A 55563-nucleotide genomic window follows, 5' to 3' on the forward strand; every position below is an offset into this window, starting at 1 on the left:
CCGTTGGCCAGGTCCGGGTATTGCGCGGCGATTTCCTTGCCCACCTTGGTTTCGCTGTTGTGGTAGGCCGGCAGGCAGTGCATGAACTTCACTTGCAGGTTTTCGGCGGCGGCCATCAGCGCGGCGTTCACATGGTAAGGCTTCAGCAGCTTGATGCGTTCGGCCCAGACTTCGGCCGGCTCGCCCATGGACACCCATACGTCGGTGTGGATGAAGTCGGTGCCCTTGACCGCGGCCTTGGCATCTTCGGTCAAGGTGATGCGCGCGCCGGTCTTGGCGGCGATTTCACGGCACTGAGCGACCAGTTCGTCGGTCGGCCACAGGTGCTTGGGCGCGCCGATGCGCACGTCCATGCCCAGCTTGGCGCCGATCACCAGCAGGGAGTTGCCCATATTGTTGCGGGCGTCGCCCAGGTAGGTGTAGCTGATCTGGGAGATGGGCTTGTCGCTGTTTTCCCACATGGTCAGCACGTCGGCCAGCATCTGGGTCGGGTGCCATTCATCGGTCAGGCCGTTGTATACCGGCACGCCGGCGAACTTGGCCAGCTCGGTTTCCACCATGTGCTGGTCGAAGCCGCGGTATTCGATCGCGTCGTACATGCGGCCCAACACGCGAGCGGTATCCTTCATCGATTCCTTGATGCCGATTTGCGAACCGGACGGCCCAAGGTAAGTCACGTTGGCGCCCTGGTCGTAGCAGGCCACTTCAAACGCGCAACGGGTGCGGGTAGAGGTTTTTTCAAAGATCAGGGCGATGTTCTTGCCCTTCAGGTGCTGCTGTTCGGTGCCGGTGTACTTGGCGCGCTTCAGGTCGCGGGCCAGGTCGAGCATGTAGCGGATTTCGCGCGGGGTGAAGTCCAGCATGCGGAGGAAGTTACGGTTGCGCAGATTGAAAGCCATGATATTGCTCCTGATTAGAGTCTGGGCAAGCCGGCCGTCGTTTCCGGGGAAACCGGCGGTCAACCTGTCTTTTTGCACATGAATCTTGGGTTTTCCTCCCGGCCGCGCCCGCGGCCGGGACACTACAGCTGAATTACAGTTTCACTTCGTCGCGAGTGATCGGGCAGGTCATGCAGTGACCGCCGCCGCGGCCGCGGCCCAGCTCGGAAGCCGGAATCTCGATCACTTCCACGCCATGCTCGCGCATCAGGCGGTTGGTGTAGGTGTTGCGGTCATAAGCCACCACCACGCGGCGATCCAGCGCCACCACGTTGTTGCCGTCGTCCCACTGCTCGCGTTCGCGCTGGTAGGCGTCGCCGCCGGTCTGGATCACGCGGATTTCCTTGAGACCCAGCGCCTGGCGCACCACTTCCACCAGGTGCACGCCTTCGTGGCGTTCGAAACGGATTTCACCTTCACGATCACCGGCGTACATGCTGGTGCAAGTGATGTCGTCCACCACGTCCGGGAACAGCGACAGCAGGTCGATGTCGAGGAAGCTGAACACGGTGTCCAGGTGCATCGCCGCGCGGGACTTAGGCATCTGGCAAGCGATCACGCGAGTGGCGCCGCCTTCCTTGCCCAGCACGCGCTTGGCCACTTGCACCACGGCCTGCGGGCTGGTGCGTTCGCCCATGCCGATCAGCACCACGCCGTTGCCGATAGGCATCACGTCGCCGCCTTCCAGCGTGGCCGGGCCGTGTTCCTGGTCGCAGTCGCCCCACCATACTTTCACCTTGCCGGCGAACATCGGATGGAATTTGTAGATGGATTGCAGGATCAGGGTTTCCTGACGGCGAGCCGGCCAGTACATCGGGTTCAGCGTCACGCCTTCATAGATCCAGCAAGATGGGTCGCGCTGGAACAGGCTGTTCGGCACCGGCGGCAGCACGAACTCGGACTGGTCCAGATAGCCGCCGAACAGGCCTTTCGGGTCGAATGGCAGTTCGAACTTGGCGATACCGCCCACCATGTGCTCGGCCAGTTGCGAAGACGGCATTTCATCCAGCCAGCTGCGCAGATCGTGCAGCATGCCGATACCTACGTTGTCGGCCTTGACCTTGCGATCCAGGATCCAGGCGCGGGAAGCCTTGTCATCCAATACCTTGGCCAGCGCCTCATGCACTTCCACCACTTCGATGCCGCGGGAGCGCATTTGCTCGACCATGTAAGCATGGTCTTTTTGTGCGCGTTCCACCCAGATCACGTCATCGAACAACAGGCCGTGGCAGTTGTCCGGGGTCAGGCGCTTATGCGCCAGGCCAGGACGGCACACCATCACAGTTCGCAACTTGCCGCACTCGGAATGAACACCAAACTTGGTCATGACAAACTCCTTAATGATATTGGGGGAGCTGGTGGAGGCCCGTGGATCTCGCGCGCCTCCGGTAATCTGCTACAGGGTTCCGGCTTAGAGCGTCAGCGCTCCCGTAGCCAGTTCATAGGCGGCGAACAAGCCCGCCACTACTATCAGTGCCGCCAGTACCGCTTCGGCGCCGGTGAATGCTTTCTCGCCGCGTTCCTTGCGAGCCCACAGGTAGAACAGCAGGCCCGGGGCGTACAGCACCATGGACAGGAACAGATACTTCAGGCCGGCGGCGTAGATCAGCCAGATGCCGTAGACCGAGGCGATGGCGGCGATGCTGAACTCTTTGCCGCTGGACTCGCCCTGGGCGTAGCCTTCACCACGCTTGGCCACCAGCAAGGCGTAACCGGCGCACAACAGGTAGGGAATCAGAATCATCGAGGTGGCCAGCGACAGCAGCGCCAGGTAGCCCGCGGAGCTGAACAGCGTGATGATCAGGAACAGTTGGATCAGGCCGTTGGTCAGCCACAGCGAGGCGGCCGGGGAGCCATTGGCATTGGTGGTGCCGAACACTTTGGGCATCACGCCGTCCTTGCCCGCCAGGTAGGGCGCTTCGGAAGCCAGCAGCGTCCAGGCCAGCAGCGCGCCGCCCACCGAAATCACCAGACCCGCGTTCATCAGGTTGGCGCCCCAGGGACCGATGGCTTTTTCCAGCACATAAGCGGTGGACGGGTTCTTCAGCGCGGCCAATTCAGTCTGGGACATCACGCCCAGCGACAGCACCGATACCGCAACCAGCAGGGCGATGGTCAGCAGGAAGCCGATCACGGTGGCCTTGCCCACTTCTTTCATGTTTTCCGCACGGCTGGAGAACATCGACGCGCCTTCGATGCCGATGAACACCCACACCGTCACCAGCATGGTGCTCTTGACCTGATCAACGACCGAGCCGAGTTTGGCCGAACCCCAGAAGTCCAGATTAAAGGTCTCCACCTTGAAGGCGAAAATGACCAGCAGGATGAACAGCGCCAGCGGCACCAGCTTGGCCACGGTGGTAATGGTGTTGATGAAGGCCGCGCCATGCACGCCGCGCAGCACCAGGAAGTGCAAGGCCCACAACAGGATGGACGCGCAGACGATGGCGGTGGTGGTATTGCCCTCGCCGAACACCGGGAACCAGAAGGCCAGCGCCGAGAACATCACCACAAAGTAGGACACATTGCCGATCCAGGCCGAAATCCAGTAACCCCAGGCCGAGTTGAAGCCCATGTAGTTGCCGAAGCCCGCCTTGGCGTAGCCATACACGCCGCCTTCCACTTCCGGCTTGCGATTGGCCAACATCTGGAAGGCGAATGCCAGGGTCAGCATCCCGAAGAAGGTGATGACCCAACCGATCAGGATGGCGCCGGCTCCGGCGCCCGCGGCCATGTTCTGCGGCAATGAGAAGATACCGCCGCCGATCATGGAGCCCACCACCAGAGCGGTCAGCGCGCCAAGCTTGAGCTTGGGAGCGCCGCCGCCTTGGGTTTCAGTTTCCGTAGACATTTTCGTTCTCCGTGAGAGTACATTAACCTGCAAATCTGTTGTTATATAATTAAATTCTTATCATCTGAGACAATGGTATACCCCGGATTTAGTCATCGCCAGAACAGTCGAACATCCGTTTGACCTGCGTCAAATAGCGCTGTTACATCGCATCCGCCCCATACGGACAATAGAACAAAAGCTTTATAAAAGCCCTGCTCCCAAATGGCAGGGCAATCCATGTTGCTGCGCACAAAATAATTAATTAACTATGAATTTAATTTTTCTTATAAATAAAACACAATATCAGCCGGCAATGGAATCATCAAAACGGAAAAAGCACGCTTGGTGCCGGAGGGGGAATCAGCCAGCAGCCAGCCGATATTTGGAACAAGGCAAGAAAAGCGGCAAGTGCAGGCAAAGCATGGATGCTGAGCGACGGAGCAAAAAAAAGTGGATGCGGCCCACCACCGCATCCACCAACACACACATCAAGAGGATTGATTAAAGACTGTCCAGGTGGACTCCCTATTCCGGCTTTTTCACATTCTTGAAAATCGCCACCAAAGCGCCCAACACCACCAGCGTGGTCACCACAATGGTCACCAGGCTCAAAATACCGACGTCGTCGGAGAGAAGCAGAGTCAGAAGTTCCATCGCTACTCCTTAATCCGGGGCCATGCCCCATGTAGGTTTCTTGACCCTCATCTTAGCCAGTCCTGCCTGGAATCCATTGACCCAAATCAAACGGCATTATTCGGAAATTTGATGCAAGACAAATAACAAAGCCCTTGGCTATCGCCAAGGGCTCTTTTCTGAAAAATCAGTAATTTAGATCATTACAGTTTTAAATTCAGCAATACAGTTCGCGACGCCGGCACATAAAAAAACGTCCGCTGTCATTCCCTTACTTGCTGCCGCTCATGTCCTTGGACAGGAAGAAGGCGTCGGAGAAGAACTCATCTTCCGGCAAGCCGCACTCGCGGGTGAAGCTGCCATGCGCCGCCTCCACCATGACCGGCGCGCCGCAGGCATAGACCTGGTAACCGGACAGATCGGCGAAGTCTTCCAGCACCGCCTGGTGAACAAAGCCGACGCGGCCCGCCCACTCGTCGCCAGGCAGCGCGTCGGACAGCACCGGGATGAAGGTGATGTTGGGGTTCTGTGCCTGCCAGCCACCGGCCAGTTCGGCCATATAAAGGTCGGCCTTGGTGCGCGCGCCCCAGTAGAACACCATCTCGCGTTGGATGCCGCTGTGGATCGCGTGTTCGATAATGCCTTTGACCGGCGCGAAACCGGTGCCGCTGGCAACGAAGATGATGGGCTTGTCGGAATCCTCGCGCAGGAAGAAGGAACCCAGCGGTCCCTTGAAGCGCATGATCTCGCGCTCCTTCATCTGGCTGAACACATAATCGGAGAAGGAACCACCGGGCTGGTGACGGATATGCAGTTCCAGGAACGCGTCGTCGTGCGGCGCATTGGCGATGGAGAAGCTACGCTTCTTGCCATCCTTCATCAGGATGTCGATGTATTGACCCGCCTTGAACTGCAGGCGCTCCGACACCGGCAGCTTGAGCTTGAGCACGGCCACGTCGTGGATCTTCTCTATCTTCTCGACGCGGCACGGCAGGGTCTTGATCTGGATATCGCCGGCGCCGGCCACTTCGCGCGCCTCGATGGTGATGTCGCCCTGCGGCCGGGAACAACAGAACAGCGCCATGCCCTGGGCGCGCTCTGCCTCGGTCAAGGCTTTTTCCTGGTAACCGTCCTGGCTCACTTCGCCTTCCAGCACTTTACCCTTGCAAGCGCCGCAGGCGCCGTCACGGCAGCCGTAGGGCAGGCCCACGCCCTGGCGCAGCGCCGCTTCCAAAACAGTTTCATGCGGCTCGACGCCAAATGTGTGCCCACTGGGGAGCACTTTCACCTGCGCTGTCATCTATTTCCTCTACTCGATATCTGGCTACAATGCGCACTATGCGAACCTTGCTGATCATCGGCGCCGGCGATGTCGCGCGCCGCGCCCTGCCTGAACTGGTCCGCCACTGGCGGGTACTGGCGCTATGCCGCTCCAGCGCCGCGGCGGCGGAACTGCGCCGTCAGGGTGTCACGCCCATCCGCGGCGACCTGGACCATCCCGCCTCTTTGCGCCGGCTGGCCGGCCTGGCCGACGATCTATTGCTGACCGCTCCCCCCCAGGAAACCGGCCTCAAGGACTTGCGCATGCGCAAGTTGTTGTCTGCGTTGGCAAAAGGTTGCAGGATACCACAGCGCTTGGTCTACATCAGCACCAGCGGCGTGTACGGCGACGCCGGTGGCGCCTGGCTGAACGAAAGCGCCCGCCCCCGTCCGCGCAACGACCGCGCCTGGCGTCGGCTGGACGCCGAGACCCAGCTGCGCCGCTTCGCCGCCGCCCACGGCAGCCAGCTCGTGGTGTTGCGCGCGCCGGGCATTTACGCTGACGAGCGCCTGCCGCTGAGCCGCTTCGCCACCCAGGCCCCGCTGATCGTTCCCGAGGAAGACAGTTGGAGCAACCACATCCACGCCGACGACCTCGCCGCCGCCTGCGTGGCGGCGCTGCAACAATGCCGCGGCGGAAGCCGCGTCTACAATGCCTGCGACGATCAACCGCTGCAAGTCAGCGCCTGGTATCGCCAACTATCCGCCACTCTGACGCTGCCACTGCCGCCGCTGCTGCCCCGCGACGCCGTCCGTAGCCAGCTCTCCGCGGGTCTATGGTCTTATCTGGCGGAATCGCGGCGGCTGGACAACCGGCGCCTGCGCAGCGAATTGCTGCCCCGGCTGCGCTGGCCAAGCACCGCCGACTATCTGGCCGCGCTGGCCCAAGCGCCGGAACGCATCACTGCCGTGCTCGCCTCGACGGCCAAGATTCGGTAACATCGCGGTTTTTTTGAGTTTTCAGCAGGCTTCACTCTATGGAAAATCCGGCATTTCAACGCGCCATCCGCAGCTTTGTACTACGTCAAGGCCACCTGTCTCCCGGCCAACAGCGCGCGATGGATGAAGGCATGCCGCGCTGGGGCATCGAATACCGCCCCGAGCGCGTCGACCTGGAACAGGCCTTCGGTCGCGCGGCGCCCAAGATTCTGGAGATCGGCTTCGGCATGGGCGGCGCCACCGCCGAAATCGCCGCGGCCAATCCGGACAAGGACTATCTTGGCGTGGAAGTGCACTCGCCCGGCGTCGGCAATCTGTGCAAGCTGATCGCGGAAAAGGAATTGAGCAATCTGCGCATCATCCGCCACGACGCGGTGGAGGTGCTGGACCATATGCTGGCCGACGGCAGCCTGGACGGCGTGCACATATTCTTCCCCGACCCGTGGCACAAGAAACGCCATAACAAGCGCCGCCTGATCCAGGCGCCGCTGGTGGAAAAGCTGATCACCAAGCTCAAACCCGGTGGCTACCTGCACGCCGCCACCGACTGGGAAGACTACGCGCTGCAGATCATGGAAGTCTTCAGCGCCCAGCCGCTGCTGGCCAACAGCGCCGACGGCTACGCGCCGCGCCCGGACTACCGCCCGCTGACCAAGTTTGAAGCCCGCGGCATCAAGCTGGGCCACGGCGTGTGGGATGTGATTTTCCGCCGGCGCTGATGCCCGCCCGGACCCGCCGCCAGCGGCGGGTCTCAGCCCTCTCTAGGCAGCAAGGCCTTGATATCCTCCAGCAGTTCATGCGGCTCCACCGCCGGCTCGTAACGCTTGAGCACCCTGCCCTTGCCATCGATCAGGAATTTGGTGAAGTTCCATTTCACAGGATGCGGATGGGTGGAATCGGCCTGAGTCAGCCAGCGCCATAGCAGGTGCGCTCGCGGCCCGTTGACGTCCAGCTTGGCGAACAAGGGAAAACTCACCTCGAAGCGTGTCCGGCAAAAACGCTCGATCTCGGCTTCGCCTCCCGGCTCCTGACCGCCGAACTGATTGCAAGGAAAGCCCAGCACCACCAGTCCGCGGTCGCCCAGGCTTTGCTGCAAGTCCTGCAAGCCAGCGTATTGCCGGGTATAACCGCACTCGCTGGCGGTATTCACCACCAGGACGACTTGGCCGGTGTACGCCGACAGCGGCTGCTCGCTGCCGTCTATGCGCGCGGCGGAGAAATCGTAAAGCGTGGTCATGGCCACCTCCGTCTCGTATAATAAGGGCTCCCGAGAATCGACTCAGGCACTATCCGAATGTTGTTCAATCCCAGCCGGCAAGACGCCCGGCGCTTCTTTTTCGACACCTGGCAGAAATCCAAATCCGGCGCGGACTTGTCCGATCTGGAAAAGATGGTGCTTCCCATTCTTATAGACCACCCGGAGTATCACGCCATTCTGGATCGTCCGGAACAGTATATGGAACAGGAGTGGACGCCGGAAATGGGCCAGAGCAACCCCTTCCTGCATCTGGGCCTGCATGTGGCGATAGAGGAACAACGCTCCATCGACCAACCCTTCGGCATCCGTTCCTTGTATGCGCAGCTAGCCTTGCGCCACGGCAGCGAGCACCAGGCACAACACTCAATGATGGACTGTCTGGGCGAAATGATCTGGCATGCGCAGCGCCACGGCGGCGGTCCGGACGTGAACCGTTATATCGGCTGCATCCGCGGCAAGCTGGGCATGGGCGCGGAGGAGCAAGCGCGCGTCAATCCCAATGAAATCCCGGACTGAAGCGAAGCCGGCCCCCAGCCTCACCCACACGCCCGGCCCTGCCGGGCGTGTGGCATTGGCGCGAGCTTCAGGCAAAAAAAGAGCCGTGGGGGGAAACCCTCCACGGCGATCAAGCGGGGCAGCTCATACTGGCAGAGCCAGAAGAGCAACATCATCCTATTCTCATATTAAACATATTGCAAATTGTTTTTAAATAGTTAACAACAAATAAATTATAAAATCATTTATATAAACTATAAGTTTAAAATATCGTCCATAAAAAAAGCCGGCATGACGCCGACTCTTTCACCCCGCGCCACCTCAAACCAGGCGGTTGCGCAACTCCCCGGCCACGAAGGCGCCGATATTCTCCACCAATTGCGCGGCCAGCCGCTCCATCGCCTGCCGGCTGGCCCAGCTGATGTGCGGCGTGACGATCAGATTGGGCAAACGGGTCTTCAGCAAGGGATTGCCGTTCACCGGCGGCTCCTCACTGAGCACGTCAACACCCGCGCCACCCAGTTGCCCGTATTTCAGCGCGGCCACCAGATCCGCCTCGTTGACCAGCCCGCCGCGAGCGGTATTGATCAATAGAGCACCGGGTTTCATCGCAATCAACTCCGGCTGCGCGATCAAATCGCGCGTTTCCTCGCTCAGCGGGCAATGCAGGGAAATCACGTCGGCCTGCGCCAGCACCGCGGCGAAAGCCGCATAACCGGGCCTGACCTCGCCAGCACCCTTGCGCTCGGCGAACAAGACCCGCATGCCCAGCGCGGCGGCCAGCTCACCCAAGCGCCGTCCGATGCCACCCGCGCCGATGATGCCCAGCGTCGCCCCGCGCAAATCGCGGATCGGCGCGCCAAAGTGGCAGAACTGCCTCGATTGCTGCCAGATGCCGGCGGCGACGTCGCGCTGATAAGCCGGCAAGTTCTTGGCCAGCGCCAGCATCAGCGTCAGCGCGTGCTCGGCCACGGTGTCATCGCCATAGTTGCGGATATTGCATACCGCGATGCCCAGTTCGCGACAGGCGTCCAGATCGACATGGTTGTAACCGGTGGCGGCGATGGCCACCAGTTTCAGGCCCGGCAACTGTTCCAGCGTGTCGCGGCGCAGTGGCACCTTATTGCTGATGACGATGTCGGCGCCCGAGCAATTCATCGCCGCGTCTTCGACGCTGGTGGACGGGAATTCATGGTACTCGGCCGGGAACGGCAGAAGCGGAACCGGGACAGGCAAGCTGTCCCGGTCAAGAAATACGACGGAGTGGGTCATCAGCTATTCAGTCATCTCTCGAAGGTGATCAAATCGCGGTAAGCATGCCAGCTGGCCAGCGCCAACACCGGCATGATGATGATCAGACCGAGAAAATAGGTCACGAAGCCCACCGCGCTCAGCGCCACAATGATAGCCGCCCATATCCCCATCGTCAGCACATTCTTCAGCACCGCCTGCACGCTGGCGATCATCGCGGTGACGGTATCGACTTCCTTGTCCAGCATCAACGGGATGGACACCACGCTGACCGAAAACACCACTTGGGCAAACAGAAAGCCGACCGCGAAATAGGCGACCAGGAAGGCGATATTATCCGGGTTGAACGCATTGACGACGATATCGTTCAAGGATGGCAGCGCAGCGGTGTCGTAGAACAGCGCGAACATCAGCAAGGACACGCGGAACCAGCCGAACACCAGCACCGCCAGCAAGGCAGCGTACAAGGTGAAGGCCGGCAGGTTGACGCGCCAGGCGGACATGCTGTGCGCCAGCTTGACCCGGCCGTGGCCGTCGAAGGCCTCCATCTGCTTGGCGATATCGTACAAGCCTATCGCCAGGAAGGGGCCGGCCAGCAGGAAGATGGTGGCGAAGGTGATGATCAATTCCGGCGAATGCTCGGAATACAAGGTCAGCAGATAGCCCATCAGCACGAACACCGCGCCGTAGAACAGGCAGTCGGCCGGCGCTTTCTGGAAATCGCGGAAGCCTTTTTTCAGCCACTGCAGCGGCCGCAGGGTTTCCACTTTGCGCGCAACCGGGCGGTCGCGCGGGATATCGTGAGTCACGTCCATGGCAAGTCCCCCTCAGGTATGGTGCGAGCAGCCCCGCATCCTTTCCGTTATACCCCACGCGATGCAAAACACAAGCTGGCCATCCGGCTGCTATAATCCGCCGATTAGCACGGGGCCGCGCCCGGCCGCCTTGGCCCGGCCCCATCCCGCGCATCCGCGAAAGGAATTCCAATGAGCGAACTGATTATTGAAGAACTGGCAATCGGCGACGGCGCGGAAGCCGTCAGCGGCCAGGAAGTCACCGTGCACTACACCGGCTGGCTGACCGACGGCACCAAGTTCGACTCCAGCAAGGACCGCTTCCAGCCGTTCAGCTTCCCGCTGGGCGCCGGCTATGTGATCAAGGGCTGGGACCAGGGCGTGCTCGGCATGAAGGTGGGCGGCAAGCGCAAGCTGACCATCCCGGCCGAACTGGGCTATGGCGCGCGTGGCGCCGGCGGCGTGATTCCGCCCAATGCCACTCTGGTGTTCGAAGTGGAACTGCTGCAAGTGGGTTGAACCCCAACCACGCAAGGATGTAAAAAAAGCTTCCCCTGGGAAGCTTTTTTTATTGGTGGCGCTGGCTTATTTCTTCACGCACTGATGCTGGCGCCGGCGGCGCATCCAGACAAAGGCCACGCCCAGCAGCAAGGCCGCCACCACCGCCAGGATGCCGGCCTGGCCGCGATGCACCATGGTCATCAGCCACTCGCGATTGGCGGCGCCGTAATAACCCAGATACACCCATACCGGCACCGAGATCAACGCGGCGAAACCGTCCATCACCAGGAAACGCCAGTAGGACACCCGCCGTGTCATGCCGGCGGTGATGAAGATGGGGGAACGCAGGCCCGGCAGGAAGCGGGCGACGAACAGCACCCAATTGCCGTACTTCTCGAACTTCTCCTGCACCGCCTCGAAGCGCTCCTGGGTCAGGATGCGCGCGATGGGCCGGAATTTCAGCACTCGGTTGCCGAACACCCGCCCGGCGGTGAACATGATGCCGTCGCCGGCCAGCACGCCGGCCATGCCGACCACGAACATCCAATGCACATTGGTATAGCCTAGGCCGGAGATGATGCCTCCGGCCACCAGGGTGATGTCTTCCGGAATCGGCACGCCGAAACCGCATACCAGCAACACAGTGAACACGGCGAAATAGCCGTAGCCAGTGAAAAAATCGAGAAGTATTTGCAGAGTGTCCATTTTATTCCGCTTGCCGCCATGTCTCCGTTCAGGACGATCCTGGCGCGGCTGCGTTATCGGGGTACATCACCAGGGGCTTATAATAGCACACCTCCAACGCAGACTTTCTTGACATGACTCGCCCTATCCAGGTGGAAATCCACCGCTCCGCCATCCGCCACAACTACCTGCTGTCCCGTGCCCAGGCGCCGCAATCCAAGGCTTACGCCGTGCTCAAGGCCAACGCCTACGGCCATGGCCTGCTCGACGCGGTCCAGGCCTTGGCCGATGTCGCCGACGGCTTCGCCCTGCTCAATATCGAGGATGCCATCCGCCTGCGCCAAGCCGGCGTCCAGCAGGACATCGTGCTGCTGGAAGGCGCTTTCGACGCCGAGGAAGCCGCGGCGATGGCGCATTACCGGCTGGGCGGCGCGGTACATTCCCAACAACAGATAAGCTGGCTGGCCAAAGGTTCCGCCCAACAGCCGGTTTCCTGCTGGCTCAAGATCAATAGCGGCATGAATCGGCTGGGTTTCACGCCGGCCGAAGCCGCCGCCGCGCTGGCGCAATTGCGCGCGCAGCCCGGCGCGCGCGTCGACGCCCTGATGACTCACTTCGCCAGCGCCGACGACGACTACGGCGTCGCCGAACAATGGAGCCGCTTCCAGCCGCTGATCGCGCCCAGCGGTCTGCCGGTCAGCGCCGCCAACTCCGCCGCGCTGTTCCGCCACCCGCATACCCACGGCTCCATCGTGCGCCCCGGCATCGTGCTCTACGGCAGTTCGCCGTTTGCCGACACCGATGCCGCCGGCCTGGGCCTGCGTCCGGCGATGACGCTGAGCAGCCGCGTCATCGCGGTGCAAAAGGTGCCGGCCGGCGATGCCGTCGGCTACGGCCGCCGCCTGGTGGCCGAAGGCGAGATGCGCATCGGCATCGTCGCCTGCGGCTATGCCGACGGCTATCCGCGCATCGCCGCCAACGGCACGCCGGTCGCGGTGGACGGCCACCCGACGGGCACGGTCGGCCGGGTATCGATGGACATGCTGGCGGTGGATTTGAGCAAGCTGCCGCAGGCCGGCATCGGCAGCCGGGTCGAACTATGGGGCCCGCAAGTGCCGATAGAACGCGTCGCGGCTGGCGCCGACACCCTGGGCTATGAACTGATGTGCGCGGTGGCGCCGCGGGTGCCGCGCCTCGTCCATAACTGAAGCCAGCCGCAAGCGGCCAGCAAACCCAAGGCGGCGCCGCTCCAGTGCGCCGATGCCAATACCGATTCGCCGCCGCTCCAGCTGAGCGGGAACAGGCTCTGCCACGCCAGCCGCCCCAGCAAGACGGCCAGCCACAGGCCGCGCCAGCGCGGCTGGGTCAGCGCCAGCGCCGCCCACCAGCAATAGACCAGGCCGGAGGCGCCGACGAAGGCCTGCGGCGCCGGCCACAGCCATTGCATCGCGGCGATGGCCGGCGGCGCCGCCAAGGCCAGCATCAGCAGCAGCGGCGCTCTATCCCGCCCCAGCCATGCCAGCAAGGCCAGCGCCGCGCTATTGAGGCAGGCGTGGCGCGCGTCGGCGTGCACCCAGCCCCCACTCAGCAACCGCCACCACTCCGCGGCGTTCCACGGCTCGAAGCGCCATGACAGCGCCGCCGCGCCCCAGGGCGCGGCCAGCGGCAGCATGACGACGACGAGCAGCCATGGCCAGCCGTCGATGCTCCCCGGTTTCAGCGCTTGCGGCGCCACGCCGCCATCGCTGCCACCGCGCCAAGGCCCAGCAGCATGAGCAGCCCACCCTCGTCCGCCGCCGCCACCGCGTTGCCGCGGCGCGCCACATCGACGTACAAGGGATCATGGTCGGAGGAACGATAGGCATCCGCCGCATAGTACTTCTGCTGCTGTTCCGCGCTCTTGAACTCGCTGCTGTACTCCAGCGCCGTCGGCTCGTCGGCGTTGATGTGCCACTCCCCGGCCGCCAGCACCATGGAACTCAGCGCCTTGTCGGCCAAGGCGTGGTCCAGATTGCCGGACTCGCCGTTGAACACATAGGAATAGGCGTCGCGGCTCCAGCGCGCCAGCAGATTGTTGAAGCCGGCGCTTTCAAACGCGCGGATCGGATCTTCCTTAGCGTAGGAGTTCATATCTCCCAGCAGCAGCATGCCATCGTTGGGGCCGGGCTGCGGCCGGGTGGCGTACCAGGCCATCAGATCGCGCACTGCTTGCACCCGGGTCAGATTGCAATTGCCCTGGCCGTCGCCCTTGTCCACGTCGGACTGGCCGTCCACCACCTGGTCGGCGCAGCTGCTGCCCTTGGACTTCAGGTGATTGACCGCCACGGTAACCCGGCTCTTGCTCTTGGCGTCGAGCACAAAGGTCTGCAGCAATGCCGGCCGGTTCTTCTGCGGATTGCCTATCACCCTCACCTCGGCCTTGCCCTCCGCCGTCACCGTGGCCGGACGGTAGATCAGGCCGGTGGTGATCGCGTCGCTGCCCACCTGCGGCAGGCCGGGATTGGCGAAACGGTATTGCTTGGGCTGCGGCTGGCCCTGGTTCAAGGCGTTGACCAGGTCCTGGATCGCCGAATAGCGGTCGAAGCCGTCATTCTCGATTTCCATCAGTCCGACCACATCGGCGTCCAACTGACGAATCGCCGCCACGATCTTGGCTCGCTGACGCTCGAAATCCTGCTGGGTCTTGGCGCCGCGCGGCGTCGGGAAGCCCTTGCCCTGGCCATCGCCATTGAAGAAATTGAGCACATTGAAGCTGGCGAAACGCACGCTTTCCGGCAGGCGCTTGGGCGCGCCGGGACGCGGATTGCTGGCCACCGCGCGCGGCGCGGCCAGCGGCTGCAGCCGGTATTTGCCGAAGGCGTAGCTGACCACGCCGGTCACGCCATCCAGACGATCACCGCTGCGCAAGGTCTGGCTGGCGGACAAGCCGCCGGGCGCCGGCAGCCAGGCATTGGCGTTCTGGATCTGCAGGCCGTCGTCCAGCGTCAGCTTATCCAGTTGATTGGCCTCGCTCAGCGCCTTGGCCTCGGCGCTGCCGGGCAGGAAACGCTGGGTCGCGGTCCACAACCGCGGCTGGCTGGACAGCGTCAATTCGCCATAGCGGCCGTAGTCGTAATTGGCGGCGACATAGACCGGGCCTTCCAGCCGCACCGCCATGCCGGCCAACGCTTCCAGCTGGGCGCTGGATTGCAGCGGCAGGCGCAGGCTGGCGTAGGTCAGCGGCTCGCGGTAGGCGCACTGCTCCACCGCGGCGATGCTGGCCGGAGTGATCTGAGTTTCGCTGGCGGCGTCGCCCTTGCGGCTGTACTCGGACACCTTGCCGGTGACGCGCACCACGTCGCCGGGTTTAAGCGTCGGCGCGGCCAGATTGCCGAGAAACACGAAGATGCCTTCCGAGGTGGCCGGGTCCGCATCCTGGTCCCGCGCCTCTTCTTGCAGATAGAAGCCACGCAATTGGCCGGTTCCGGTGAAGGCGCCGCTGACCACGCCCTCCACGGTCACGGTCTTGCCTTGTAGCGGGCTGCCGACGACGCGGCCCTGCACATCATGGATCAGGGTGGCGCCGGCGGCGCCACAGGCGGCCTGGGCCAAGGCCGGAACCGCCAGCGCCACTGCCATGGCGACCGGGCTCAAGGCCTTGAATGCTTTTGCTGTTTTCATGGTCTGGTTTCATCACGAGCGTAAGGAGCGCTGATTCTAACCAGAGCGCAATGACAAAAAGATGTCATTAGATACAGTTGCACGCAAAGTCACTATCTGTATGTTTCGCTTAAAAACAATAAGCGCCATTTCTTTCCAAATTCAGGCAATAAAAAACGCCAAACAGAAATTGTTTGGCGTTTTCATGCTGATACCGGCAGCCGCCGGCTGTCGCGCTCAAGCGACTTGCCGAATCGCCTCCGCAATCGTCTGCGCCCATTGATCGGCGAGGATCTTGTCGTCGGCCTCCACCATCACCCGCACCACCGGCTCGGTGCCGGACGGGCGCAACACCACGCGGCCTCGGCCTTGCAAGGCCTGCTCGGCGGCGGCCAGCGGCGCCGCGGACGCGCTCTTCCAGTCGCAGCCATTATGACGGACATTGATCAGCGTCTGCGGATAAGGCTGCCAGTCGCTGCAGGCATCGGCCAGGCTCATGCCCAGATCGGTCAGGCTGGCCAGTACTTGCAGGCTGGAGATGATGCCGTCGCCGGTGGAATGGCAATCCAGGCACAGGATGTGGCCGGAAGCTTCGCCGCCCACCTGCCAGCCCTGGCCGTGCAGCATTTCCAATACATAGCGGTCGCCGACCTTGGCGCGGCCAAAGGCCACGCCCTGCTTGTTCAGCGCCAGCTCCATCGCCAGATTGGTCATCACCGTGCCCACCACGCCGCCCTTGAGCTTGCCGGCCGCCGCGCGCGCCTTGGCGATCACATAGATCAGCTGGTCGCCATCGTAGACGGTGCCATCGCGGTCCACCATGATCAGGCGGTCGCCGTCGCCGTCCAGCGCGATGCCGTAATCGGCGTGATGCTCCAGCACCGCCACCTGCAAGGTCTTGGGATAGGTGGCGCCCACCTTCTCGTTGATATTGTAGCCGTCCGGCTCGCCGCCTATGGTCACCACCTCGGCGCCCAATTCGTGGAACACCTTGGGCGCCACGTGATAGGTGGCGCCGTGGGCGCAATCCACCACCAGCTTCAAGCCCTTGAGATCGCGGTCGTTGGGGAAGCTGCTCTTGCAGAATTCGATGTAGCGCTCCACCGCGCCCTCGATGCGACGCACCCGGCCCAATTGCTCGGAGGGATTGGTCGCCATCGGCTGCTCCAGCATCGCCTCGATTTCCAGTTCGACCGCATCATCCAGCTTCTTGCCGCCTTCGGCGAAGAACTTGATGCCGTTATCCTGGAAGGGATTGTGCGAGGCGGAAATCATCACCCCGGCCTCAAGGCGCAGCGCGCGGGTCAGGTAGGCGATGCCCGGCGTCGGCAGCGGGCCGGTCAACAGCACATTGACGCCGGCGGCGGAAAAGCCGGCTTGCAGCGCGGCTTCCAGCATATAGCCGGAAATCCGGGTGTCCTTGCCTATCAGCACCGTCGGACGATGCCCCTTGTCGTGGTCCACCAGCACCCGGCCGGCGGCATAGCCCAGTTTCATCACGAATTCCGGCGTGATCGGGAACTGGCCGACCTCGCCGCGCACGCCATCGGTGCCAAAGTATTTACGGCTCATGTTTTTCTCTCGAATCCGGCCGGCTTCTGGCCAACCGCGGTAATCGCTACGCCGGCTATTGTGCGCCAGGCGTACCCCTTAGTTCAATCCTTCCAAAGCGGCCAGCACTTGCAGCGCCTGATGCGTGGCCTTCACATCGTGCACGCGGATGATGCGCGCGCCGCGCCGCGCCGATTCCAGCGCCACCGCCACGCTGGCGCCCAGCCGCTCCGCCGGCACCGCTTCGCCGGTGATCGCGCCCAGCATGGACTTGCGGCTCAAGCCCACCAGCAGCGGCGCGCCGGCCGCGCGCTCGATCTCGGGCAGGCCGCGCAGCAGCGCCAAATTATGTTCCAGCGTCTTGCCGAAACCGAAACCGGGATCGGCCAGCAAGCGTTCGCGTGCGATGCCGGCGTCCAGGCACAGCTGGACGCGCCGCGCCAGGTAGCCGGCCACTTCGGCCACCACGTCAGCGTACTCCGGACGATCCTGCATGGTGTCCGGATTGCCCTGCTTGTGCATCAGGCAGATCGCCGCGTCCGCGCCCGCCACCAATTCCAGCGCGCCCGCGTCTTCCAGCGCCGACACATCGTTGACCAGGTCCACCGCGCCCAAGGCCAGCGCCTCGCGCATCACCGCCGTGCGGCGCGTGTCCAGCGACAGCGGCGCGCCCAGCTCGCGCAGGCGCTCCAGCACCGGCAGCACCCGCTCCATTTCCTGTTCCGGGCTGACATGGGGCGCATTGGGCCGCGTGGATTCGCCGCCGATGTCTAGAATGGCCGCGCCTTCGGCCAGCATCCGCTCGGCATGCCGTAAAGCCTGGTCCAAGGCGTTGAAGCGGCCTCCATCGGAAAAGGAGTCCGGGGTGACGTTCAGAATGCCCATCACCAGCGGACGGGACAGATCGAGCGTGAAGCGCCCGCATTGCAAAGAGGGTTTCATGATCTGACTACGCTCATGGATGGGTATGAATTGTCGCAAAAAAACCGGGCAAGCCCATCAAGGCTTGCCCGGCTTCTTCACTTAAGGTCTCAGACTTCCTGGGCCGGATCGGCGCTGACCTCCGCCGCCGGCGGCGTCGGCTTGTCTTCCAGCGGCTTGGCCGCGAAACCGGCGCCCGGTTTGGGCGGACGCGGCGGCTTGCCGTCCATCAGATCGTTGATCTGATCCGCGTCGATGGTTTCCCATTCCAGCAGCGCGGCGGTCATCGCTTCCACCTTGTCACGGTTCTCTTCCAGCAGGCGGCGCGCCAGCGCGTACTGCTCGTCGATGATGCGGCGGATTTCAGCGTCCACCTGCTGCATGGTGGCTTCGGACAGGTTCTTGTGGGTGGTGATGGAGCGGCCGAGGAAGACTTCGCCCTCGTTCTCGCCGTACACCATCGGGCCCAGCTTGTCGCTCATGCCGTAGCGGGTCACCATGTCGCGCGCCATTTGCGTGGCGCGCTCGAAGTCATTGGAAGCGCCGGTGGTCATCTGGTTCATGAACAGCTCTTCCGCGATGCGGCCACCGAACAGAATGGCGATGCGGTCCAGCAGATAGCCGCGATCATAGGCGAAGCGATCCTGTTCCGGCAGCTGCATGGTCACGCCCAGCGCGCGACCGCGCGGGATGATGGTGACCTTGTGCACCGGATCGGCCTTGGGCAACAGCTTGGCGACGACGGCGTGGCCGGACTCGTGATAAGCGGTGTTACGCTTCTCTTCCTCGGTCATCACCATGCTGCGACGCTCGGCGCCCATCATGATCTTGTCCTTGGCGGACTCCAGGTCCTCCATGTCCACCAGGCGCTTGTTGCGGCGCGCGGCAAACAGCGCTGCCTCATTGATCAGGTTGGCGAGGTCGGCGCCGGAGAAGCCCGGCGTGCCGCGCGCGATCACCTCGGCGTTGACGTCGGCGGCGATAGGCACCTTGCGCATGTGCACGCCCAGGATCTGTTCACGGCCGCGGATATCCGGCAGCGGCACCACCACCTGGCGGTCGAAACGGCCAGGACGCTGCAGCGCCGGGTCCAGCACGTCCGGACGGTTGGTCGCGGCGATCACGATCACGGTGGAATTGGTGTCGAAACCGTCCATTTCCACCAGCAGTTGGTTCAGCGTCTGTTCGCGCTCGTCGTTGCCGCCGCCGAGACCGGCGCCGCGCTGACGACCGACCGCGTCGATCTCGTCGATGAAGATGATGCACGGCGAGTTCTTCTTGGCTTGCTCGAACATGTCGCGCACGCGGGCCGCGCCCACGCCGACGAACATTTCAACGAAGTCGGAGCCGGAGATGCTGAAGAACGGCACCTTGGCCTCGCCGGCGATGGCCTTGGCCAGCAAGGTCTTGCCGGTACCGGGCGAGCCGGCCAGCAGGATGCCGCGCGGAATGCGGCCGCCCAGGCTCTGGTAGCGGGAAGGATCGCGCAGGTAATCGACGATCTCCTTCACCTCTTCCTTGGCCTCGTCGCAGCCGGCGACGTCGGCGAAGGTGACGGTGTTGGCGTCCTGGTCCAGCATCCTGGCCTTGCTCTTGCCGAAGGAGAACGCGCCGCCCTTGCCGCCGCCCTGCATCTGGCGCATGAAGAACACCCAGACGCCGATCAGCAACAACATCGGGAACCAGCTGATGAAAATATTCATCAGCATGGACGGCTCTTCTTCCGGCTTGGCGGAGAAGCGGACGTTGTTCTTGATCAGGTCGTCGACCAGTTGCGGATCGTAGGGCGCGTAGGTGCTGAACGCGGAGCCGTCGGTCAGCTTGCCTTTCAGCCATTGCCCGCGCAGCGGGTGGCCTTCTATGGTCAGGGACTGGACCTTGCCGGACTCGACATCGCTGATGAACTGCGAATATTCAAGCTGATTCTGGGTATCCTGACGCTTGTTGAACTGATTGAATACCGTCATCAGTACCAAACCGATGATGACCCATATCGCGATGTTTTTGCCGATATTGTTCACGAGTAGCGGACTCCTCTGTGCCCTGACTTTTTGGTTGCTTGTCTAGATATTTGCTTTGATTGTACGCCGCGAGCCACTTTATGTCAGCGTCGGCCTTTGCCCAGCAGGTAAATTTCGCTGGAACGGTCGCGCGACGCTTTCGGCTTGCGGGTGACTACCTCGTCGAACAGCTCGCGCATGGACTTGAGATAGGCTTGGAAATCGCTGCCCTGGAACACTTTGACGAGAAAATGGCCGCCAGGTTTCAAATGATCCCGCGCAAATTCCAGCGCCAGCTCGCATAACAGGAAACTCCTGGCCTGGTCCATGGCGCTCATGCCTGACATATTGGGCGCCATATCGGAAATTACAAGGTCCAATTCGCGGCCGCCGAGCAATTGCACGAATTGCGCCAGCACTTCTTCCTCGCGGAAGTCGCCCTGGATGAAGTCGACGCCGGGCACCGGATCCATGTCCAGGATGTCGAGCGCGAACACCTTGCCGCTGTCGCCGACGATGCGCGCCGCCACCTGCGACCAGCTGCCGGGCGTGGAGCCGAGGTCAGCCAGCACCGTGCCGGGACGGATCAGCTTGTCCTTGTCGTTGATTTCCAGCAGCTTGTAAGCGGCGCGCGCGCGGTAGCCGTCTTTCTGCGCCTGATTGACGTAGGGGTCGTTGACGTGTTCCTGCAGCCAGCCATTGCTGCTCTTGCTTCTAGCCATTGCGCTAGCTCCGTTGGTGGGACAACAGGCCAGCCGCGCTATCCTGTTGTTTTTCAGTTATTTTAGGCGCGGACTTTGGGAAAGCGCGCAAATTCGAGTAGAATCCGCTTTTGCTTTGTAAATCCGTATTTCCATGAAAATTGAACTCAAGCCGTTCCAGCGCAAACATTTGCAGGGACTGGCGCACGGCCTCAACCCGGTGGTGATGATAGGCAATAACGGCCTGACCGACGCGGTGATCCGCGAAATCGCCATCAATCTGGACGCACACGAACTGATCAAGGTCCGCGTGCTGGGCGACGACCGCGAAGCGCGCGTCGCCATGTTCGAGCAGATCTGCGAAGACCTGGGCGCCGCCCCGGTTCAGCACATCGGCAAGCTGCTGGTGCTGTGGCGCCCCAGCGATAAGGAGCGCATCGTTCTGCCCAAGAACAAGCAAGCGCTGAAGGGCTGAACGCCGCTCGCGGCGATCGCGCTTCGTAGAAAAGCGGTGGCATGCCACCGCTTTTGTTTTGTCCGCTCCCAAGGGAGCGCTACGGCGAGCCGTAGCTTAATCGTTGCGCCAGACGTAGACCAAGCCCATCAGGCTCTGCACCAGATAGATCAGGCTGGAAATCGCGTGCCAGGTGGCGAAGCCTCCGCCGAACAGGCCTTCGGCCGCATGATTCATCTGCGCCTTGAGATTGGCGATGATGGGGGTGACGGCGAAGTGATTGATCAGCGTGCAGGCCAGCATGCCCATCACCAGCCAGAAGCCGCTTTCCTTGACCCCGGCCGCGCCGTTGCGGCGGATATGGTCGACCAGCAGGATCACCCCGCACACCAACCCCACCCAGGCGATGCTGGCGAACAGCTTGCCGGCCACCATGCCGGCGGTGACCCGGTCCAGCATGGCGAACAGCACCGGCGCCACGATGATGCCTATCACCCACAAGCCGCCAATCCAGAAGGTCTTGGCGATGGAACGCAATCCATCCATGTCTCAGTCCTCTCCCGCGCCGCGCCGAGCGCCAGGCCTGGGCCCGCGCCCCGCCGCCATCAGATGTATTTGACGTCGAGCACTTCGTATTCGCGGATGCCGCCCGGAGCCACCACTTCGGCCACGTCGCCGGCTTCCTTGCCGATCAGCGCGCGCGCGATCGGGGAGTTCACCGATACCTTGCACACCTTGATGTCGGCTTCGTCGTCGCCGACGATCTGGTAGGTGACGTTTTCCTCGCTCTCCAGATCCATCAGTTCGACGGTGGCGCCGAACACCACGCGGCCGTCGGCATCCAGCTCGGCCGGGTTCACGATCAGCGCGTTGGAAATCTTGCCTTCCAGTTCCGCGATACGGCCTTCGACAAAGCCCTGGCGTTCCTTGGCCGCGTCGTATTCGGCGTTCTCGGACAAGTCGCCATGCGAGCGGGCTTCGGCAATCGCCTCGATCACCGACGGACGTTCCACGCTCTTGAGGCGTTGCAGCTCTTCTTTCAGAAGTTCGGCACCGCGCACGGTCAACGGGACTTTGATCATTTCAGAATTCTCTCCAGAGGCGGCACTCCGCCTTCATCAAAAGCACAAGCCGCCGTACTGGACGGCGGCTTGAAGTAGCGGGTTATGGGGGGATTGTAACGGCAAACCGCTCCCGCTTCCAAGCCCCCACGGACTAAGCCGCCGTCAGCCTCAACCCTGAATCTGGCTGTGCAGCTCTTGCACGCTGTAGACGTCGAACTCCTCGGCGTGGGCCATGCCCACGCACACCGCCTTGGCGCCGGCCAGGGTGGTGTATTGTGGAATCCGCGCCTGCAAGGCCGAGCGGCGGATGGAGTGGCTGTCCTGAATCGCCTGGCGCTTCTCGTCCACGGTATTGATCAGCAGGTCGATTTCCGAGTTCTTGATCATGTCGACGATGTGCGGACGGCCTTCATTGACCTTGTTGACCACCTGCACCACGATGCCGGCGGCGGACAAGTGCTTGGCGGTGCCGCGCGTCGCGCAGACGCCGAAGCCCAGGCGCTGCAGTTCGCGCGCCACTTCCACCGCGCCGTTCTTGTCGCTGTCGCGCACCGACAGGAACACCTTGCCGGTCTTGGGCAGGCGGTCGCCGGCGCCCAGCTGCCCCTTGACGTAGGCTTCGGCGAAGGTCTTGCCCACGCCCATCACTTCGCCGGTGGACTTCATTTCCGGGCCCAGGATGGTGTCGACGCCGGGGAATTTGATGAAGGGGAAGACCGCTTCCTTCACCGCGTAGAACGGCGGGATCACTTCCTTGGTGAAGCCTTGCTCGACGAGACCAATGCCGGCCATCGCGCGCGCGGCGATCTTGGCCAGCGGCGCGGAAGTCACTTTGGAAACAAAGGGCACGGTGCGGCTGGCGCGCGGATTCACCTCCAGCACGTAGATGGTGTCGCCCTGGATGGCGAACTGCACGTTCATCAGGCCGACCACGTTCAGCGCGCGGGCCATGGCCACGGTCTGGCGGCGGATTTCGTCCTGCACCGCCGGGAACAGGCTGTAGGGCGGCAGCGAGCAAGCGGAGTCGCCGGAGTGGACGCCAGCCTGCTCCACGTGCTGCATGATGCCGCCGATCACCACGCTGTCGCCGTCGGACACGCAGTCGACGTCGACTTCGATCGCATCATTGAGGAAGCGGTCCAGCAGCACCGGGCTGTCGTTGGACACCTTCACCGCCTCGCGCATATAGCGCTCCAGGTCGGCCGGCTCGTGGACGATTTCCATCGCGCGGCCGCCCAGCACGTAGGACGGGCGCACCACCAGCGGGTAACCGATTTCCTCGGCCAGCTTCATCGCTTCGGCCGGCGCGCGCGCGGTGCGGTTGGGCGGCTGCTTCAGGCCCAGCTCGTTCAGCAGCTTCTGGAAGCGCTCGCGGTCCTCGGCGGCGTCTATCATGTCCGGCGTGGTGCCGATGATGGGCACGCCGTTGGCCTCCAGCGCGCGCGCCAGTTTCAGCGGAGTCTGGCCGCCGTACTGGACGATGACGCCGAACGGTTTTTCGATGCGGCAGATTTCCAGCACGTCTTCCAGCGTCAGCGGCTCGAAATACAGGCGATCGGAGGTGTCGTAGTCGGTGGACACGGTTTCCGGGTTGCAGTTGACCATGATGGTCTCGAAACCGGATTCGCGCAGCGCCAGCGCCGCGTGCACGCAGCAGTAGTCGAACTCGATGCCCTGGCCGATGCGGTTGGGCCCGCCGCCGAGCACCATGATCTTCTTCTTGTCGGTGGGCGCGGCCTCGCACTCGTCCTCGTAGGTCGAGTACATGTAGGCGGTGTTGGTGGCGAACTCGGCGGCGCAGGTGTCCACGCGCTTGTACACCGGGCGCACGTTGAGGGCACGGCGCGCGTCACGCACGGCCTGTTCCGTGGTCTTGAGCAGCTTGGCCAGGCGGCGGTCGGAGAAGCCCTTCTTCTTGAGCGTGCGCAGGGTGCCGGCGTCCAGCGCATCCAGCGCGGCCTCGCCCCTCTCGGCGGCGAGCTTGTCCAGATCCAGCTCGATCTTCACGATCTCCTCGATCTGCACCAGGAACCACTTGTCGATCTTGGTGAGGTCGTACACCTCGTCCACCGACAGGCCCATGGCGAAGGCGTCGCCCACGTACCAGATGCGCTCGGGGCCGGGCTCGCCGAGTTCCTTTTCGAGCAGCTCGCGGTCCTGGGTCTTCTCGTTCATGCCGTCCACGCCCACTTCCAGGCCGCGCAGGGCTTTCTGGAAGGACTCCTGGAAGGTGCGGCCCATGGCCATCACCTCGCCCACCGACTTCATCTGGGTGGTCAGGCGGCTGTCGGCCGTCGGGAATTTCTCGAAGGCGAAACGCGGGATCTTGGTGACCACGTAGTCGATCGAGGGCTCGAAGGACGCGGGCGTGACGCCGCCCGTGATCTCGTTGCGCAGCTCGTCGAGCGTGTAGCCCACGGCCAGCTTGGCCGCGACCTTGGCGATGGGGAAGCCCGTGGCCTTGGAGGCCAGCGCCGAGGAACGCGAGACGCGCGGGTTCATCTCGATGACGATCATGCGGCCGTCCTTCGGGTTCACCGAGAACTGCACGTTGGAGCCGCCCGTGTCCACGCCGATCTCGCGCAGCACCGCCAGGCTGGCGTTGCGCATGATCTGGTATTCCTTGTCGGTCAACGTCTGCGCCGGCGCCACGGTGATGGAGTCGCCGGTGTGCACGCCCATCGGATCGAAGTTCTCGATCGAGCAGATGATGATGCAGTTATCGTTCTTATCGCGCACCACCTCCATCTCGTACTCTTTCCAGCCCAGCACCGATTGTTCGATCAGCAGCTCATGGGTGGGCGAGGCTTCGAAGCCGCGCTCGCAGATGGCCAGGAATTCTTCGCGGTTGTAGGCGATGCCGCCGCCGGAGCCGCCCATGGTGAAGGATGGGCGGATCAGCGTCGGGAAGCCCACCTTGGCCTGCGCTTCCAGCGACGCTTCCATGGTGTGGCAGACGAAGGACAGCGGGCAGGACAGGCCGATCTTGGCCATCGCCTCCTTGAAGCGGCCGCGGTCCTCGGCCTTGTCGATCGCGTCCTCGGTGGCGCCGATCAGCTCCACCTTGTATTTTTCCAGCACCCCGTTCTTGGCCAGGTCCAGCGCGCAGTTGAGCGCGGTCTGCCCGCCCATGGTCGGCAGGATGGCGTCCGGGCGCTCCTTGGCGATGATTTTTTCCACCACCTTCCAGGTGATGGGCTCGATGTAGGTGACATCGGCCATGTCCGGGTCGGTCATGATGGTGGCCGGGTTGGAGTTCACCAGGATGACTTTGTAGCCCTCTTCGCGCAGGGCCTTGCACGCTTGCGCGCCGGAGTAGTCGAATTCGCAGGCCTGGCCGATGACGATGGGGCCGGCTCCGATGATCAGAATGCTTTTGAGGTCGCTACGCTTTGGCATGGTTCTACTCTTTATGATTGCATTTTGTTTGCCGCGAAGCCCGGACGCCTGGGACGCCCGGCGGCTTCTTGGCGAATATTAAATCTTGGTCTTACAGGCTGGCCGCCGCCAGCTTGGCGCCGAAGCCGACGAACAACGCGCCCACCGAGCCGCCCAGCGCCGCGCTCAGCCTGCGGCGGCGGCGGAAGGCCTGGGCCAGCCGGTGGCCGGCGACGATCAGCGCGGTCAGGTACAGCGTGCTGCACACTTCCACGATCAGCCCCAGCGCGACGAAGGTCAGCGCCGGATGCGGGTAGGCGGGATCGACGAACTGGACGAAGAAGGACACGAAAAACAGGATGGCCTTCGGATTCATCAGGCTGATCAGCAAGGCCTTGACGAAGGGGTTCTCCTCTCCCACCAGCACCGACTTGGCCTCGGCGGCTTCGCCGCGGGCGGCGCGGCGCCAGGCCGTCAGCGCGCCGCGCAGCATATTGAAGCCCAGCCAGGCCAGGTAGCCGCCGCCCAGATACTTGACCACGGCGAACAGCGCCGGATTGGCCTTCAGCAGGCCGGCCGCGCCGGTGGCCGCCAGCGTCATCAGGATGAAGTCGCCGATGATGATGCCGCCGGCGCCGGCAAAGCCGGCGCGAGTGCCGCGCTGCGCCGCCACCGACAGCACATACATGGAATTGGGCCCCGGCAGCAGCACGATGACGATGGCGCCCAGCAGATAGGTGGTGAGATCGGTAATCCCCAGCATGTCCCCGCTCCCCGCTTAAACGCGTTCCGCCATCGAGGCGATGAAGCGGTCGAACAGATAGGCGACGTCTTCCGGACCCGGACTGGCTTCCGGATGGCCCTGGAAGGAGAAGGCCGGACGGTCGGTCAGCGCGATGCCCTGCACCGTGCCGTCGAACAGCGAGCGATGAGTGACGCGCACATTGGCCGGCAAGCTGGTTTCATCCACCTGGAAACCGTGGTTCTGGCTGGTGATCATCACCCGGCCGCTGTCCAGATCCTGCACCGGGTGGTTGGCGCCGTGGTGGCCGAACTTCATCTTGGACGTCTTGCCGCCGCTGGCCAGGCCCAGCAGTTGATGACCCAGGCAGATGCCGAACACCGGCAGCTTGGCGTCCAGGATGTCGCGAATGGCGGCGATGGCGTAATCACACGGTTCCGGATCGCCGGGACCGTTGGACAGGAACACGCCGTGCGGATTCAGCGCCAGCACATCGGCGGCCGGAGTCTTGGCCGGCACCACGGTCAGCTGACAGCCGCGCTCGGCCAGCATGCGCAGGATGTTGTGCTTGACGCCGAAGTCATAGGCAACCACGTGGAAACGAGTGGACGCCTGCACCTGATAGCCGGCGCCCAGCTTCCACTCGCGCTCGGTCCAGGCGTAAGGCTTGTCGCAGCTGACCACTTGGGCCAGATCCTGGCCGGCCATGGAGCCGAAACCGCGCGCCAGTTCCAGCGCGCGCGCCTCATCGATGTCCCCGGCCATCACGCAGCCGGCCTGGGCACCCTTCTCGCGCAGGATGCGGGTCAGGCGGCGGGTGTCGATGTCGGCGATGGCGACGACATTGTGTCGCTTCAGATAAGCGGACAAGGAGTCTTCGGCGCGGAAGTTGCTGTGCAGCAGCGGCAGATCGCGAATGATCAGGCCGGATGCAAAAACGGCGCGAGATTCGGTGTCTTCCGAATTCGCGCCGACGTTGCCGATATGGGGATAAGTCAGGGTGACGATCTGTTTGGTATAGGAGGGGTCGGTCAAAATCTCCTGATAGCCGGTGATGGCGGTATTGAAAACCACCTCGCCCACCGTATGTCCGGCGGCCCCGATAGCACTGCCCTTGAACACGGTGCCATCGGCCAAGACAAGGATTGCGGGTACGGTTGACACAAGCTGCTCCTATTGCGTTTGCGGCGGGTAAGGAAAAACCGGCTGCGCCGGTTTTTGTTTGACCCCGTCCGCCGGCCCGGCCGCCTCGCTCGCGCAAGGCCTCCGCCGCGACAGATGGGATCTGTCCCTACCCTAAGTTTTCGAATTGCTTTATGTGAAGAACGGGACTCGATGCCTGGCGCATCAGTCCCGTTTGGTTAAACCTTTCTATAGTACCGCCGTGAAGAAAAAATCACAAGAAAATTCGATAACATGACAAATGAGCGGCGCTCAGACGCCTGGATGGATTTGCCACTGCACGCTGTTCGGCCCGCTCGGCTTGCCCAGCATCAGCATCAGCGGCTTCAAGGCGTCGTATTTTTCCGGCGGGCTGTCGGCGCTGCCGGCCAGCGCGAACGCGGCGCCCGGCTGCCACTGCCCCTGGCCGCTCAGATTCAACGGTCCGTCCAGCGTCGTCACGTTCAAACTCACCCCGGCGCCGGCGCCGTTGACTTCCAATTGATAGGAACCAAACGGCGACAACGGACTCAAGGGCGAGGCCGCGCCCAGCCAACTGACATGCAGATTGCCATTCAATTGACCGCCCTTGCGGCTGAACTGGCCGATCTTGACCTGCAGATCCCCGCCAAGGCGCGCCGCCTGCCAGGTCTTGGACAGATTCGCCAGCGCCGCCACCGGCAAGGTCAGGTTGATGCCGTTCACTTCCACGCCGCCCCAGCCCCACTCCAGCTTGCCGTCCTGGCCGTCGCTCTCCAGCAACCAGATCGCCCGTCCCGACAGCAAGGCCTTGGGCTGGAAATGCCAGCCTATCCGGCTCATCGGCAGCACTTCTCCCTTGTCGCCGACATAGACCAACTGCGTCTTGCCCTGCCACACCGTGCCTTGCGCGCCGCTGAACTGCCAGCGCTCGCCGGTGGCGCGCAGCAAGGGCAGCGACAGCAAGCTAGCCGGCAGCGCGGCGATCAGGCCGGCCAGGAACAAGACGCTCAGTAGCGCGCCCATCAGTATCTTCCGTTTCATGCGCCGCCTCCCGCATGGCCGAACAAGGCCTTGATATGCACCTGCCCCGGCATGGGCTGCGCCTCGGTCTGCACGCTGAGCACACGCACCTGGTGCTGAGCCGCCAACACGCCGGCCAGCTTGACCCAGGCATCGAAGGCCAGCACGCCTTCCAGCGCCACGCCGGATTCGCCCTCCGGACTCAGCCGCCAGCCGGCCTCGTTCAATCCCTGGCTTTGCGCCACCTGTCGGATCACCGGCATCAATTCCTTGGCCGGCAAGGCCGCCTGCGCCGGCTGCCGCTTCAGTTGCTCGGCTTCGCGCGCCAGGGACCCCACATAGCTCAGTTCGGCTTGCAAGCGCCCGACAGCGGCGCGGTTGCGCTCCACCGATTTGGCCGCAGGCTCCCACACCGCGGCGTAGAGCAGGCCGACGCCGAGCACCAGCGCCATTGCCGCCAGCAGCCCTTGTTCGCGGCGGCTGCGCTGCCGCCAGTAGACGGCGAATTGTTCACGGTATTGCTTCATTTCAAGGTTCTCGCGACAGGCTGAGTTCTTTGGTGCCCTGCTGGGTGGTGGCCACGTCCAGGCGGATCTGCTGGGCGGCCAATTGGCTGCGCCAGCGCTGCAGCGTGTCCGCCGGCACTTCCGCCACCTGCAGCTTGAGCCGGCCGCTGTCATAGCTGAGCGAACGGGTTTGCAGTTCGCGGCCGCTGAGCGCGGCCAGCGCGCCCATCAGTTCCAAGGCGTCGTCGCGCGCCGGCAGGCCGTGGCTCAGCCGCAATTTGTCCACCGCGCGCGTCATCGCCAACGCGCTGCTGCCCGGCATCGCCTGACCGCCGATCCAGGGCTTGGCGGCGGCGCGGATGTCCGCCGACAGGCTTTGTTTCTGCCAGGCGTACCAGCCGGCCTGGCCCAGGGTCAGCGCCAGCTGCGCCGCCAGCAGGCCACCCAGCACCAAGCCGGTGCGCCGCAGCGCCGGTCCCCAGTCGCGCCAGCGGCGATTGGCCGCCAAATCGCCGTTGGCGAAGTCAAACGCTTGCTGTGCCTGGCCGCTGCGCCAATCATGGGCGGCCAATTGCCTGGGTTCGCCCTGCCATGCCGGCAGGCGCGCGCCGACCAGGGCGGCGTCGGCGCCGCACACGCTCAGGCTGGCTGGCGGCCACTCCGCCGCCAGCCGAGCGAACAGCAGTTGCTCGGCCAACTCGCCGCAATACGGCAGGCGGATGGCGCGCGCCGCGCTCAGCCGCAACAGCCAGCCGTCGGCGCCGCGCGCCACGCTCCAGCCATCGCGCGCCGGCAGCGGCAGCAGACTTTCCTCCGGCAGGATGCGATCGCACAAGCGCCCGGCGCTCTTGAGCATGGCCACCGCGCGCCGCACCGGGAAGGCCTCGGTCACCGCCACCGCGCGGCGGCCGTCCGGCAAGGCCGCGCCGACGGCGTAGAGATTGGCTGCCGGATCGTTGATCAGCCCTTCTTCCAGCGCGAAGCCCAGCACCGCCGCCGTCGGCTGCTTGACCGCGTCCGGCAGCCGCGCCTGGGTGAACAGGGTGCGACCGGCCGGCAGGATCAGCTCGCAGCGGTCGGCGCGCGGCCATCCGGCCGGCGCGCCGTCGCCCTGGGCGCTGACTTCGCCACGCGCGCCCAGCAAGGCCCAGGGCAGGCCCGGTTCGCTATCGGGCCAGCCAGCCCGCAAATACAATCTAAGCGTTGTCATTCTGGTTTCCGTTTCCCTTGGCCGGCTGCGGCCGCCCGGCGCCGTCTTGCCGCCACAGCGCCTTCACCACGTTCATATTGCTGTAGATCAGCGCCCGCATGTCCAGGCGCGCGCGTTCCAGCCGCGCCGAGCTGTCCAGCATGAAATAATTCGAGGCCGCCGCGATATCGGTGTCGGCGATGATGCCGGGCGCCGGCAGCCGCGCCTTGAAATCATTGGTGTCCTTGTAATAATTGACCTTGCGCTGGTTGAGCAGCACCAGCAGATTGCCGTCGCCGACCCCCGGCAACAGCGTTTTCATCACCGCCGGCGTGGCGGTGTTGATATTGATCTGACTGACTTCCGCCGGCAGCGCCGCAACATGCGGCAGCAGCTTGTCCAACACCTCCGGGGTATAGCCCGGCACCCAGCGCAGCATTTCCACTCGCAGCAGCGGATGGCCCGGCGCCGCCGCGCCCGGCTCCGGCAGCCGGCTTTCGCCTGCGGGCTGGCTGGCCTCGTCCTGGTCCTTGCCGCCGCGCAACTGCTTGACCAGCGGATCGGACAAACGGGTGGGCAGGCCCAGCGTGGTCAGCAGCCGCTTGTAGAACACCAGCTGCCGCGCATTGGGCTGGCCGTTCTGCACCAGCGAATTCAGATTGAAGCGCCCTTGCAGATCGCTCAACTGCCCGGCCACGGTCACGCCCTGGGCCTCGGTCTGCGGCAGCGGCTGCGCCCACAGCTGGGACAAGGCCACCACGCCGTTGCCGGCCGCGCCGTTGTTGAAGCGCAGGATTTCCATCGCCCAGCCCAAACCGGCGTCGGCCACCAGCCTCAGCTGGGCGCGATTGCGGTCGTTGTCGAGCTGATGCCACCACAGGCCTTGCTGCCACAACACCAGCGAGGCGGCGGTGGTGGCCAGCGCCACGATCAGCAAGGCCATGATCACGGCCATGCCTTGTTGCTTCCCGCGCGGCCCCGACTTCATGGCAATGCCCATATCCGTTTCGCCCATTCATTGCCCGGCATGCGGATGCGCATTTCCAGCGCGCGCGGGCTGCGCGAGGGGCTGGCCTCGCGCGGCGGCCAGTTGTCCAGCCAATTGCCGTCGTCCAGCAGCACGCGCCAGCGCACCGCGGCATCCTTGCCCAGCAGCGTGTACGCGGTCGGCGCCGCGCCCTGGGCGTCGCCGGCGGCCCAACTGAGCCCTTGCGCGCCGGCGCGGTAGCTGATGCGCTCCTCGCCGCCGGGATAGCGAGCGGAAAAATTCTGCAAGGTCAGCGTCTGGCCGTCGCCATCGCTTTGCAACAGCAATTGACTGGCGCCGAGGCTGGGCCCCTGCCCTTGCGTCGGCGCCGGCACCTGGCCGCTCAGATCGCCTTCCAGCCGCCGGAACGCGCGCGCCGCGTCCACCCATTGCTGGCTGGTCTGCATCAGGCGTTCGCGCGAAATCAGCAAGGAGCCGAAGGCCTTGTAGCCGAGCACCGACAGGATGGCGAGCAAGCTCATCGCCACCAGGATCTCGATCAAGGTCATCCCGTCCTGCCGGCCGCGCATCACGAGCCGCCTCCAGCGTTCATGCGCAGATAACCGGTCATCTCGGCCAGCACGTAACGGCTGTCGCTCTGGGCCAGCACCCGTACCACCACTTTGCGGAAATTGGGGTTCGGAGTCTGGCTGATCACGCGCTGCCAACGCCAGCGCGCGCCGTCGTCTTCCAGCTCTCCCGCCTGCTCGCCCACTTCCGGCCATTCCCGGCGCGCCTGCATCAGCGCGATCATGTTCTGCGCTTCCCAGGCCGCCTGCATCCGGCGCTTCATGCCTTCGCCATTGTCGGCGGCCAAGCCGGTGGCGCGCAGCAGCGCGCCCAAGGCCACGGCGATGATGGCCAGCGCCACCAGTACCTCAAACAGCGTAAACCCGCGCGCGCGTCTCATTGGCCTTCGTCCACCTGGCTGCGCCCCAGCGGCGACAGCGTCACCGCCAGCCGGCGGGTGTCGGTCTTGATTTCCAGCGCCAGCGCGTTGGCGCGGCCGTCCTGCCACAGCGGCAGCGGCCGGCCCGCCGGCCAAGGCTGGCCGTCCAGCAGCAGGGCGCCGCCATGGATGCCTTCCGGCCACAAGCGGTCGGCCAGCAGTTCGTCGTTGGCACCGCCCCAGTCGCCGTTGTCGCCGCGACGACGAAAGCCGTAGCCCTTGGCATCGGCCACCAGCGCCAGCGGATCGCCCATTTCGGCGGCGTCCGCCGCCTGCTCCAGCACCCGCGCCAAGCGATAGGCCTCGTCCGAGGCCTGGCGATGGGTGTCCGGCCGCATGCTCAGCGTCACCGTGGTGGCCAGCACCCCGATGATCAGCATCACCACCATCACTTCTATCAGGGTGAAGCCGCGCGCCGGCACGGAGGAAGTCATGGGCGAGCCAGCCTTACTTGGCTACGTCCCAGTTGCCGATATCGGCGTCCACGCCCTCGCCGCCCGGCTCGCCGTCGGCGCCGAAGCTCCAGATGTCGATCTCGCCGTGGGTGCCCGGATTCGCGTACTGGTAGGGATTGCCCCACGGATCCTTGGGCAGGCGCTCCAGATAACCGCCCGGTTTCCAGTTTTTCGGTTCCGGCGCCGAGCTCGGTTTCTGCACCAGCGCCTGCAGGCCCTGGTCGCTGCTGGGATAGCGGCCGTTGTCCAGGCGGTACAGCTTCAGGGCCTGGCTCAAGGCGCCCAAGTCCTGCTTGGCGGCGACGGCGCGCGCCTCGTCCGGGCGGCTCATCACCTTGGGCACCACCAGTGCCGCCAGCACGCCGAGGATCACGATCACAACCATGATTTCGATCAGGGTGAAGCCGCGTTGGGCCGCTTGGGAAAGGTGTCGCATATCTGCTCCTACTGCCATATGTTCAGGGTTAAAACAGCGAGGGGCCGTCGCCGGACAGCGCCCACACGCCGGACGGGCCGGCATTGGCCGGCTTCAATTGGCCGAGCTTTCTCAGCTCCGCCGCCGCCCAGCTCATATCGTACTGCCAGGTGTAAAACAATTCGGTGCCTTCCAGCTCGCGCTGATGCGCGTGCCAGATATGCTTGGCCACCGTCAGCCGCTCCGCCTTGCCGCCGTGCGCGGCCAACGCTTCCAACACCCATTGCTGCAAAACCGCCTTGTGAGACATTGCCGTGCTTCTTTCCGCAAAAAATCAATGCACCATCTGGTTCATATCGATGATGGGCATCATGATGGCCAGCACGATCAACAAGACCATGCCGCCCATGAACAGGATCAGCAGCGGCTCCATCAGCGTGGTGAAGGTGGCGAGCTTGCGCTCGACTTCCTGCTCCTGCTGCTGGGCGGCGCGGTCCAGCATATGGGCCAGCGTGCCGCTGGATTCGCCGCTGCCGATCAGATGAATCAGCACCGGCGGGAATTGGCGGGTGGCGTGCAGCGCGCGCGACAACGCCACGCCTTCGCGCACCTTGGCCATCACCTCGCTGACCGCGTCCTGCATCGGCAGCAGCGTCATCAGCCCGCGCGCCGTTTCCAGCGCGGTCAGCAGCGGCACGCCGCTGCCCACCAGGATGGACAGGGTACTAGCCATGCGCGCGGTGTTGAGCGCGCGCAGCAGGCGGCCGAACACCGGCAGTTTCAGCAGCCGGGCATGGAAGCGCCGCTTCAGCGCCGGCGCGCGCAGAGCGCGCACGGTCAGGAACAGCGCGGCGACGATGCCGACCAGCAGCGCGACGCCCCACTGGCGCAGGAAATCGCTGGCGGCCACCAGCGCCCGGGTCAGGAAGGGCAAGGTCTGCTTGGTCTGGGCGAACACACTGACCACCTGCGGCACCACATAGCTCATCAGACCGGCCACCACCAGGATGGCCACCACGGTGACCACCGCCGGATAGGCCATCGCCAGCATCACTTTCTGCTGGGTGTTCTGGCGCTTGTCCAGGTATTCGGCCAAGCGCGCCATCACGGTGTCGAGATGGCCGGACTGTTCGCCGGCCTGCACCAGCGAGCGATACAGCGGAAAAAACACGCCGGGCGCGGCGGCCAGCGCCTGGGCGAAGCTCTTGCCTTCCAGGATGTCGCTGCGCAAGGCAGCCAGCACGGTGCGGCTGCGCGGATGCTCGCACTGCTCGGTCACCGCGGTCAGCGCCTTTTCCAGCGGCAGGCCGGCGTTGAGCAAGGTGGACAGCTGTTCGGTGATCATCACCAGTTCCGCGCGCGGCAGGCCGCGGCGCAGGGCGATGCTGCCGGCGTCGCCGCTCTTGGCGTTGACGCCTTCCACCTCCACCGGCAGCAGGCCGCGCTCGCGCAGCTGGCTGCGCGCGGCGCGCGCGGAATCGGCCTCGAGCAGGCCTTTCTGCTCCTTGCCGGCGGGATTGAGCGCGGTGAAACGGAAGGCGGCCATCAGTTTCTCGTCACCCGCATGATTTCTTCCAGCGAGGTCTCGCCGGCCTTGACCCAGCGCAGGCCGTCGTCGCGCAGCGAGCGCATGCCATGGCGGGCGGCGTGATCGCGCATTTTCTGTTCCGAGGCGCGGTCGTGGATCAGGCGCTGCAGCGCATCGTCGACCAGCAGCAGCTCATAGACGCCGTAGCGCCCCTTGTAGCCGGAATGGCCGCAGACCGCGCAACCCACCGGCCGGTAATGCGGAGTATCCGCCGAACCTTCCAGCGGCACCGGATGCGGCGCCTTGCACTGCGGGCACAACCTGCGCACCAGGCGCTGCGCCATCACCCCCAGCAGGCTGGACGCCAGCAGGAAGGGTTCGACGCCCATGTCCACCAAGCGCGTCACCGCCGAGGCGGCGTCGTTGGTGTGCAGCGTGGCCAGCACCAGGTGACCGGTCAGCGAGGCCTGCACCGCGATCTGCGCGGTTTCCAGGTCGCGGATCTCGCCTATCATCACCACGTCAGGATCCTGACGCAGAATCGCGCGCAGCGCCTTGGCGAAACTCATGTCGATGCGCGGATTGACCTGGGTCTGACCCACGCCGTCCAGGTGGTATTCCACCGGGTCTTCCACCGTCATGATATTGGTGTGCTGGGCGTCCAAGCGGGACAGCGCCGCGTACAAGGTGGTGGTCTTGCCCGAGCCGGTAGGGCCGGTGACCAGCAGAATGCCGTGCGGCTGGCGGATCACCTTGTCCACCGCCTGCAGCGTGTCCGCCGCCATGCCCAGCGTGGCCAGGTCGAGACGAGCGTTTTCCTTGTCCAGCAGGCGCAGCACCACGCGCTCGCCATGGCTGGTGGGCAGGGTGGACACCCGCACATCCACTGGGCGGCCGCCCAGGCGCAGCGAGATGCGGCCATCCTGCGGAATGCGTTTTTCCGCAATGTCGAGATTGGCCATGATCTTGATCCGCGACACCATGGCCGCGTGCAAGGCGCGATGCGGGCTGACCACGTCGCGTAGCGAGCCGTCCAGGCGGAAGCGCACCACCGAGCGGTCTTCGAAGGCCTCGATGTGGATGTCGGAGGCGCCGTCGCGCAGCGCCTGGGTCAGCAAGGCGTTGATCATGCGGATGATGGGCGCGTCGCCCTCGCTTTCCAGCAAATCCTCCACCGTCGGCAAGGACTCCACCATCTGGGTCAGGTCCAGGTCCTGGCCGATATCGTCCACCACCTCGGCCGCCGCGCCGTCGCGGTTGGCGTAGTGCTCGGACAGGCGCTTGTCGAACAGCGCCGCTTCCAGCGTCTCGATGCCGGACAAGCCCTGGCCGTGCAGACGCAACACTTCGGCCCAGGCCTCGGGCCGGCAGTCCTCGCGCAGCAGCAGATGGCGGCCGCTCTCCCCGTCCAGCAGGATCACGCCGTTGGCGCGCGCGAACGGAAAGGCCAGCGTCGGCGACAGCTTGGGCTTGTTCATTTCGGCTGCGCCTTCAGGCTCTGCTCCAGCGTGGAGCGGATACCGCCCTCCGGCAGCGATTTCAGCGCCGAATCCAAGTTCATCTGCAGCTTTTCCTTCTCGACCTTTTGGCCCTCGCCGATGATGTAGTTGTAACGATCGGTGGCGATGGAACGCGCGCCCAGATCATCGCGAATGATGGTGGGCTTGATGAAGATCATCAGATTGGTCTTGTTGCGCTGCTTGTTGCTGTAGCGGAACAAAGCGCCCAGCCACGGGATGTCGCCCAGCAGCGGCACCTTGCTCTCATTGTCGCTCACCGTTTCCTGCAGCAGGCCGCCGATGGCGATGATGCCGCTGTCGTCGACATTGGCGATGGTCTCGATCAGGCGCTTGTTGGTGGTTGGCCCTTGCGGGTTCTTCTCGGTGCCCGGCACGATGGTGGACGCTTCCTGCAGAATCTTCATGCGGATGGAACCGCCTTCGGAAATCTGCGGCGTGATTTCCAGGTTGAAGCCTATGGTCTTGCGGTCATAGGTCTGGAAGGGATTGACCGCGCCGCCGCTGCTGCCGCCGGTATTGCTGTACTGGCCGGTCAGGATGGGCACTTCCTGGCCGATCTGGATCTTGGCCTTCTCATTGTCCATCGCCATCAAGGACGGGCTGGACAGGACATTGCCGCCCACCTCGGTTTCCATCGCCTTGGCCAGCGCACCCATGTTCAGCACAGTGCCGATGCCGGGAATATTGACCGTGCCCTTGACCCAGCCCACGTTCAGGCCGCCGGAGCCGGCCAGGGTGCCCAACGGCGTGGCGGCGGTGCCGCCGGCCAGCGCGCCGCCGGACAAGCCGATGATGCCGGGGCCGCTGTTGCCGGGGAAGTTGGTGCCGCCGAACACGCCGGCGCCATTGCCGTTGAGCGCGCCCAGCGCCTGCCATTGCACGCCCAGCTCCATCGCCCGCTGCGCGGCCACCTCCACCACCAGCGCCTCCACCAGCACTTGGGCTCGGCGTTTGTCCAGCAGGTCGATGACATTGCGCAGATTCTGGTACATCGCGTCCGGCACGTTCAGGATTAGCGCGTTATTGGTGGGATCGGCCTGGATCATGGAGCCACCGCCGCCAGCGCCGCTGCTGCTGGCGCTGGCCGCGCTGTCGCCGCCCACCGGGCTGGCCGCCTGCGCGGCGCTGGACGAAGACGCGGACGAAGCGCTGGAGCCACTGCTCGAGCTGCTCTGGTTCAACAAGCTGGAACTGGAGCCGCCATTGGTCGACACCGCGGTGCGCCCCTGCAGCGGGCCGGCGTCGCCGGTCATCAAGGCGCGCAGCGTCTGCGCCACCTTGCCGGCCTCGGCGTTCTTCAGATAGACCACGCGCACATTGGCGCCGGCCTGACTGGGCTGATCCAGCAGCTTGAGCAGGCTTTTGACCTTGCCTATCTTGCCGGGGGTATCGGCGCGCACCATCAGCACATTGGCGCGCGCGTCGGGAATAATGGTGGTCTTGCCGCCGTCGGCGCCAGCGCTGCTGTCCTGCAGCAGCTTGTTCAGGCTGCCGGCCAACTCCACCGCGGAGCCGAACAACACCGGTATCACCACGGTATCGCCAGCGGCGGCGCTTTCGATCGAATCAATGATGGACTCGATGCGCTGGATATTGTCGGCGTAGTCGGTAACGATCAGCGCATTGGACTGCGGATAGGCGGCAATGGTGTTGTTGGGCGACACGATGGGCCGGATCACCGGCACCAACTGATTGGCGTTGCCGTATTTGAGCGTGAACACCTTGGTGATCAGGCGGTCGCCGTCGCCGCGTGGAATGCCCTTGCTGGCCTTGGCGTGCAGCTTGGCGTCGGCCTCCGGCACGATCTTGACCACGCCGCCGCCCTCCACCGCGGAAAAACCCTGCAAGCGCAGCGAGGACAACAAGATCTGGTAGGACAGCGCGCGCGGCACCGGCTTGCTGGACACGATGTTGACCGTGCCTTTCACCCGCGGGTCGATGATGAAGTTCTTGCCGGTGATCTCGCCTATCGCCTTGACCACGGTTTCGATGTCGGCGTTGACGAAGTTGAGCATCACCGCGTCATTCTGCGGCGCGGCGGCCAGGACGGCATTGCAACTGTAGACCAGGGCCAGGATGGCGACGAGTTTGTGGACACGCATATATTCAGTCTTCTTATTGGCGAACCATGCTGGCGGAATCCAGCCCAGGTTGCTGCGGGGTTTCAGGATTCACAGGAACCACGGCGGGAGGAGAAACGGGAGCCTGGGACGGAGGAGCGACCGGGGACGGTATCGGCATGGACGGTGGAGCCACGCCGCCAGCGCCGCCGGAACCGGGGGCGCGTTCGATCAGCGGCACGAACTGCTCGCTGCCGCCGGAGCGCATCACCACGCCGGAAGCGGTGATCCGGGCCAATTCCCAGCCGTCCGGCGTTGTCTTGCCCTGCAGCAAGGCCACCGAGCGGCCATTGTCATCGATCACGGCGAAGCCCGGCACGCCGGAAGCCTGCGGCGCGTACACGCCTATCAGCCGCACCGGCGGCAAGGCTACCGCCTGCTGCGCCACCGGCTCGCCAAACCAATGCGCAATCGCCACCTTGGCGGCGGCGGATTGCGGCGCTGGCTCGCTTAAGCCTCGCCACTGCTTGGCGGCGGGGCCGAACCACGGCGCCACGGCCGTGCCCAGCCACACGGCGGCGCCTGCCAGCGCCAGCCAGGGCAAGGCGGCGACCAGACGCCCCAGCACCGCCGCCGACGGCAACAACCGTTTCCCCTTTTCACTCCAATGGACCACTTGCTTCATGCATTTGGGCTTCTGTTATATGAGATAAGCAAAGCTCCACAAGGGGAGCCGCACGACACACCAAGCATGCTTGCTCTTGTTAGAACTTGTTCAAAGTCTGCGACGCTTCGGCGCTAGGGCGTTGAAAACATCTTCAGAATGCTCACCTACCGTATGCTTCTTCAGCCGCAACGCCTTGTCTCGCTCTTGCTCGCGAGACTTTGAACGAGCTCTCAAAGAGTCGCCAAAAACCCCAGTGCAGCACCGATTGCCGTCGTCTGATGCGCTATCGGCCTCTGCGCGTCTCGTCTCAAGGTCTCCAGGCCAGCCCGCTCGGCGGACAAACGCGTACGACAGCCTGTTCACCAAAACAGCTTGTTTGAGGCTCTGTGCAGCAAATTATTCGCACGACAAATAGATACAGTCAACGCAAAAAATGACTATATCGCATATCGAATTCAACATCATTAAATTTGTCGCCATCAAGCAATGATTGAGCAATGACAGCCATATGGCATGCCCATGACGCAATTCCGTCCGCGCGCCTTAATCGGGACAGGATAATGGAAATCCTCGCCCTAATCCTGATGGCCTAGCCTGCGGACCCATCAATATTGCCACGAATCGTAGAGACTACTTACTCTTTATGTAATGAAAATAGAGCGCTACAGACAAGCCGATGCCAAGCAAAAGCAGCAGCAGGATCAGCCAGGGGGGTATTAGCCACCCCGATACTGGACTAACAAGAATAGTCGAAAAGGAAAAATACACGATCAATATTGCGACTCTTTTACCGCCCGCATACATGGAGCCCGCCGCGCCAAGCAAGGCAAGCAGGGCTCCGATAAGCGCGGGCGTAAAAATCAGGCTGGCGACAAAAGCCAATACCGACAAAAACAAGCCAAACCATCCCGCCCACAAGCCCAGCCTCATCCTCCATTTGGGCATCATTGCTTCCTTTCACTCTGGCTTTTGGCCCCTCTTGCAGCATCGCTGCTGATTCTTTCGGCAATCGCCATCGCCTCCTCCCGGTTTATATTCAAAGCGCTGATCGCCCACCCACCCCTCATCTGCCCAACAAGCATTGATCATCTGCTTCCTGTTTGAGCCATACAAGCACTCAAGCATTGCAGTCTTCACGATGACTCACGCCTATTATCCGCAACACTCGTGCGAGCACTGACTCAAATGACTGCACATCAGCGATACCTCTATGGCCAACAACACCGTCTCTCCTATCCAAATCCAGATTTACCGGGCCTCCCAGTCCTAAGAACCTGTTCAAAGTCTCGCGAGCAAGGGCGAGACAAGGCGAAAACGAGCGAAAAAGCGGAATGTACTCGTGGTACATGAGCATTTTGAGCTCGTACTCACCGTGCTACGCCTCATGAAGCGCAGCAGACTTTGAACAGGTTCTAAGCGCACCGGCCAATCACACCTTATACAAGCCGTTCGACTTAGGGCCGCCAATAAAAATCAATTTCACGCCTGAGGCAAATTAGCGGAACGCAGCATTAGGAATTTCATTAGCCACTCTCAAGCATTATTGAAAGAAGAAACGGCCCCAGAAACAGGCAAGGTAAATATCGAAACTGTGATTAGCACAGCCTCTAAATGTGAAAAATACTCAACCATATAAGTTCAGGCAGACTCAAACTTTATTGGCCATTTACCTCTCGCCGAAAAGCTTGACTATTTAAAATCAAACAAACCACTCAGGTCAACGCAACGAGAGCCCCCATCAAAAACCGCATCATCCGTACCACATCAACATAAAGACAAATTATATTTTTCTCAAAAAATAAATGCATTTAATAAAAAAGCCGCACTTCACAGTGCGGCTTTTACTGACTAGCTATGCAAAATCAGAACCAGGCCTCATCCATCTCCAGCACGCTGTCCGCGCCCGCCACAATAGCCGCGGCCAAGCCTCCCACCTGCGGCAGCAGGTGCTCGCCATAGAAACGCGCGGTGGCCAACTTGGCCTGCAGGAAGTCCTGATCCACCTCGGCCTCCCCCAGCCTGGCCTTGGCGATCAAGGCCGCGCGAGCCATCTGCCAGCCGCCCAGGGTGATGCCCATCAGCTTGAGGAAAGGCACCGAGCCGGCGGCGGCCCGCTGCGGCTGCTCGGCAAAAGTCGCCAGGATGAAATCGACGCAGCCACGCGCCTGCTTGACCGCTTCGTCCAGATTGTCCGCCAGACTCGCCAGCCCGGCCGCGCGCAATTTGGCCACGCAGCCCGTGGCCTCTTCCAGCAAGGCGCGCGCGGTGGCGCCACCATCGCTGGCGGTCTTGCGCCCGATCAGGTCCAGCGCCTGGATGCCGGTGGTGCCTTCGTAAATCGCGGTGATGCGCGCGTCGCGGTAATACTGGGCGACGCCGGTTTCCTCGATATAGCCCATGCCGCCATGCACTTGCAGCGCCAGGCTGGTGATTTCATTGGCCTGCTCGGTGTTCCAGCCCTTGACCACGGGAATCAGGAAATTGACCAATGCCTGGTTGCGCGCCGCTTCGCTGGCCACCGGGTGGCGCGCGGCGCGATCCAGCGCCGCCGCCGCATACAAGGTCAGCGCCCGCTGCGCTTCCACTTGGGCGCGCATGGTCAGCAGCATGCGGCGCACGTCAGGATGGCGGATGATGGCCACGCCGCTGGGATCGGGCGAGCCCACTGCGCGGCTCTGCACCCGCTCGCGCGCGTATTCCACCGCTTTCTGGTAGGCGCGCTCCGACACCGCCATGCCTTCAATGCCCACGCCCAAGCGCGCGTGGTTCATCATGGTGAACATATAGTTCAAGCCTTTATTGGCTTCACCGACCAGATAGCCGATCGCGCCGTCCTGGTCGCCGAAGCTCATCACCGCGGTGGGACTGCCGTGGATGCCCAGCTTGTGCTCCAGCGACACGCAACGCACATCGTTGCGCGCGCCCAGGCTGCCGTCGGCGTTGACCAGGAATTTGGGCACGATGAACAGCGAAATCCCTTTCACCCCGGCCGGCGCGTCCGGCAGCCGTGCCAGCACCAAGTGGACGATGTTGTCCGCCATATCGTGCTCGCCCCAGGTGATGAAGATTTTCTGGCCGCTGATGCGGTAGCTGCCATCCGCCTGCGGCAGCGCCTTGCTGCGAACCTGGGCCAGGTCGGAGCCGGCCTGCGGCTCGGTCAAATTCATGGTGCCGGTCCATTCACCGCTGGACATGCGCGGCAGATAGATACTCTTGAGCGCGTCCGACGCGTGGTGATGGATGGCCTCGACCGCGCCCAGGGTCAGCAGCGGCGCCAGCGAAAACGCCAGATTGGCCGAGCACCACATCTCCTCGGCCGCGGCCGCCACCAAGGCCGGCATGCCCTGACCGCCATAGGCTTCCGGCGCGCGCAGCCCCACCCAGCCGGCCTCGACATACTGCTGCCAGGCATCCTTGAAACCGGGCGCGGCGCTGACTTCGCCATCGCGCCATGTCGCGCCCTGGTCGCCCTGCTTGTTGATCGGCGCCAGCACGCCTTCGGCGAACTTGGCGCCCTCTTCCAGAATGGCGTCCACCAGTTCCACCGAACATTCGCCATAGCCGGGCAAGCCGCAGATGGCCGGCAGTTCGGCCAGCTCGTTGAGCGCGAATTGAATGTCCTTGATCGGTGCTTGATAAATCATCGCCTTCTCCTCGTGTTTGGATGGCTTGGACCGCCGGTTCGGCCGGCAATCGGTTTCTATTTGCAGACATGGAAAAGCCGGCAAGCGCCGCGACGGGTCCGGACCGCATCGGGCCGATGACTACGCGCGGGCGTTGCCGGCTGAATATTATTGTTCCGACGGCCGTGCGGCGCGCCGAACCCTGTCCACGCCGTCGAGAACCTCGCGGCGTGGATCCGGGATTATTTGGACAACTCGGCCATCAACTCCGGCACCACGGTGAACAGGTCGCCGACGATGCCGTAATCCGCCACCTGGAAGATGGGCGCTTCCTCGTCCTTGTTGATGGCAACGATCACCTTGGAGTCCTTCATGCCGGCCAGGTGCTGGATCGCGCCGGAGATGCCGACCGCGAAGTACAGCTGCGGCGCCACTACTTTTCCGGTCTGACCCACCTGGTAGTCGTTCGGCGCATAGCCGGCGTCCACCGCGGCGCGGGAAGCGCCGACAGCGGCGGAGAGCTTGTCCGCCAGCGGATCGATCACCGCCTTGAACTGCTCTTCGGAGCCCAAGGCGCGGCCGCCGGAAACGATGACCTTGGCCGAGCCCAGTTCCGGACGATCGGACTTGGTCAGCTCCTGGCCGACAAAGCTGGACAGCTGCGCGTCGGCGGCCGCGGCCACCGTTTCCACCGCGGCGGAACCACCCTGGCCCGCCGCGTCGAAGGCAGTGGTGCGCACGGTGATGACCTTGATCGGGTCGACGGATTGCACGGTGGCCAACACATTGCCGGCGTAGATGGGCCGCACGAAGGTGTCGGCGGACTCGACGGCGACGATCTCGGAGATCTGCGCCACGTCCAGCAAGGCGGCCACGCGCGGCAGCAGGTTCTTGCCGAAGGAGGACGCCGGCGCCAGCACATGGCTGTAGCTCTTGGCCAGGCCGGACACCAGCGCGCCCAGGTTTTCAGCCAAGCCGTGCGCGTAGTGCGCGGCGTCGGCCAGCAGCACCTTGGCGACGCCGGCCACGCTCTTGGCGGCCTCGGCGGCGGCGGCGGCGTTGTGGCCGGCCACCAGCACATGCACTTCGCCCAACTTGGCGGCGGCGGTTACGGTGTTCAGGGTGCCTGCTTTCAGGCTCTGGTTGTCGTGTTCAGCGATAACGAGAATGGCCATGGCTTACAGCACCTTTGCTTCGGTTTTCAGTTTGGCGACCAGCTCGGCGGCATTGGCCACCTTGATGCCGGCGCTGCGCTTGGAGGGCTCGGCGACCTTCAGCGTCTTCAGGCGCGGAGCCGGGTCCACGCCCAACTCAGCCGGCGTGGTCTTGTCCAGCGGCTTTTTCTTGGCGGCCATGATATTGGGCAGCTTGATGAAGCGCGGCTCGTTCAGGCGCAGGTCGGAGGTGACCACCGCCGGCAGACGCAGCTTGACGGTTTCCAGGCCGCCGTCGATCTCACGGGTGACATCCACGGTTTCAGCGCTCAAATCCACCTTGGACGCGAACGTGCCCTGGCCCCAGCCCAGCAGCGCCGACACCATCTGGCCGGTCTGGTTGGCGTCGTCGTCGATCGCCTGCTTGCCGACGATCAAGAGCTGCGGCTGTTCCTTGTCCGCCACCGCTTTCAGCAGCTTGGCCACCGCCAGCGGCTGCAGCTCGGCATCGGTTTCCACCAGGATGGCACGATCCGCGCCCATCGCCAGCGCGGTGCGCAGCGTTTCCTCGCATTGCTTGACGCCCAGCGACACCGCGACGATTTCGCTGACCTTGCCGGCTTCCTTGAGGCGCACCGCCTCTTCCACCGCGATTTCATCAAACGGGTTCATCGACATCTTGACGTTGGCGATATCCACGTCAGTGCCGTCGGCCTTGACCCGAACCTTCACGTTGTAATCCACAACGCGTTTCACAGCGACTAGAACTTTCATATTCCTCCAACAAACCTCTGGACATCTCTTAAAGAAACCTGGGGCGGCCTGGTGCCGCCGCCGCGCCATCATTGGGCGGCCGTTTCAGAAATGCCGCCGTCTGGATTGATCGAACGCGGAAGCAGCAATTGCCGAAGCAAGCTTGATTATGCCTCAAGCACAAATTCAAACGAGCGTTTGGTTGGCATGTATTGCATGCGGCGTGGCAAAAACGCAACTTGCCGCCGATAGTACGTGATTTCTCGGCAATTTGCATTTCAGCCCAAAGCTGTCACAATGCAGTGCAGCATTTTCCCGTCATAATCAAGTCAGGAGCGGTCATGACTGTCTGGTTTGAAGATCTTCAGCTCGGCGATTCCGCCGAATTCGGCAAGACCATTACCGAAGCCGATGTGCTGATGTTCGCAGCGGTGTCCGGCGACAACAACCCGGTGCACATCAATCAGGAATACGCGGAGCAAACACCGTTCGAGACTCGCATCGCGCACGGCATGCTGACGGCCAGCCTGATTTCCACGGTTGTTGGCACCCAGCTACCCGGCCACGGCACCATCTACCTGTCGCAATCCACCCGCTTCAAGGCCCCGGTGCGCATCGGCGACACCGTGATTGCCCGCGCCACCGTGATCGAGCTGAATCCGGACAAGCACTTCGTCAAACTGGCGACGCAGTGCACGGTCCGCGGCAAGGTGGTGCTGGAAGGCGAATCCCTAGTCAAGGCGCCCAGCAAGAATTAAGCTTCATGCCTTGACACCGTGCCGAGCCAGCGCCCAGCGCACCGGCTCGGCCACCATCTCGTCGGGAAAATCCAAGCGCGCGCGCAGCCCCGCCACCACTTCCGGCGCGGTGGGCGCGTTGCCCAGGCCCACCGCCAGATTGGACAGCCATTTGACGTAGCCGATGCGGTAAATCGGGCTGCCAGCCATCTTCTGCTTGAACTCGGCCTCGCTCCAAGCGAACAACTCTAGCAAGCTCACGTCGTCCAGACCATGACGCACCGCAAAATCGGCCTCGGCGCTGTCCACCGCGAAACGGTTCCAAGGACAGAACAGCTGGCAATCATCGCAGCCGTAAACGCGATTGCCGATCAAGGGCCGCATCTCCTCCGGAATCGCCCGCTTCAGTTCTATCGTCAGATAGGAAATGCAGCGGCGCGCGTCCACGGTATACGGCGCGACGATGGCCGCGGTGGGACAGACATCGATGCAGCGGGTGCAGCGGCCGCAATGGCCGTCTTCCGCCTCGTCCTCGGGCAAGGGCAGATCGGTGAACAACTCGCCCAGGAAGAACAGCGAGCCCTGATTCTTGGTCAACAGCAGGGTGTGCTTGCCGCGCCAGCCCAGGCCGGCCTGGGCCGCCAGCGCCACTTCGGCCACCGGCGCGCTATCGGTGAACACCCGGTAGCCGAAATCGCCGATCTCCCGCTTGATCCGGTCCGCCAGCGCCTGCAGCCGGTTGCGCAGCACCTTGTGATAGTCGCGCCCCAGCGCGTAGCGCGATAGATAGGCGCGTCCGCCATCGGCCAGCACCTCGGCGGGATCGCGGGCTTGCGGCCAGTAATGCATGCGCAGCGACACGATGGACAAGGTGCCGGGCACCAGATCGGCTGGTTTGACCCGCAGCGCGCCGTGGCGGGCCATATAGTCCATTTCGCCGTGATAGCCGGCGGCAAGCCAGGCATCCAGCTTCTGCTCGGCCTCCGGCGGCAAGCTGGCGCGACCGATTCTGGCATCGGCAAACCCCAATTCTCGCGCCCAGACTTTGATTTGGCGCGCCAATTCGGGATAATCCGGTTTTTGTAAAGAGTTTTCGGTCATGGCCATGAATGATACCAGCGTTCGCTGCGGCTACCTGGAAGATGAAACCGCCACCCTGGCGCTGGGCAAAGCTTTCGCCGAGGCGGCGCAAGCCGGCCTCATCGTCTATTTGCTGGGCGATCTGGGCGCCGGTAAAACCACCTTCACGCGCGGTCTGCTGACCGCGCTCGGCCATGCCGGCAAGGTGAAAAGCCCCACCTATACTTTGGTGGAAAGCTATCCGCTCCCTCACTATAGCGTGCACCATTTCGACCTGTACCGCTTCGCCGATCCGGAAGAATGGGAGGATGCGGGCTTTCGCGAACACTTCGGCCAGGACAGCCTGTGCTTGGTCGAATGGCCGGACAAGGCGGCGGATTTGCTGCCGCGCGCCGACATCGTGCTGGAACTAGCCGTGGCCGGAAACGGTCGCAATTATCGTTTACTTGCCCACTCTGAAACCGGACAGTCATGCCTGATTCGACTTTCGATCCCTTCCGCCGCCGTCTGATCGGCGCGGCCGCAGCCACCTTCATGCTGTCGGTGAGCCGCATCGGCTTTGCCGCCAGCAGCCAGATCGTCGCCCTGCGCATCTGGCCGGCGTCCACTTACACCCGCATCACGCTGGAAGCCAGCGAGGCAATCCAGTACAAGCAATTCACCATCGCCAACCCCAACCGGCTGGTGATAGACCTGCAAGGCGTGCAACTCAATAGCGTGCTCAAGGACATCGGCGGTCAGATTTCCGCCGCCGACCCCTATATCAAGACCGCTCGCGCCGGCCAGTTCGATCCGGAAACCGTGCGCCTGGTGCTGGAACTGAAAGCCGACGTCAAGCCGCAGGCTTTCACGCTGGCACCAGTGGCCGAGTACAAGCACCGACTGGTGGTGGACCTCTACCCAGCCGGGGGCCAGCAGGACGATCCCTTGCTGGCGCTGCTGCAGGACTACAACAAAGGCAAGCTGGAACAACCAGCGCCGCAGATCAAGCCCAAGAAAAAAGACAGCGGCCGCCCCATCATCGTGATGCTGGACCCTGGCCACGGCGGCGAAGACCCCGGCGCCGTCGGTCTGAATGGCACGCGTGAAAAGGACGTGGTGCTGCGCATCGGCAAGCAGTTGAAACGGCTGATCGATGCGGAAAGCAATATGAAAGCCTATATGACCCGCGAGGAAGACGTGTTCATCCCGCTGGGCGTGCGGGTGGCCAAGGCGCGCAAGCTGAACGCGGATCTATTCGTCTCCATTCACGCCGATGCCGCGCCCAACCGCGCCGCGCGCGGCTCTTCGGTGTTCGCCTTGTCTGAAAAAGGCGCCACCAGCGCTTTCGCCAAGGCGCTGGCGCAAAGCCAGAACGACGCCGACCTGATTGGCGGCGTCAAGATAGGCAGCAAGGACAAATACCTGGCCCACACCCTGCTGGACCTGACTCAAACCGCTACCATCAATGACAGCCTGAAGTTGGGCAAGACCGTGCTGGGCCATTTGGGCGGCCTCAACAAGCTACACAAGAGCGCGGTGGAGCAAGCCGGTTTCGCGGTGCTGAAGGCGCCGGACATTCCGTCCATCCTGGTGGAAACCGCCTTCATCTCCAATCCGGAGGAGGAGCAGCGCCTGCTCAGCAGCGATTTCCAGCAGCAAATGGCCAACGCCATTTTCACCGGCATGAAGGGCTATTTCTCGCAGGGCGCGGCGCTGGCCGCCCGAGCCTGAGTCCAAGCCAAAAACAAACAGGTCCCTGACGGGACCTGTTTTTTTATCGGCTCTCCGGTGCTCACTCGCCGCGGCTCGCCTCGCTCGGCGACTCTTCCTGCGCCGGCACTCGATAGCTTTCCGTCGCCCACTCGCCCAAATCGATCAGACGGCAGCGCTTGCTGCAGAACGGGCGGAACTGGCTTTGCGGTTCCCAGCGCACCGGGGCACGGCAGGTGGGACAGGCGACAACGCGAACGGAATCAGACATGGCTTCTCAAAACTTGGCTACAGATCGGCAAAAGCCGGTCAGAACTTGCAATTGGTCAGGTGAAATTCGACATCCTGCTCGGTCTGACGCGGCCGGGACTCCCCGGTCACCGCGCTGACGAAGCGGATATTGAGCGCGTATTTGTTGGCGGACAGCTCGGGCAGCAACTCCAGGCCGCCATCATAGGCGACGCGGATCAGTTGCACCACCTTCCCGCCCGACATCTGCTGGAACACGCCGCGACGCGCCACATAGTGGTGAGTCTTGCCGCTGTCGCGCAGCAAGGTCAGCAGGATGCCCGCGGCCTCGGCGGTCGGCATCAGCGGCGTGGCCCAGCGTTTGATGTCCTGACGCCGCACCTCCGCCGTTTTTTGCTGCCATAGGTGGTAGGACGGTAGATCGAACTGGCAGGTGCCTCCGGGAATGCCCGCGCGCTGCTTGATCGCCATCAGCCATTCATTCTCGCGCAGGTGCTGGCCGAACTTTCCGGTCAAGGCCAACAACCGGCTGGACGCGTGCTCGATATCTTCCAGCACGCCTTCCAAAGTTTCCTCCGCTACCTGCGGATTCTCGCGCAGCGCTTCCAACATCTGCTTCTGCCGCTCCAGCTCCTGCAACAGATCCGCCTTCAAGTCGGCGCGCGAGGCGGTTTCCATCAGCTCGAACAACACCAGCAGCGCCGCATGATGGTCATAGGGATGGTCCTTGCCAATGAAATGCCCCAGGCGTGCGTAGAGATGCTCCAGGCGGAGCAGGATGCGGGTTCGCTCGGTGACGGGAAACTCAAAACTGATCACGGCGCATCGGCCCTTCTGCTTGGCTCGCGAGAGCCCGGTTATGGTCTATCGGCTAGGCTGGCAAGATAATAATCGTGTTTGGCGTCGACTTGAAGCCTCAATGCAGCCAAGCTGTCATTATTACAAATTATATCGTCGGCTTGCGCGCGCCGCTGCGCGCGCGAGCATTGCGCCGCCATGATCGCGCGCACCGCGGCCTCATCCAGGCCATTACGCTGCATCACCCGCTCAATCTGGATGGCTTCATCGCAATCCACCAATAAAGTACGCGCCAGCAAGGGCAGATAATGCCCGGACTCGAACAGCAAGGGCACCACCAGCACGCTATAGGCGCCGTGCGCCGCCGCGAGCCGCGCAATGCTTTCCTGGCGGATCATAGGATGCAGCACACCCTCCAGGCGCTGGCGGCTATCGGCATCGGCAAATACCCGCTCGCGCATCCAGGCGCGATCCAAAGCGCCGTCGGCGCGCATCGCGCCGGCACCGAACTCCGCCACCAAGGCCGGCATCGCCGCGCCTTGCGGCCCAGTCAGCTCATGCGCGATGCGGTCGGTATCGATCACGGGCACGCCCAGTTCGGCGAAACGGTCTGCCGCGGCGCTCTTGCCGGAACCGATGCCTCCGGTCAGTCCCACAACTTTAATAGCCATGCAAATACCAATTCACTATGCCCGGCCCCCAGATCAGCGCGACCCAGCCGGCGATGGCAAGATAGGGGCCAAACGGCAAGGGTTGGCCACGACCGTGCTTGGCCAGCAGGATCAAGCCTACGCCCACCAGCGCCCCCACCAACGACGACAGCAGGATCACCAATGGCAGCAAGGTCCATCCCAGCCATGCGCCCAGCGCCGCCAGCAGCTTGAAATCGCCGTAACCCATGCCTTCCTTGCCGGTGGCGAGCTTGAAGCCGTGAAACAACAGCCACAAACTCAAATAGCCCGCCATCGCGCCTATCACCGCTTCCGCCAGCGGAACGGTGCCGGTCAGCAGATTGAACAGCAAGCCGCCCCATAGCAGGGGCAGGGTCAGATTATCCGGCAACAGCTGCGTGTCCACGTCGATAAAGGCCAAGGCCAGCAACACCGCGCTCAGCGCCATATAGGCAGGCAATTGCGCGGACCAGCCGTAGCGCCAGGCCAGGAAGGCGAACGCCAAGCCGGTCAACAGCTCCACCGCCGGATAACGCCAGCTGATCTTGGCCTGGCAACCGCCACAGCGTCCGCGCAACAGCACGAAGCTCAACAAGGGGATGTTCTGCCACGGCCGCACTTCGGCCCGGCACTGCGGACAATGCGAAGCCGGCCTCAGTAAATTGTAAGCCTCGACCTCCTCCGCCTCTCCCTGTTGCAAGCAATCGACGCAATTCCTGCGCCACTCGGCCTCCAACATCTTGGGCAAGCGATGAATGACTACGTTCAGAAAACTGCCCAGCAACAAACCCAGCACCAGCACCACGCCGGCAAAAGCCAAGGGATACGCGCCGGCAATCCAGCGCCACTCATCTATCATCCAACCACCTGCCCCATCTTGAAAATCGGCATATACATCGCAATGATCAAGCCGCCGATCAACACCCCCAGAATCACCATGATGGCCGGTTCCAGCAAGCTGGACAGCGCGGCCACCGCATTGTCGACTTCTTCTTCGTAGAAATCCGCCACCTTGTCCAGCATCTGGTCCAGCGAGCCGGACTCCTCGCCGATCGAAGTCATTTGCAACACCATATTGGGGAACAGATCCGTGCGCTGCATCGAATAATTCAGGCTGGAGCCAGCGCTGACATCGCTTTGAATGCGCTTGGTGGCGTCAGCGTAAACCTGGTTGCCGGAGGCGCCGCCCACAGAATCCAGCGCCTCCACCAAGGGCACGCCGGCGGCGAACAAGGTGGACAGGGTGCGCGCCCAGCGCGCGATGGTGGCCTTGCGGATAATGTCGCCGATCACCGGCAGCCGCAATAGCACGCGATCCAGCTTTTCCTGCAGCTTGGGCGTGCGCTTGAACGCATACAGAAAACCGAACAGGCCACCGAAAATCACCCCGAAAATCAACCACCAGTAATGGACGAAGCCATCCGATAGCCAGATCACGAATAGCGTCGGCGCCGGCAGATTGGCGCCAAAGCTGGAGAACAGATCCTTGAAGGCCGGAATCACGTAAATCATGATGACGGCGGTGATGATCAAGGCGGTGCCGACAATGGCCGACGGATAAATCAACGCCGACTTGATCTTGCCTTTGATCGCCATCACCTTTTCCTTATAGGTGGCCAGCTTTTCCAGCAAGGAGTCCAGCACCCCGCCGGTTTCACCGGCGGCGATGATGTTGCAGAACAGCTTGTCGAAGTACAGCGGACGCTTGCGGAAAGCCTCCGCCAACGACAAGCCAGTTTCCACATCCGCGCGCACCTCCAGCAGCATCTTGGTCACCGCTGGATTGCTATGCCCCTTGGCGGCGATGTCAAATGCCTGCAGCAGCGGCACGCCGGCGCGCATCATGGTCGCCAGCTGCCGCGTGAACAAGGTGATGTCCTTCTCCGTGATGCGCTTGCCAAAACCGGCGCGCCGACGCTTGATCTTGACAACGTTGATGCCCTGGCGCCGCAGCTGGGTCTTGGCCACCGCCTCGGACTCCGCCCGCAATTCCCCGCGTATCGCCTTGCCCGCCCTGTCCTTGCCTTCCCATTCCCAGACAAAGCCCGGCGTCGCTTTTTTCGCTACCGTGACTGCCATTCCATGGCCTCTTTCTTATTCCAAGCTTTCAGAGCCGCCGATCAAGCGCGGCTGGATCCCTAATCTCATGCTTATTCATTGGTTACCGCCTCGATCTCGGTCAGCGAGGTCAGCCCGGCCTTGACCTTGAGCAGGCCGGCGTGGCGCAGATCCACCATGCCCTCCTGCCGCGCCAAGTCGGCGATGTCGATGGCGGTGCCATTCTGCATGATCAGCCGCGTCATCGCATCGGTGATCGGCATCACTTCGTAGATGCCGGTACGGCCGCGATAACCGGTATTGCGGCACTCTTCGCAGCCCACCGGCGCATACGGCTTCCAGCTGCCATCCAGCTCTTCTTTCTTGAAGCCGGCGCGCAGCAGCGCTGCCTCGGGGATATCCGCCGGCTTCTTGCAATGCGCGCACAGGCGTCGCGCCAGGCGCTGCGCCATGATCAACAACACCGAGCTGGCGATATTGAACGGCGCCACCCCCATGTTCAACATCCGCGTCAGCGTGGCCGGCGCATTATTGGTGTGCAGGGTGGAGAACACCATGTGACCCGTCTGCGCCGCCTTGATCGCGATGTCGGCGGTTTCGAAATCCCGGATCTCCCCCACCATGATCACGTCCGGATCCTGACGTAGAAAGGCTTTCAAGGCCGAGGCGAAAGTCAGACCGGCCCTTTCATTGACGTTGACCTGGTTGATGCCCGGCAAGTTGATTTCCACCGGGTCCTCAGCGGTGGCGATATTGATATCCGGCTTGTTCAGCAGATTGAGGCAGGTGTACAAGGACACCGTTTTACCGCTGCCGGTTGGCCCGGTGACCAGCACCATGCCATAGGGGCGCGCAATCGCGTCCAGCAGCAAGCGCTTCTGTTCCGGTTCGAAGCCCAGTTGCTCGATGTCCAGGTTCGCCGCCGACGAATCCAGGATACGCATCACGATCTTCTCGCCATACAAGGTGGGCAAAGTGCTGACCCGGAAGTCGATCGCGCGCGCCTTGGAGATCACCAACTTCATCCGGCCATCCTGCGGCACCCGCTTTTCCGAGATGTCCAGCTTGGAAATGACCTTGATCCGCGAGGCGATCTTTTCCTTCAACACCAGGGGCGGCTGCGATACCTCTTTCAGCACGCCATCCACCCGATAGCGGATGCGATAGAACTTCTCGTACGGTTCGAAATGAATATCGGATGCGCCACCATTGATCGCGTCCAGCAATACCTTGTGGATGAACTTGACCACTGGCGCATCATCCACGTCCGGCTGCGCGCCACTCTCTGCCGGCGCGTCAGGATCGGCAAACTCGAGATCGCCGAAATCCTCGTTCTCCAATGCCTTGATCGCGGCGGTGGCGTCCTCGTTGTACTTGCCGAGCATCTTGCCCAGCTTGTCGTCCTCCACCACCACCACTTCCACCGTCATGCCGGTTTTGAAGGTGATCGCGTGATAGGCCGAGGTCTGGGTAGGGTCCGAGGTGCCGACGTAGAGCTTGTTGCCGCGCTTGAGCAAGGGCAACAGCCGTCGGCTGGCGATCAACTCGTCATCTACCAAGCCCTTGGGCAGTTGCTCCAGATCGACGGCGGACATGTCCAGCAAGGGATAGCCGAAGGTCTTGGACGCGAACATCGCAATTTCCTGGGCATTCATCTTCTTGCTCTGGATCAGCTGCTCGACAAAGCTGATATGCGATGCCAGCGACTGCCGCAGAATCGCGTCGGCATCCTGCTGCAGCAACATATTGTTTTGCACCAGGGCTCGACCCAAGCCGGAAATTCCCGCCGAAGCTTCCATACGCTTGCAACCTACCTAAAGGACAGAATTGACGATGCGGCGACCGAAACGGAGCCAGAACCCAGCCCCCTCAAGACAACAAAGCCGCCGTTACAACATTATATGCAAAATGTGGGGGGCACTTTGACTTAAATCCCGGAGCAGGACAATTCAAAGCTTCGTTGCGCCAAAATAAAAAAGGACTGCCGTAGCAGTCCTTTCAAGATCAAACTCAGGCTGACTTAGAAGCGATGCACCAAGCCCAGGCCGAAGCTGTTCTCTCTAGCCAACGAACCGTCTTTCCACTTCACGCTACCGTAGGAAGTGTAAACTTCGGTGCGCTTGGACAGGGCATAGTCCAGAGCCAACACATACTGATCGTAACCGGACTTATCGATGGTATTTCCATCCAGGCTGGCGTCATACCCTTTGACATAGGAGAAGTAAGGGGTAAAGGCACCGAAGGTGTAGCCGACGGTCAAAGCGGCTTCCTTGGTTTTCAGCTTGGCGGCATTGATCGCAGCGTTCGCCTGAGCCTGGGTCAAGCCAGGATTGTTATTCATCAGGTTGGTGGCCACCGCATTATTCACCAAGGTTCCAACGTTCTTATTGTAGAAACTGCCAAAACCATAGCCCTGGATTTGCTGGTAACCAAACGCCACATAAAGATTATTGGCGTTGTAACCAGCTTCCAGACGGTGCCAGTCTTTAGTGCTAGCCAGCTTGCTGGCGTCATTCCAGTTTTCGTAGTTGTACTTACCGAAGAAGCCAGAATTTTCGTAGCTCAGGCCCAAGTTCCAGGTCTGATTGTTAGTGCGAGCACCGCTTGCATCGGCCGTACGACTTTCATCAGCACCGTACAACAGTGCGAAGCTAAAGCCATACCAATTCGGGCTGTCGTAACGGACCGCATTGTTCTGACGATCATCCAGGCGGGTGAACATACCCAGGCCGCCCACGCTTTCATCGCTGTAGTAGCCCGGGTCCACTTGCTCCATCATATCGTTGGCGTAGTTGGACAGACGGCCCAAACGGATTTTACCCCAGCTGTCGCCGGCCAAGCCGATGAAGCTGTCGCGAGTGGCGAAGGTATCATTGGAGCTACCATTCTTGTTGCCGTTGGTGCCATCGATATGCACACGGTTTTCCACCTGCCAGATCGCCTTCAGGCCATTGCCCAGATCTTCATTGCCCTTGAAGCCGATGCGGGAAGTCCAGTCGTTGATCTGGGAAGCACTCTGCGGTTTGCCACTGCCATCAACACCCGCGCTAGAGTTGTAGGTTTTGTTGTTCTCGTAACCGCCACGGATTTCACCGTAGATGGTAACGTCGGCCATTGCGGCGGCGGCCGGCATCAGGGCGGCGATTGCAAGAGCGATATGCGTCTTGTTCATTGCAGTTCCTTTCAAGTCAGTTGATATTGTCCTGTTGATTTCGCTAGTTCTAAGGCCAGAGAATCCGGACATTTATGTGTCACCGATATGCTCCGGTGATTGCTAGCCTCAATATAAGACCAGCGTTGCGAAAAAACAAAAACAGCATGCGCTTTCGACAAAAAACCAAGCAAAAAAACAACACACAGTGGCTAACACATTGTTTCACATAGCCTACAAAGCACAGCCGGACGGCTTGCAAGATGCAAATACACAACACAAGCCAAAGTTTATTGCAAAAAAACAACAGATCATCGCAAATAAAATGGACCATTCATTGTCAGACAATCACACCGCACCATCCACAACCATGAGCAAGTCCTCACTTTATTGGTTCCGACGCGATTTGCGGTTGGAAGACAACCATGCCCTGCAACAAGCCCTGGCCGCAGGCCATCCTGTGCAATGCGTTTTCATTTTCGACACCAATATCCTGGCCTCCCTTCCCTCTTCGGACCGACGTCTAGGCTTCATCTGGCACTCCTTGCTAGAAATTCGCGACCTACTGCGCGCGGTAGGCGGTGATTTGTGGTGCGAGACCGGAGAACCGCAAGCCATCATTCCCAGGCTCGCCATGCAGTTGGACGCCGATACGGTTTACGCCAATGAGGACTACGAGCCTTATGCGCGCCAGCGCGACCAGGGTATCGCGGCCATCCTGAGCGCTCAGGGCAAGGAGTTGCGCCAATGCAAAGACCAGGTCATCTTCGCCAAAGACGAATTGCTCACCGGCGGCGGCAAGCCTTTCACCGTGTTCACGCCCTATTGCAATGCCTGGCTGAAAAGGTTGACGCCCTACCATAGCCAGTCACGGGAGGTGCCGCCGCTGGCCGGGAGGCTGCGCGCACCGGCGGGCGTTCCAGCCATGCCCAACCTGAGCGAGCTGGGCTTTACCCAGGTCGAACCCTGCCTATTGAAGCCAGGCATGTCCGGCGCAGCGGAGTTGCTCGCCGATTTCTGCC

55 protein-coding genes (1 of these 55 only partly in view) are annotated in these 55563 nt (G+C 62.7%); 10 read left to right on the forward strand and 45 right to left on the reverse strand.

Features of this window, described 5'->3' with window-relative positions; all coding sequences use genetic code 11:
- From argF to ACE3QM_RS16640, 5 genes are all read right to left on the reverse strand, one after another.
- Window positions 1–899: ornithine carbamoyltransferase (gene argF / locus ACE3QM_RS16620; protein ID WP_374423428.1), on the reverse strand; the 899-nt coding region annotated here is incomplete at its 3' end.
- Between the two features lie 133 nt (window positions 900–1032).
- The gene (locus ACE3QM_RS16625; RefSeq protein ID WP_048409587.1) at window positions 1033–2265 is read right to left on the reverse strand and encodes an arginine deiminase; all 1233 of its coding nucleotides are present in this window, start codon (window positions 2263–2265) and stop codon (window positions 1033–1035) included.
- Between the two features lie 84 nt (window positions 2266–2349).
- Window positions 2350–3789, reverse strand: a complete 1440-nt coding sequence (gene arcD / locus ACE3QM_RS16630; protein WP_048409586.1) for an arginine-ornithine antiporter — start codon at window positions 3787–3789, stop codon at window positions 2350–2352.
- Between the two features lie 507 nt (window positions 3790–4296).
- Window positions 4297–4425 (reverse strand): DUF3149 domain-containing protein, encoded by a 129-nt coding sequence (locus tag ACE3QM_RS16635; RefSeq protein WP_019103856.1) that lies wholly within the window; start codon window positions 4423–4425, stop codon window positions 4297–4299.
- Window positions 4426–4675: 250 nt separating this feature from the next.
- On the reverse strand, window positions 4676–5704 hold the full coding sequence (locus ACE3QM_RS16640) for a CDP-6-deoxy-delta-3,4-glucoseen reductase (protein ID WP_231463225.1): 1029 nt from the start codon (window positions 5702–5704) through the stop codon (window positions 4676–4678).
- A 38-nt stretch (window positions 5705–5742) separates the two neighbouring features.
- On the opposite strand from ACE3QM_RS16640, the gene ACE3QM_RS16645 reads away from it, so the two are divergent.
- Window positions 5743–6663 (forward strand): NAD-dependent epimerase/dehydratase family protein, encoded by a 921-nt coding sequence (locus ACE3QM_RS16645; RefSeq protein WP_374423432.1) that lies wholly within the window; start codon window positions 5743–5745, stop codon window positions 6661–6663.
- A 38-nt stretch (window positions 6664–6701) separates the two neighbouring features.
- Window positions 6702–7382 carry a tRNA (guanosine(46)-N7)-methyltransferase TrmB gene (gene trmB / locus ACE3QM_RS16650; protein ID WP_231463221.1) on the forward strand — a complete coding sequence of 227 codons (681 nt, stop codon included), beginning with the start codon at window positions 6702–6704 and terminating at the stop codon, window positions 7380–7382.
- Between the two features lie 32 nt (window positions 7383–7414).
- Here the strand turns inward: trmB and ACE3QM_RS16655 are convergent, their stop codons facing one another.
- Window positions 7415–7900, reverse strand: a complete 486-nt coding sequence (locus ACE3QM_RS16655; RefSeq protein ID WP_374423434.1) for a glutathione peroxidase — start codon at window positions 7898–7900, stop codon at window positions 7415–7417.
- 57 nt (window positions 7901–7957) lie between these two features.
- Here ACE3QM_RS16655 and ACE3QM_RS16660 point away from each other — a divergent pair, with 57 nt between their 5' ends.
- Window positions 7958–8437 (forward strand): DUF1841 family protein, encoded by a 480-nt coding sequence (locus tag ACE3QM_RS16660; protein WP_048409581.1) that lies wholly within the window; start codon window positions 7958–7960, stop codon window positions 8435–8437.
- Window positions 8438–8737: 300 nt separating this feature from the next.
- On the opposite strand, the gene ACE3QM_RS16665 is transcribed toward ACE3QM_RS16660, so the two are convergent.
- A complete protein-coding gene (locus tag ACE3QM_RS16665; protein ID WP_374423436.1) occupies window positions 8738–9688 on the reverse strand; it encodes a D-2-hydroxyacid dehydrogenase in 951 nt (316 codons plus the stop codon).
- A gap of 11 nt (window positions 9689–9699) precedes the next feature.
- A complete protein-coding gene (locus tag ACE3QM_RS16670; RefSeq protein ID WP_374423438.1) occupies window positions 9700–10482 on the reverse strand; it encodes a DUF2189 domain-containing protein in 783 nt (260 codons plus the stop codon).
- Between the two features lie 171 nt (window positions 10483–10653).
- On the opposite strand from ACE3QM_RS16670, the gene ACE3QM_RS16675 reads away from it, so the two are divergent.
- Window positions 10654–10980, forward strand: coding sequence for an FKBP-type peptidyl-prolyl cis-trans isomerase (locus tag ACE3QM_RS16675; protein ID WP_048409578.1), 327 nt, complete (start codon window positions 10654–10656; stop codon window positions 10978–10980).
- A gap of 66 nt (window positions 10981–11046) precedes the next feature.
- Here ACE3QM_RS16675 and ACE3QM_RS16680 read toward each other — a convergent pair whose 3' ends face one another.
- Complete coding sequence (locus tag ACE3QM_RS16680) at window positions 11047–11667, reverse strand: DedA family protein (protein ID WP_231463218.1); 621 nt, start codon at window positions 11665–11667, stop codon at window positions 11047–11049.
- 113 nt (window positions 11668–11780) lie between these two features.
- Here ACE3QM_RS16680 and alr point away from each other — a divergent pair, with 113 nt between their 5' ends.
- Entirely contained in the window at window positions 11781–12854 is a 1074-nt protein-coding gene (gene alr / locus ACE3QM_RS16685; RefSeq protein ID WP_374423441.1) for an alanine racemase, read from the forward strand.
- Here alr and ACE3QM_RS16690 read toward each other — a convergent pair.
- The 6 genes from ACE3QM_RS16690 to rlmE form a co-directional block, all read right to left on the reverse strand.
- Window positions 12800–13381 carry a rhomboid family intramembrane serine protease gene (locus ACE3QM_RS16690; RefSeq protein WP_374423443.1) on the reverse strand — a complete coding sequence of 194 codons (582 nt, stop codon included), beginning with the start codon at window positions 13379–13381 and terminating at the stop codon, window positions 12800–12802. The two genes, alr and ACE3QM_RS16690, sit on opposite strands and share 55 nt — an antisense overlap.
- Window positions 13363–15306 (reverse strand): ExeM/NucH family extracellular endonuclease, encoded by a 1944-nt coding sequence (locus ACE3QM_RS16695; protein ID WP_053074348.1) that lies wholly within the window; start codon window positions 15304–15306, stop codon window positions 13363–13365. Before ACE3QM_RS16695 ends, ACE3QM_RS16690 begins: the two co-directional genes overlap by 19 nt.
- A gap of 216 nt (window positions 15307–15522) precedes the next feature.
- Window positions 15523–16857 carry a phosphoglucosamine mutase gene (gene glmM, locus ACE3QM_RS16700; protein ID WP_231463210.1) on the reverse strand — a complete coding sequence of 445 codons (1335 nt, stop codon included), beginning with the start codon at window positions 16855–16857 and terminating at the stop codon, window positions 15523–15525.
- 78 nt (window positions 16858–16935) lie between these two features.
- Window positions 16936–17778 (reverse strand): dihydropteroate synthase, encoded by an 843-nt coding sequence (gene folP, locus ACE3QM_RS16705; protein ID WP_374423446.1) that lies wholly within the window; start codon window positions 17776–17778, stop codon window positions 16936–16938.
- 89 nt (window positions 17779–17867) lie between these two features.
- Complete coding sequence (ftsH, locus tag ACE3QM_RS16710) at window positions 17868–19778, reverse strand: ATP-dependent zinc metalloprotease FtsH (protein ID WP_374423448.1); 1911 nt, start codon at window positions 19776–19778, stop codon at window positions 17868–17870.
- Between the two features lie 83 nt (window positions 19779–19861).
- On the reverse strand, window positions 19862–20479 hold the full coding sequence (rlmE, locus tag ACE3QM_RS16715) for a 23S rRNA (uridine(2552)-2'-O)-methyltransferase RlmE (protein WP_048409571.1): 618 nt from the start codon (window positions 20477–20479) through the stop codon (window positions 19862–19864).
- Window positions 20480–20618: 139 nt separating this feature from the next.
- On the opposite strand from rlmE, the gene yhbY reads away from it, so the two are divergent.
- Complete coding sequence (gene yhbY, locus ACE3QM_RS16720) at window positions 20619–20933, forward strand: ribosome assembly RNA-binding protein YhbY (protein ID WP_369799205.1); 315 nt, start codon at window positions 20619–20621, stop codon at window positions 20931–20933.
- Window positions 20934–21029: 96 nt separating this feature from the next.
- Here yhbY and ACE3QM_RS16725 read toward each other — a convergent pair whose 3' ends face one another.
- The 22 genes from ACE3QM_RS16725 to ACE3QM_RS16830 all read right to left on the reverse strand — a co-directional run bounded on the left by ACE3QM_RS16725 (window position 21030) and on the right by ACE3QM_RS16830 (window position 44126).
- Window positions 21030–21458, reverse strand: coding sequence for a DUF4149 domain-containing protein (locus ACE3QM_RS16725; protein ID WP_048409569.1), 429 nt, complete (start codon window positions 21456–21458; stop codon window positions 21030–21032).
- A 59-nt stretch (window positions 21459–21517) separates the two neighbouring features.
- Window positions 21518–21994 carry a transcription elongation factor GreA gene (gene greA / locus ACE3QM_RS16730; RefSeq protein WP_048409568.1) on the reverse strand — a complete coding sequence of 159 codons (477 nt, stop codon included), beginning with the start codon at window positions 21992–21994 and terminating at the stop codon, window positions 21518–21520.
- A 150-nt stretch (window positions 21995–22144) separates the two neighbouring features.
- Complete coding sequence (carB, locus tag ACE3QM_RS16735) at window positions 22145–25375, reverse strand: carbamoyl-phosphate synthase large subunit (RefSeq protein WP_374423452.1); 3231 nt, start codon at window positions 25373–25375, stop codon at window positions 22145–22147.
- A 91-nt stretch (window positions 25376–25466) separates the two neighbouring features.
- Window positions 25467–26117, reverse strand: a complete 651-nt coding sequence (gene leuE, locus ACE3QM_RS16740) for a leucine efflux protein LeuE (protein ID WP_048409566.1) — start codon at window positions 26115–26117, stop codon at window positions 25467–25469.
- 15 nt (window positions 26118–26132) lie between these two features.
- On the reverse strand, window positions 26133–27260 hold the full coding sequence (gene carA / locus ACE3QM_RS16745; RefSeq protein ID WP_231463206.1) for a glutamine-hydrolyzing carbamoyl-phosphate synthase small subunit: 1128 nt from the start codon (window positions 27258–27260) through the stop codon (window positions 26133–26135).
- 270 nt (window positions 27261–27530) lie between these two features.
- Window positions 27531–28280, reverse strand: a complete 750-nt coding sequence (locus tag ACE3QM_RS16750; RefSeq protein WP_374423455.1) for a type II secretion system protein N — start codon at window positions 28278–28280, stop codon at window positions 27531–27533.
- Window positions 28277–28786 (reverse strand): type II secretion system protein GspM, encoded by a 510-nt coding sequence (gspM, locus tag ACE3QM_RS16755; protein WP_053074347.1) that lies wholly within the window; start codon window positions 28784–28786, stop codon window positions 28277–28279. Before gspM ends, ACE3QM_RS16750 begins: the two co-directional genes overlap by 4 nt.
- Window position 28787: 1 nt before the next feature.
- Window positions 28788–29975, reverse strand: coding sequence for a type II secretion system protein GspL (gspL, locus tag ACE3QM_RS16760; protein WP_374423458.1), 1188 nt, complete (start codon window positions 29973–29975; stop codon window positions 28788–28790).
- Window positions 29962–30909 (reverse strand): type II secretion system minor pseudopilin GspK, encoded by a 948-nt coding sequence (gene gspK, locus ACE3QM_RS16765; RefSeq protein WP_374423460.1) that lies wholly within the window; start codon window positions 30907–30909, stop codon window positions 29962–29964. The genes gspL and gspK overlap by 14 nt, the downstream gene beginning before the upstream one ends.
- Before the next feature lie 29 nt (window positions 30910–30938).
- Complete coding sequence (locus ACE3QM_RS16770) at window positions 30939–31511, reverse strand: type II secretion system protein GspJ (RefSeq protein WP_231462434.1); 573 nt, start codon at window positions 31509–31511, stop codon at window positions 30939–30941.
- Window positions 31511–31891: a type II secretion system minor pseudopilin GspI gene (gene gspI / locus ACE3QM_RS16775; protein WP_048409560.1), complete on the reverse strand. Its 381-nt coding sequence runs from the start codon at window positions 31889–31891 to the stop codon at window positions 31511–31513. The genes ACE3QM_RS16770 and gspI overlap by 1 nt, the downstream gene beginning before the upstream one ends.
- Window positions 31888–32364 (reverse strand): type II secretion system protein, encoded by a 477-nt coding sequence (locus tag ACE3QM_RS16780; RefSeq protein WP_374423463.1) that lies wholly within the window; start codon window positions 32362–32364, stop codon window positions 31888–31890. Before ACE3QM_RS16780 ends, gspI begins: the two co-directional genes overlap by 4 nt.
- Window positions 32365–32377: 13 nt before the next feature.
- A complete protein-coding gene (gspG, locus tag ACE3QM_RS16785; RefSeq protein ID WP_374423465.1) occupies window positions 32378–32821 on the reverse strand; it encodes a type II secretion system major pseudopilin GspG in 444 nt (147 codons plus the stop codon).
- A gap of 28 nt (window positions 32822–32849) precedes the next feature.
- Window positions 32850–33110 (reverse strand): hypothetical protein, encoded by a 261-nt coding sequence (locus ACE3QM_RS16790; protein ID WP_048409557.1) that lies wholly within the window; start codon window positions 33108–33110, stop codon window positions 32850–32852.
- Window positions 33111–33134: 24 nt separating this feature from the next.
- Window positions 33135–34346, reverse strand: coding sequence for a type II secretion system inner membrane protein GspF (gspF, locus tag ACE3QM_RS16795; RefSeq protein WP_374423468.1), 1212 nt, complete (start codon window positions 34344–34346; stop codon window positions 33135–33137).
- Window positions 34346–35806 (reverse strand): type II secretion system ATPase GspE, encoded by a 1461-nt coding sequence (gene gspE / locus ACE3QM_RS16800; protein ID WP_374423470.1) that lies wholly within the window; start codon window positions 35804–35806, stop codon window positions 34346–34348. The genes gspF and gspE overlap by 1 nt, the downstream gene beginning before the upstream one ends.
- Window positions 35803–37950, reverse strand: a complete 2148-nt coding sequence (gene gspD / locus ACE3QM_RS16805) for a type II secretion system secretin GspD (RefSeq protein ID WP_374423472.1) — start codon at window positions 37948–37950, stop codon at window positions 35803–35805. The genes gspE and gspD overlap by 4 nt, the downstream gene beginning before the upstream one ends.
- A 13-nt stretch (window positions 37951–37963) precedes the next feature.
- Window positions 37964–38593, reverse strand: a complete 630-nt coding sequence (locus ACE3QM_RS16810) for a hypothetical protein (protein ID WP_374423474.1) — start codon at window positions 38591–38593, stop codon at window positions 37964–37966.
- A 612-nt stretch (window positions 38594–39205) separates the two neighbouring features.
- The gene (locus ACE3QM_RS16815) at window positions 39206–39520 is read right to left on the reverse strand and encodes a hypothetical protein (protein WP_048409552.1); all 315 of its coding nucleotides are present in this window, start codon (window positions 39518–39520) and stop codon (window positions 39206–39208) included.
- A gap of 917 nt (window positions 39521–40437) precedes the next feature.
- Window positions 40438–42219 (reverse strand): acyl-CoA dehydrogenase C-terminal domain-containing protein, encoded by a 1782-nt coding sequence (locus ACE3QM_RS16820; protein ID WP_231462441.1) that lies wholly within the window; start codon window positions 42217–42219, stop codon window positions 40438–40440.
- A 221-nt stretch (window positions 42220–42440) separates the two neighbouring features.
- Complete coding sequence (locus tag ACE3QM_RS16825) at window positions 42441–43373, reverse strand: electron transfer flavoprotein subunit alpha/FixB family protein (RefSeq protein WP_048409550.1); 933 nt, start codon at window positions 43371–43373, stop codon at window positions 42441–42443.
- A gap of 3 nt (window positions 43374–43376) precedes the next feature.
- Window positions 43377–44126, reverse strand: coding sequence for an electron transfer flavoprotein subunit beta/FixA family protein (locus ACE3QM_RS16830; protein WP_048409549.1), 750 nt, complete (start codon window positions 44124–44126; stop codon window positions 43377–43379).
- A 320-nt stretch (window positions 44127–44446) separates the two neighbouring features.
- On the opposite strand from ACE3QM_RS16830, the gene ACE3QM_RS16835 reads away from it, so the two are divergent.
- Window positions 44447–44863 (forward strand): MaoC family dehydratase, encoded by a 417-nt coding sequence (locus ACE3QM_RS16835; protein ID WP_048409548.1) that lies wholly within the window; start codon window positions 44447–44449, stop codon window positions 44861–44863.
- A gap of 3 nt (window positions 44864–44866) precedes the next feature.
- On the opposite strand, the gene queG is transcribed toward ACE3QM_RS16835, so the two are convergent.
- The gene (gene queG / locus ACE3QM_RS16840; protein WP_374423494.1) at window positions 44867–45943 is read right to left on the reverse strand and encodes a tRNA epoxyqueuosine(34) reductase QueG; all 1077 of its coding nucleotides are present in this window, start codon (window positions 45941–45943) and stop codon (window positions 44867–44869) included.
- 4 nt (window positions 45944–45947) lie between these two features.
- Between queG and tsaE the strand changes: the two genes are divergently transcribed.
- Together tsaE and ACE3QM_RS16850 are read left to right on the forward strand one after the other, a co-directional pair.
- Window positions 45948–46433, forward strand: coding sequence for a tRNA (adenosine(37)-N6)-threonylcarbamoyltransferase complex ATPase subunit type 1 TsaE (gene tsaE, locus ACE3QM_RS16845; protein WP_374423475.1), 486 nt, complete (start codon window positions 45948–45950; stop codon window positions 46431–46433).
- The gene (locus ACE3QM_RS16850) at window positions 46394–47635 is read left to right on the forward strand and encodes an N-acetylmuramoyl-L-alanine amidase (protein WP_048409545.1); all 1242 of its coding nucleotides are present in this window, start codon (window positions 46394–46396) and stop codon (window positions 47633–47635) included. Before tsaE ends, ACE3QM_RS16850 begins: the two co-directional genes overlap by 40 nt.
- Window positions 47636–47696: 61 nt before the next feature.
- Here the strand turns inward: ACE3QM_RS16850 and yacG are convergent, their stop codons facing one another.
- From yacG to ACE3QM_RS16885, 7 genes are all read right to left on the reverse strand, one after another.
- Entirely contained in the window at window positions 47697–47885 is a 189-nt protein-coding gene (yacG, locus tag ACE3QM_RS16855; RefSeq protein WP_048409544.1) for a DNA gyrase inhibitor YacG, read from the reverse strand.
- Window positions 47886–47923: 38 nt separating this feature from the next.
- On the reverse strand, window positions 47924–48682 hold the full coding sequence (gene zapD, locus ACE3QM_RS16860) for a cell division protein ZapD (protein WP_048409543.1): 759 nt from the start codon (window positions 48680–48682) through the stop codon (window positions 47924–47926).
- Window positions 48683–48720: 38 nt separating this feature from the next.
- A complete protein-coding gene (coaE, locus tag ACE3QM_RS16865) occupies window positions 48721–49332 on the reverse strand; it encodes a dephospho-CoA kinase (protein WP_374423478.1) in 612 nt (203 codons plus the stop codon).
- Complete coding sequence (locus tag ACE3QM_RS16870) at window positions 49322–50191, reverse strand: A24 family peptidase (protein ID WP_374423480.1); 870 nt, start codon at window positions 50189–50191, stop codon at window positions 49322–49324. Before ACE3QM_RS16870 ends, coaE begins: the two co-directional genes overlap by 11 nt.
- The gene (locus tag ACE3QM_RS16875; RefSeq protein ID WP_048409540.1) at window positions 50188–51411 is read right to left on the reverse strand and encodes a type II secretion system F family protein; all 1224 of its coding nucleotides are present in this window, start codon (window positions 51409–51411) and stop codon (window positions 50188–50190) included. The genes ACE3QM_RS16870 and ACE3QM_RS16875 overlap by 4 nt, the downstream gene beginning before the upstream one ends.
- A 71-nt stretch (window positions 51412–51482) precedes the next feature.
- Window positions 51483–53189 (reverse strand): type IV-A pilus assembly ATPase PilB, encoded by a 1707-nt coding sequence (gene pilB / locus ACE3QM_RS16880; RefSeq protein WP_048409539.1) that lies wholly within the window; start codon window positions 53187–53189, stop codon window positions 51483–51485.
- A gap of 221 nt (window positions 53190–53410) precedes the next feature.
- Entirely contained in the window at window positions 53411–54562 is a 1152-nt protein-coding gene (locus tag ACE3QM_RS16885) for a porin (RefSeq protein ID WP_374423483.1), read from the reverse strand.
- Between the two features lie 199 nt (window positions 54563–54761).
- Between ACE3QM_RS16885 and ACE3QM_RS16890 the strand changes: the two genes are divergently transcribed.
- On the forward strand, window positions 54762–55563 hold the 5' portion of the coding sequence (locus tag ACE3QM_RS16890; protein ID WP_374423485.1) for a deoxyribodipyrimidine photo-lyase. It continues 749 nt past the right edge of the window; only the first 802 of its 1551 coding nucleotides appear in the window; its start codon is at window positions 54762–54764; its stop codon lies off the right edge, out of view.

Origin of the sequence: Chromobacterium sp. (assembly GCF_041912965.1) — a bacterium.
Taxonomy (GTDB): Bacteria; Pseudomonadota; Gammaproteobacteria; order Burkholderiales; family Chromobacteriaceae; genus Chromobacterium; species Chromobacterium aquaticum.

Excerpts from the sequence above, each read along its gene's own strand:
- ACE3QM_RS16885 (WP_374423483.1), bottom strand. The coding sequence starts at position 54,562 with ATGAACAAGACGCATATCGCTCTTGCAATCGCCGCCCTGATGCCGGCC.
- gspG (WP_374423465.1), bottom strand. The coding sequence starts at position 32,821 with ATGCGACACCTTTCCCAAGCGGCCCAACGCGGCTTCACCCTGATCGAA.
- gspE (WP_374423470.1), bottom strand. The coding sequence starts at position 35,806 with ATGAACAAGCCCAAGCTGTCGCCGACGCTGGCCTTTCCGTTCGCGCGC.
- ACE3QM_RS16810 (WP_374423474.1), bottom strand. The coding sequence starts at position 38,593 with ATGAAGCAAGTGGTCCATTGGAGTGAAAAGGGGAAACGGTTGTTGCCG.
- ACE3QM_RS16750 (WP_374423455.1), bottom strand. The coding sequence starts at position 28,280 with ATGAAACGGAAGATACTGATGGGCGCGCTACTGAGCGTCTTGTTCCTG.
- ACE3QM_RS16835 (WP_048409548.1), top strand. The coding sequence starts at position 44,447 with ATGACTGTCTGGTTTGAAGATCTTCAGCTCGGCGATTCCGCCGAATTC.
- ACE3QM_RS16695 (WP_053074348.1), bottom strand. The coding sequence starts at position 15,306 with ATGAAAACAGCAAAAGCATTCAAGGCCTTGAGCCCGGTCGCCATGGCA.
- ACE3QM_RS16660 (WP_048409581.1), top strand. The coding sequence starts at position 7,958 with ATGTTGTTCAATCCCAGCCGGCAAGACGCCCGGCGCTTCTTTTTCGAC.
- queG (WP_374423494.1), bottom strand. The coding sequence starts at position 45,943 with ATGACCGAAAACTCTTTACAAAAACCGGATTATCCCGAATTGGCGCGC.
- folP (WP_374423446.1), bottom strand. The coding sequence starts at position 17,778 with ATGAAACCCTCTTTGCAATGCGGGCGCTTCACGCTCGATCTGTCCCGT.
- ACE3QM_RS16645 (WP_374423432.1), top strand. The coding sequence starts at position 5,743 with ATGCGAACCTTGCTGATCATCGGCGCCGGCGATGTCGCGCGCCGCGCC.
- ACE3QM_RS16815 (WP_048409552.1), bottom strand. The coding sequence starts at position 39,520 with ATGCCCAAATGGAGGATGAGGCTGGGCTTGTGGGCGGGATGGTTTGGC.
- ACE3QM_RS16790 (WP_048409557.1), bottom strand. The coding sequence starts at position 33,110 with ATGTCTCACAAGGCGGTTTTGCAGCAATGGGTGTTGGAAGCGTTGGCC.
- gspM (WP_053074347.1), bottom strand. The coding sequence starts at position 28,786 with ATGAAGCAATACCGTGAACAATTCGCCGTCTACTGGCGGCAGCGCAGC.
- gspF (WP_374423468.1), bottom strand. The coding sequence starts at position 34,346 with ATGGCCGCCTTCCGTTTCACCGCGCTCAATCCCGCCGGCAAGGAGCAG.
- ACE3QM_RS16820 (WP_231462441.1), bottom strand. The coding sequence starts at position 42,219 with ATGATTTATCAAGCACCGATCAAGGACATTCAATTCGCGCTCAACGAG.
- ACE3QM_RS16780 (WP_374423463.1), bottom strand. The coding sequence starts at position 32,364 with ATGACTTCCTCCGTGCCGGCGCGCGGCTTCACCCTGATAGAAGTGATG.
- ACE3QM_RS16725 (WP_048409569.1), bottom strand. The coding sequence starts at position 21,458 with ATGGATGGATTGCGTTCCATCGCCAAGACCTTCTGGATTGGCGGCTTG.
- arcD (WP_048409586.1), bottom strand. The coding sequence starts at position 3,789 with ATGTCTACGGAAACTGAAACCCAAGGCGGCGGCGCTCCCAAGCTCAAG.
- alr (WP_374423441.1), top strand. The coding sequence starts at position 11,781 with ATGACTCGCCCTATCCAGGTGGAAATCCACCGCTCCGCCATCCGCCAC.
- ACE3QM_RS16675 (WP_048409578.1), top strand. The coding sequence starts at position 10,654 with ATGAGCGAACTGATTATTGAAGAACTGGCAATCGGCGACGGCGCGGAA.
- leuE (WP_048409566.1), bottom strand. The coding sequence starts at position 26,117 with ATGCTGGGGATTACCGATCTCACCACCTATCTGCTGGGCGCCATCGTC.
- yacG (WP_048409544.1), bottom strand. The coding sequence starts at position 47,885 with ATGTCTGATTCCGTTCGCGTTGTCGCCTGTCCCACCTGCCGTGCCCCG.
- ACE3QM_RS16670 (WP_374423438.1), bottom strand. The coding sequence starts at position 10,482 with ATGGACGTGACTCACGATATCCCGCGCGACCGCCCGGTTGCGCGCAAA.
- rlmE (WP_048409571.1), bottom strand. The coding sequence starts at position 20,479 with ATGGCTAGAAGCAAGAGCAGCAATGGCTGGCTGCAGGAACACGTCAAC.
- greA (WP_048409568.1), bottom strand. The coding sequence starts at position 21,994 with ATGATCAAAGTCCCGTTGACCGTGCGCGGTGCCGAACTTCTGAAAGAA.
- gspK (WP_374423460.1), bottom strand. The coding sequence starts at position 30,909 with ATGGCCGTGATCATGGCCTTGCTGATCGTGGCGCTGGCCACCACCGCC.
- ACE3QM_RS16640 (WP_231463225.1), bottom strand. The coding sequence starts at position 5,704 with ATGACAGCGCAGGTGAAAGTGCTCCCCAGTGGGCACACATTTGGCGTC.
- tsaE (WP_374423475.1), top strand. The coding sequence starts at position 45,948 with ATGAATGATACCAGCGTTCGCTGCGGCTACCTGGAAGATGAAACCGCC.
- ACE3QM_RS16875 (WP_048409540.1), bottom strand. The coding sequence starts at position 51,411 with ATGGCAGTCACGGTAGCGAAAAAAGCGACGCCGGGCTTTGTCTGGGAA.
- gspL (WP_374423458.1), bottom strand. The coding sequence starts at position 29,975 with ATGACAACGCTTAGATTGTATTTGCGGGCTGGCTGGCCCGATAGCGAA.
- ACE3QM_RS16825 (WP_048409550.1), bottom strand. The coding sequence starts at position 43,373 with ATGGCCATTCTCGTTATCGCTGAACACGACAACCAGAGCCTGAAAGCA.
- ACE3QM_RS16655 (WP_374423434.1), bottom strand. The coding sequence starts at position 7,900 with ATGACCACGCTTTACGATTTCTCCGCCGCGCGCATAGACGGCAGCGAG.
- ACE3QM_RS16770 (WP_231462434.1), bottom strand. The coding sequence starts at position 31,511 with ATGCGCGGCCGGCAGGACGGGATGACCTTGATCGAGATCCTGGTGGCG.
- gspD (WP_374423472.1), bottom strand. The coding sequence starts at position 37,950 with ATGCGTGTCCACAAACTCGTCGCCATCCTGGCCCTGGTCTACAGTTGC.
- ACE3QM_RS16870 (WP_374423480.1), bottom strand. The coding sequence starts at position 50,191 with ATGATAGATGAGTGGCGCTGGATTGCCGGCGCGTATCCCTTGGCTTTT.
- ACE3QM_RS16680 (WP_231463218.1), bottom strand. The coding sequence starts at position 11,667 with ATGGACACTCTGCAAATACTTCTCGATTTTTTCACTGGCTACGGCTAT.
- ACE3QM_RS16625 (WP_048409587.1), bottom strand. The coding sequence starts at position 2,265 with ATGACCAAGTTTGGTGTTCATTCCGAGTGCGGCAAGTTGCGAACTGTG.
- carB (WP_374423452.1), bottom strand. The coding sequence starts at position 25,375 with ATGCCAAAGCGTAGCGACCTCAAAAGCATTCTGATCATCGGAGCCGGC.
- pilB (WP_048409539.1), bottom strand. The coding sequence starts at position 53,189 with ATGGAAGCTTCGGCGGGAATTTCCGGCTTGGGTCGAGCCCTGGTGCAA.
- gspI (WP_048409560.1), bottom strand. The coding sequence starts at position 31,891 with ATGAGACGCGCGCGCGGGTTTACGCTGTTTGAGGTACTGGTGGCGCTG.
- ACE3QM_RS16830 (WP_048409549.1), bottom strand. The coding sequence starts at position 44,126 with ATGAAAGTTCTAGTCGCTGTGAAACGCGTTGTGGATTACAACGTGAAG.
- glmM (WP_231463210.1), bottom strand. The coding sequence starts at position 16,857 with ATGAGCCGTAAATACTTTGGCACCGATGGCGTGCGCGGCGAGGTCGGC.
- trmB (WP_231463221.1), top strand. The coding sequence starts at position 6,702 with ATGGAAAATCCGGCATTTCAACGCGCCATCCGCAGCTTTGTACTACGT.
- coaE (WP_374423478.1), bottom strand. The coding sequence starts at position 49,332 with ATGGCTATTAAAGTTGTGGGACTGACCGGAGGCATCGGTTCCGGCAAG.
- ACE3QM_RS16665 (WP_374423436.1), bottom strand. The coding sequence starts at position 9,688 with ATGACCCACTCCGTCGTATTTCTTGACCGGGACAGCTTGCCTGTCCCG.
- ACE3QM_RS16635 (WP_019103856.1), bottom strand. The coding sequence starts at position 4,425 with ATGGAACTTCTGACTCTGCTTCTCTCCGACGACGTCGGTATTTTGAGC.
- ACE3QM_RS16850 (WP_048409545.1), top strand. The coding sequence starts at position 46,394 with ATGCCTGATTCGACTTTCGATCCCTTCCGCCGCCGTCTGATCGGCGCG.